General features: G+C 57.4%; 42 protein-coding genes (1 of these 42 only partly in view). 24 read left to right on the top strand and 18 right to left on the bottom strand.

The genetic code is table 11. The annotated features are described in order from the left end of the window. The 3 genes from P1X16_RS30425 to P1X16_RS30415 all read left to right on the top strand — a co-directional run. A partial coding sequence (locus P1X16_RS30425; RefSeq protein WP_277236539.1) for an AraC family transcriptional regulator occupies window positions 1-245 on the top strand: 245 nt, incomplete at its 5' end. Between the two features lie 154 nt (window positions 246-399). After that, window positions 400-780: a DUF4345 family protein gene (locus P1X16_RS30420; RefSeq protein WP_277236538.1), complete on the top strand. Its 381-nt coding sequence runs from the start codon at window positions 400-402 to the stop codon at window positions 778-780. 270 nt (window positions 781-1,050) lie between these two features. Then, window positions 1,051-1,869, top strand: a complete 819-nt coding sequence (locus P1X16_RS30415; protein WP_277236537.1) for an SDR family NAD(P)-dependent oxidoreductase — start codon at window positions 1,051-1,053, stop codon at window positions 1,867-1,869. 630 nt (window positions 1,870-2,499) lie between these two features. On the opposite strand, the gene P1X16_RS30410 is transcribed toward P1X16_RS30415, so the two are convergent. Next, window positions 2,500-3,252, bottom strand: a complete 753-nt coding sequence (locus tag P1X16_RS30410; protein ID WP_277236536.1) for an SDR family oxidoreductase — start codon at window positions 3,250-3,252, stop codon at window positions 2,500-2,502. Between the two features lie 93 nt (window positions 3,253-3,345). Continuing rightward, window positions 3,346-4,290 (bottom strand): helix-turn-helix transcriptional regulator, encoded by a 945-nt coding sequence (locus P1X16_RS30405; protein ID WP_277236535.1) that lies wholly within the window; start codon window positions 4,288-4,290, stop codon window positions 3,346-3,348. Between the two features lie 471 nt (window positions 4,291-4,761). Between P1X16_RS30405 and P1X16_RS30400 the strand changes: the two genes are divergently transcribed. Continuing rightward, window positions 4,762-5,655 (top strand): helix-turn-helix transcriptional regulator, encoded by an 894-nt coding sequence (locus P1X16_RS30400; RefSeq protein ID WP_277236534.1) that lies wholly within the window; start codon window positions 4,762-4,764, stop codon window positions 5,653-5,655. Window positions 5,656-5,742: 87 nt separating this feature from the next. After that, window positions 5,743-6,474: an SDR family NAD(P)-dependent oxidoreductase gene (locus P1X16_RS30395; RefSeq protein WP_277236533.1), complete on the top strand. Its 732-nt coding sequence runs from the start codon at window positions 5,743-5,745 to the stop codon at window positions 6,472-6,474. A 410-nt stretch (window positions 6,475-6,884) separates the two neighbouring features. Here P1X16_RS30395 and P1X16_RS30390 read toward each other — a convergent pair whose 3' ends face one another. After that, window positions 6,885-7,166 (bottom strand): hypothetical protein, encoded by a 282-nt coding sequence (locus P1X16_RS30390; protein ID WP_277236532.1) that lies wholly within the window; start codon window positions 7,164-7,166, stop codon window positions 6,885-6,887. A 248-nt stretch (window positions 7,167-7,414) separates the two neighbouring features. On the opposite strand from P1X16_RS30390, the gene P1X16_RS30385 reads away from it, so the two are divergent. After that, window positions 7,415-8,665, top strand: coding sequence for a condensation domain-containing protein (locus tag P1X16_RS30385; protein ID WP_277236531.1), 1,251 nt, complete (start codon window positions 7,415-7,417; stop codon window positions 8,663-8,665). 166 nt (window positions 8,666-8,831) lie between these two features. Here the strand turns inward: P1X16_RS30385 and P1X16_RS30380 are convergent, their stop codons facing one another. Then, window positions 8,832-9,317: a hypothetical protein gene (locus tag P1X16_RS30380; protein ID WP_277236530.1), complete on the bottom strand. Its 486-nt coding sequence runs from the start codon at window positions 9,315-9,317 to the stop codon at window positions 8,832-8,834. Between the two features lie 264 nt (window positions 9,318-9,581). Here P1X16_RS30380 and P1X16_RS30375 point away from each other — a divergent pair, with 264 nt between their 5' ends. The 3 genes from P1X16_RS30375 (at window position 9,582) to P1X16_RS30365 (ending at window position 11,910) form a co-directional block, all read left to right on the top strand. Continuing rightward, window positions 9,582-10,487, top strand: a complete 906-nt coding sequence (locus P1X16_RS30375; RefSeq protein WP_277236529.1) for an alpha/beta hydrolase — start codon at window positions 9,582-9,584, stop codon at window positions 10,485-10,487. A 95-nt stretch (window positions 10,488-10,582) separates the two neighbouring features. Next, window positions 10,583-11,434 carry a helix-turn-helix domain-containing protein gene (locus P1X16_RS30370; RefSeq protein WP_277236528.1) on the top strand — a complete coding sequence of 284 codons (852 nt, stop codon included), beginning with the start codon at window positions 10,583-10,585 and terminating at the stop codon, window positions 11,432-11,434. An 86-nt stretch (window positions 11,435-11,520) separates the two neighbouring features. Next, window positions 11,521-11,910 (top strand): helix-turn-helix domain-containing protein, encoded by a 390-nt coding sequence (locus tag P1X16_RS30365; protein WP_277236527.1) that lies wholly within the window; start codon window positions 11,521-11,523, stop codon window positions 11,908-11,910. Here the strand turns inward: P1X16_RS30365 and P1X16_RS30360 are convergent. Beyond that, complete coding sequence (locus tag P1X16_RS30360; protein ID WP_277236526.1) at window positions 11,907-12,935, bottom strand: aldo/keto reductase; 1,029 nt, start codon at window positions 12,933-12,935, stop codon at window positions 11,907-11,909. The genes P1X16_RS30365 and P1X16_RS30360 overlap by 4 nt on opposite strands. Before the next feature lie 479 nt (window positions 12,936-13,414). Between P1X16_RS30360 and P1X16_RS30355 the strand changes: the two genes are divergently transcribed. After that, complete coding sequence (locus tag P1X16_RS30355; protein ID WP_277236525.1) at window positions 13,415-14,533, top strand: TlpA disulfide reductase family protein; 1,119 nt, start codon at window positions 13,415-13,417, stop codon at window positions 14,531-14,533. A gap of 142 nt (window positions 14,534-14,675) precedes the next feature. On the opposite strand, the gene P1X16_RS30350 is transcribed toward P1X16_RS30355, so the two are convergent. Further along, entirely contained in the window at window positions 14,676-15,089 is a 414-nt protein-coding gene (locus P1X16_RS30350) for a DUF2000 family protein (protein ID WP_277236524.1), read from the bottom strand. A gap of 679 nt (window positions 15,090-15,768) precedes the next feature. Here P1X16_RS30350 and P1X16_RS30345 point away from each other — a divergent pair. Then, window positions 15,769-15,957, top strand: a complete 189-nt coding sequence (locus P1X16_RS30345; protein WP_277236523.1) for a hypothetical protein — start codon at window positions 15,769-15,771, stop codon at window positions 15,955-15,957. Here P1X16_RS30345 and P1X16_RS30340 read toward each other — a convergent pair. The 3 genes from P1X16_RS30340 to P1X16_RS30330 all read right to left on the bottom strand — a co-directional run bounded on the left by P1X16_RS30340 (window position 15,954) and on the right by P1X16_RS30330 (window position 18,770). Continuing rightward, window positions 15,954-17,132, bottom strand: coding sequence for a replication initiation protein (locus P1X16_RS30340; RefSeq protein ID WP_277236522.1), 1,179 nt, complete (start codon window positions 17,130-17,132; stop codon window positions 15,954-15,956). The genes P1X16_RS30345 and P1X16_RS30340 overlap by 4 nt on opposite strands. Window positions 17,133-17,622: 490 nt before the next feature. Beyond that, window positions 17,623-18,012: a hypothetical protein gene (locus P1X16_RS30335; RefSeq protein ID WP_277236521.1), complete on the bottom strand. Its 390-nt coding sequence runs from the start codon at window positions 18,010-18,012 to the stop codon at window positions 17,623-17,625. Further along, complete coding sequence (locus tag P1X16_RS30330) at window positions 18,009-18,770, bottom strand: ParA family protein (RefSeq protein WP_277236520.1); 762 nt, start codon at window positions 18,768-18,770, stop codon at window positions 18,009-18,011. Before P1X16_RS30330 ends, P1X16_RS30335 begins: the two co-directional genes overlap by 4 nt. Window positions 18,771-19,827: 1,057 nt before the next feature. Between P1X16_RS30330 and P1X16_RS30325 the strand changes: the two genes are divergently transcribed. From P1X16_RS30325 to P1X16_RS30310, 4 genes are all read left to right on the top strand, one after another. Further along, complete coding sequence (locus tag P1X16_RS30325; RefSeq protein WP_277236519.1) at window positions 19,828-19,962, top strand: hypothetical protein; 135 nt, start codon at window positions 19,828-19,830, stop codon at window positions 19,960-19,962. 61 nt (window positions 19,963-20,023) lie between these two features. Continuing rightward, window positions 20,024-20,242, top strand: a complete 219-nt coding sequence (locus P1X16_RS30320; protein WP_277236518.1) for a hypothetical protein — start codon at window positions 20,024-20,026, stop codon at window positions 20,240-20,242. A gap of 353 nt (window positions 20,243-20,595) precedes the next feature. Beyond that, window positions 20,596-21,297, top strand: coding sequence for a recombinase family protein (locus P1X16_RS30315; RefSeq protein ID WP_277236517.1), 702 nt, complete (start codon window positions 20,596-20,598; stop codon window positions 21,295-21,297). Window positions 21,298-21,544: 247 nt separating this feature from the next. After that, window positions 21,545-22,204, top strand: a complete 660-nt coding sequence (locus tag P1X16_RS30310; RefSeq protein ID WP_277236516.1) for a GAF domain-containing protein — start codon at window positions 21,545-21,547, stop codon at window positions 22,202-22,204. A 231-nt stretch (window positions 22,205-22,435) separates the two neighbouring features. Here the strand turns inward: P1X16_RS30310 and P1X16_RS30305 are convergent, their stop codons facing one another. From P1X16_RS30305 to P1X16_RS30290, 4 genes are all read right to left on the bottom strand, one after another. Continuing rightward, on the bottom strand, window positions 22,436-24,739 hold the full coding sequence (locus tag P1X16_RS30305; RefSeq protein ID WP_277236515.1) for a gliding motility-associated C-terminal domain-containing protein: 2,304 nt from the start codon (window positions 24,737-24,739) through the stop codon (window positions 22,436-22,438). A gap of 1,503 nt (window positions 24,740-26,242) precedes the next feature. After that, window positions 26,243-28,771: a cellulase N-terminal Ig-like domain-containing protein gene (locus P1X16_RS30300; RefSeq protein WP_277236514.1), complete on the bottom strand. Its 2,529-nt coding sequence runs from the start codon at window positions 28,769-28,771 to the stop codon at window positions 26,243-26,245. A gap of 143 nt (window positions 28,772-28,914) precedes the next feature. Beyond that, window positions 28,915-29,196 carry a hypothetical protein gene (locus P1X16_RS30295; protein WP_277236513.1) on the bottom strand — a complete coding sequence of 94 codons (282 nt, stop codon included), beginning with the start codon at window positions 29,194-29,196 and terminating at the stop codon, window positions 28,915-28,917. Window positions 29,197-29,508: 312 nt separating this feature from the next. Then, window positions 29,509-29,877: a helix-turn-helix domain-containing protein gene (locus P1X16_RS30290; RefSeq protein ID WP_277236512.1), complete on the bottom strand. Its 369-nt coding sequence runs from the start codon at window positions 29,875-29,877 to the stop codon at window positions 29,509-29,511. Window positions 29,878-29,951: 74 nt separating this feature from the next. Between P1X16_RS30290 and P1X16_RS30285 the strand changes: the two genes are divergently transcribed. Next, the gene (locus P1X16_RS30285) at window positions 29,952-30,866 is read left to right on the top strand and encodes an alpha/beta fold hydrolase (RefSeq protein WP_277236511.1); all 915 of its coding nucleotides are present in this window, start codon (window positions 29,952-29,954) and stop codon (window positions 30,864-30,866) included. Window positions 30,867-31,406: 540 nt separating this feature from the next. Here P1X16_RS30285 and P1X16_RS30280 read toward each other — a convergent pair. Further along, window positions 31,407-32,303 carry a helix-turn-helix transcriptional regulator gene (locus P1X16_RS30280; RefSeq protein ID WP_277236510.1) on the bottom strand — a complete coding sequence of 299 codons (897 nt, stop codon included), beginning with the start codon at window positions 32,301-32,303 and terminating at the stop codon, window positions 31,407-31,409. A gap of 174 nt (window positions 32,304-32,477) precedes the next feature. Between P1X16_RS30280 and P1X16_RS30275 the strand changes: the two genes are divergently transcribed. Continuing rightward, window positions 32,478-33,461: an aldo/keto reductase gene (locus P1X16_RS30275; RefSeq protein ID WP_277236509.1), complete on the top strand. Its 984-nt coding sequence runs from the start codon at window positions 32,478-32,480 to the stop codon at window positions 33,459-33,461. Window positions 33,462-33,556: 95 nt separating this feature from the next. On the opposite strand, the gene P1X16_RS30270 is transcribed toward P1X16_RS30275, so the two are convergent. Then, window positions 33,557-33,850 (bottom strand): hypothetical protein, encoded by a 294-nt coding sequence (locus P1X16_RS30270; protein ID WP_277236508.1) that lies wholly within the window; start codon window positions 33,848-33,850, stop codon window positions 33,557-33,559. Window positions 33,851-34,881: 1,031 nt separating this feature from the next. Between P1X16_RS30270 and P1X16_RS30265 the strand changes: the two genes are divergently transcribed. Continuing rightward, the gene (locus P1X16_RS30265; protein ID WP_277236507.1) at window positions 34,882-35,292 is read left to right on the top strand and encodes a hypothetical protein; all 411 of its coding nucleotides are present in this window, start codon (window positions 34,882-34,884) and stop codon (window positions 35,290-35,292) included. Here P1X16_RS30265 and P1X16_RS30260 read toward each other — a convergent pair. Beyond that, window positions 35,271-35,426 (bottom strand): hypothetical protein, encoded by a 156-nt coding sequence (locus tag P1X16_RS30260; RefSeq protein WP_277236542.1) that lies wholly within the window; start codon window positions 35,424-35,426, stop codon window positions 35,271-35,273. The two genes, P1X16_RS30265 and P1X16_RS30260, sit on opposite strands and share 22 nt — an antisense overlap. On the opposite strand from P1X16_RS30260, the gene P1X16_RS30255 reads away from it, so the two are divergent. Then, window positions 35,361-37,055 carry a relaxase/mobilization nuclease domain-containing protein gene (locus P1X16_RS30255; protein ID WP_277236541.1) on the top strand — a complete coding sequence of 565 codons (1,695 nt, stop codon included), beginning with the start codon at window positions 35,361-35,363 and terminating at the stop codon, window positions 37,053-37,055. The two genes, P1X16_RS30260 and P1X16_RS30255, sit on opposite strands and share 66 nt — an antisense overlap. Before the next feature lie 149 nt (window positions 37,056-37,204). After that, the gene (locus P1X16_RS30250; protein ID WP_277236506.1) at window positions 37,205-37,372 is read left to right on the top strand and encodes a hypothetical protein; all 168 of its coding nucleotides are present in this window, start codon (window positions 37,205-37,207) and stop codon (window positions 37,370-37,372) included. A 53-nt stretch (window positions 37,373-37,425) separates the two neighbouring features. Here the strand turns inward: P1X16_RS30250 and P1X16_RS30245 are convergent, their stop codons facing one another. Together P1X16_RS30245 and P1X16_RS30240 are read right to left on the bottom strand one after the other, a co-directional pair. After that, complete coding sequence (locus P1X16_RS30245; protein WP_277236505.1) at window positions 37,426-37,644, bottom strand: DDE-type integrase/transposase/recombinase; 219 nt, start codon at window positions 37,642-37,644, stop codon at window positions 37,426-37,428. Window positions 37,645-37,912: 268 nt separating this feature from the next. After that, entirely contained in the window at window positions 37,913-38,164 is a 252-nt protein-coding gene (locus P1X16_RS30240) for a transposase (RefSeq protein ID WP_277236504.1), read from the bottom strand. 331 nt (window positions 38,165-38,495) lie between these two features. On the opposite strand from P1X16_RS30240, the gene P1X16_RS30235 reads away from it, so the two are divergent. From P1X16_RS30235 to P1X16_RS30220, 4 genes are all read left to right on the top strand, one after another. Continuing rightward, complete coding sequence (locus P1X16_RS30235; RefSeq protein ID WP_277236503.1) at window positions 38,496-38,879, top strand: hypothetical protein; 384 nt, start codon at window positions 38,496-38,498, stop codon at window positions 38,877-38,879. A gap of 2,317 nt (window positions 38,880-41,196) precedes the next feature. Then, a complete protein-coding gene (locus P1X16_RS30230; RefSeq protein WP_277236502.1) occupies window positions 41,197-42,594 on the top strand; it encodes a hypothetical protein in 1,398 nt (465 codons plus the stop codon). Window positions 42,595-42,596: 2 nt separating this feature from the next. Then, complete coding sequence (locus P1X16_RS30225; RefSeq protein ID WP_277236501.1) at window positions 42,597-47,531, top strand: hypothetical protein; 4,935 nt, start codon at window positions 42,597-42,599, stop codon at window positions 47,529-47,531. A gap of 18 nt (window positions 47,532-47,549) precedes the next feature. Continuing rightward, window positions 47,550-50,849, top strand: the 5' portion of a protein-coding gene (locus tag P1X16_RS30220; RefSeq protein ID WP_277236500.1) for a hypothetical protein. Its footprint extends 1,662 nt past the window's final position; the window shows 3,300 of its 4,962 coding nt (coding positions 1-3,300); it begins with the start codon at window positions 47,550-47,552; its stop codon lies beyond the right edge, outside the window.

Genomic DNA, 50,849 nt, shown 5'->3' with positions numbered 1-50,849 from the left:
TCTCCGGGCGGAGTCTGGCGAGCTTCAAGCGGGACTTCCACCGCCTTTTTCGCACCTCGCCCAGCCGCTGGCGCTACCAGCAGCGGCTGGCGGAAGCCTATTACCTGCTGCAAGAAGAGCACCAGCGGCCCTCGGAGGTGTACCACGAAGTGGGCTTCGAGAGCCTGGCGCACTTCTCGCACGCCTTCAAGCAGCTGTTCGGCCTGCCGCCGTCCCGCGTGTACACGGCTTCCCGGGCCCGTTAAGCCGCACTGCCTGTCCGAGCGAAGCCACGCCCTAACCAGCTGGGGACCGCAAGTACTAGGAACTGCCCCATCGTTCGATACCCTGCCTTTTTTAGCCCAAGACCCTTTTTTAGCAACTCAAAAGTACTGGTCGCTTCTGCTGACCAGCCTACCGATGGCACAAATCTACCTCTACCTTAACTCGCTGCTGTTTTTCGGGATTGCCGTGCGCTCCACAATGGCCCCGCGCAGCACCGCCACGGGCTTAGGCTTCCTGACGCTCTCCGACCGGGGGCGCGCGGAATACCTCGTCGTTTACGGGGGCCTGCAACTGGGGCTGGCCATCCTCTTCTTTTTGCTGGCGCGTAATCCAGCCTATTTCCGGCTGGGGCTCCTTGTCTCGGCTGGTTTTTACGCCCCCATCCTGGTGTATAGGCTAAGTGCCAGCTTCAGACATGGGCCAGCGCCCACCGCGGTCTTGGGCACTATTGCGCTGGAAGCGGGGCTGTTGGCCGCGGCCATCTGGCTCTACTATCCGTTCTTGCGGCAGGAATAAGTGGAGCCCTAGCCTGGCATCCTGCGCCGGGTTGCGGCTCCCTGACGGTACCGGCAGCGTCTCGTTGAAACCCATTGTCTGCTCCGAGCGGTACTCCAGCGCCGCTGCGGCGGTGCTACGAAGCAAGCCAGAAGTACGCCAGGCGTACTTCTGGCTTGCCGTCAGGCGCCTGTTTCGCCGACGTCCACGCCCGGTTGAGCCCACCCGAACAGGAACCCGGGCGGCTTCACCAGTGCCTGCCATTCACCATCACCCCCTTTGTTTTTTACTGTGCCTACCATCTTCATCACCGGCGCTTCGTCGGGTTTAGGCAAAGCCACGGCCAAGCTGTTTGCCGCCCGGGGGTGGAACGTCCTGGCCACCATGCGGCACCCCGAACGCGAAACGGAACTCCCCCAGCTGCCGGGTGTGCACCTGCTGCCGCTGGACGTGACCGACCCAACTCAGATTGCCGATACCGTGCAGCGCGCCCTGGCCCTGCACCCCGTGGACGTGGTGTTCAACAACGCGGGCTACGGCCTGATCGGGGCGCTGGAAGCTCTCTCGGACGAGCACATAACGCAGCTCGTCAGCACCAACCTGCTGGGCGTGATTCGGGTCACCAAGGCGTTTCTGCCCCATTTGCGGGCCCAGCGGTCGGGCCGTATTCTCAACACCACGTCCATGGGCGGCTTTCTCGCTTTTCCGCTCTGCTCGATTTACCATGCCACCAAATTCCTTCACCCCCGCCATTCCCTTGGCCGACCCGCGGACGGTGTTGCGCCGGCAACTTTAGCAGCGCGGCGACGCCCAGTCGTTGGTCCTCGCCGAGGAAATAAAGCGGAAGAAAAAAAGCCCCTGGCCCACGGAAAACGAGTTGAACGACTGGGGGTACAGCCTGATGAACGGCAGGGAGCGTGTCCAAGAAGCCCTGGCAGTGTTCCGCCTACTCGTCAGCCTGTATCCCGAAAGTTGGAACGCCTACGACAGCCTGGGGGAGGCCTTGCTAAAAACCGGCAAGCAGAGCGAAGCCCTGCCTGCAGATGGACCACAAGTCGGTCGCCCTCAACCCCAATAATCACCACGGAAAAAAAGTCACAGAGCGTCTAGCCAAGCCGTGAGCCGGCAACCCGAGGGGGCGGTGGATGCGGCATCCGACTGGCTATCAGGTCGCGTCCGCGTCTGGCCGTGAGCGCCAAGCGTGCTTCAAGGGTCCCGAGCAACCCTACCCCTGCTGCAAAAATGCCACCGCACATAACCTAGGGCTTCGAGAGGAGGCCTATTCCGAACGGTTTTGGCATCTCCAAAAATGCCCCCGAAAAACCGCATTTTCGGGAATGGAAAAAGTGTTCGAATTAGAGCTACGGGTGTTGCAGAACTTCTCGACGAGCGTTCCCGCTAGCAAGTAGGTGGGGCCGTCCAGGGCTACGCACCAGGTTGTTTCAACGTGGCAGGCTACCTACTGCGAGTAAAGGATGCGCAGCTGACGGAAGAGGAGCGCGGGTTTTGTTTTCCTGCGTTTTCCCGACTACTGGCGCTGGAACAAAAGGCAGGAACTGCGGATAGGAAGTGTTTGCGTGAGAAGCTTCATTTTATTTTCATTGGTCAGGCAAGGGGCACAACCTCTGCCCGGCGTAGTGGGAAGCTTACACAGAACCCGCCCCGTTACTGGCTATTCCAGTAACGGGGGGGTTTTGTGTAAGCTTCTGTAACGCGCTAGAAGGTAATTGTTTGTTAGGGCTACAAGGCCACGCCGCCCGAGGCCTCCAGGCGCTGACCGTTGATCCAGCGGGCGGCGTCGGAGCAGAGGAAGGCAACAATGCCCCCGATGTCATCGGGCTCGGCGGTGCGGCCCAGGGCCGTGGCCTGGAGGATAAAAGCGCGCATTTCGGGGGTATCGGGCATGGCGCCGCCGCCAAACACGGCACCTGGCGCCACGGCATTGACCGTAATGCCTCGGCTGCCTAGCTCGAGGGCCAACTGCCGGGTGAATACTTCCAAAGCCCCTTTCACGCTCGCATAAACGGAATTGCCCGCGTAAGCCACGCGGGCGGCCAACGACGTGATATTGAGGATGCGGCCCCCGTCGCGCAAAAGTGGCAAGGCCCGTTGCGTCAGAAAAAAGACGCCTTTGAAATGCTGGTTGAGTAGCTCATCGAATTGCGCCTCGGTCGTTTCGGCAAACGGGTGGAGCAAACCCGTCCCCGCATTGTTGATCAGGAAATCAAATTTGTCGGTGTCAAACGTAGCGGCTAGCACTTCAGCGACCCGGGCAAAGAATGCCCCGAACGTGCTTGTATCGGCCACGTTTAGCGGCAGGGCCACGGCGCGGCGGCCTAGGGCTTCGATGGCGACGACTACGGCCGCGGCTTCCGTTTGCTGGCTGCGGTACGTTAAAATAATATCAATTCCCTGTCGGGCTAGTTTCAGGGCCATGTCCTTGCCCAGGCCCCGGCTGCCGCCGGTAAGCAGGGCGATTTTGGTAGTGCTCATACGCAGGAGGTTGTCTTGTTGAACTGAACAGGACAAAGGTCGGGCAGCCCACTACCGGCCGTATTGTATTCGCCAATCGGCTTATTGTAGAAATCAAACGGCGGCGGCTTCCAGCTTACGAAACGCGCCGGGGCTCACGGGGGCGTAGCGCCGAAAGAAGTGCGAGAAATGCGCCACGTCCACGAAGCCTAAGCTGTCGGCAATTTCCCAGAGCGACCAGTCGGTTTCACGCAGCAGGGCTTTGGCTTCCTGCGCCAGGCGCCCGCCAATGAGGTCGGTAGTGGTGCGGCCCGTGCTGTCCTTGAGGACCTTGTTGAGGTGGTTGACGTGCACGGCCAGCCGGCCAGCGAAATCCTTGGCCGTGCGCAGCGGCACGTCCTGCTGGGGCGTGGTGAGGGGAAACTGCTGCTCGAGCAGTTCCACGAAGCGGGCCGCGAGCCGGGCCGTCGCCGAGTGCGTGGGGTGCAGCGGGGTAGTGGGCTGTCGCTTCTGGCCCAGGTGCAGCAGTTCCAGCACGTAGGCCCGCAGCAGATCGTACTTGTGGGCGTAGTCGGAGGCCAACTCCTCGTGCATCTGGGCAAACAGCCCCGCCGCCCGCGCCGCTTCAACTGGATTCAGTTGAAACACCGGGTACCCCGCCGCTTGAAACAGGGGCAGCTCCTCGGGCGTTGCCCCTGCTAGAATAGGCAGCATAAACTCGGCCGTGAAGAGGCAGAAGTGCCCCTGTTGGGCCTCGGCGGGCCGCCACTGAAAGGATTCCTTGGGCGTGGAAAACACCAACGCATCGGGGGCAATGTCAAGGGTATGGTTGGCGTACTCGGCGCGGCTGCGGCTGCGCAACAGGCTGATTTTGTAAAAGGAACTGCATGGATAAGGCGTGCCGGCCCGCAACTGGGTGGAATTCCAGAAGTCCGCCATATTAAATACGTTGAAGTGGCCCACTTCCCGCTGGATGCCCGGGGGCAGCAACGTGCTTAGGTCGGGGCTGGTGCAGGGAATTAGTTCCTGGTATAAGGCACGGAGCGTGGTGGTCGTCATGGCAGCCAGTGTTCTGTAAGATTCAAAGCTCCTGCAACCCCCAGCCCAGCGAAAAGTTCGCTGCTAGCTCGGCGAGCCCCCCCGCAAATGGAACGCCGCATCCTTAACTAGCCTGAACTACCGTATCAGGTTACGGTGCGCCCCCGCACGTAAAGCTTAAGAAGCAAGGCCAGCTTGTCTTGTCTGCCCCCCTATCAGAGCGTTACGATGCCACAAACCTGTACGTTAAATACGAGACCACCGGCACCTTTGCGACGCTCCACCTCGGGGGCCAAAAAAGCTAATAACTAGTCAGCTTGGACACTTTTTTTCCCTTGCCAGATGCTCAAGCAAGTCATCGTGGTGAGAAGCGTGCCGTATTCAGGGCACGCTGGGCGTAACTTTTCGTAAGCGCTCTTCCTGGCGGGTTACTTTAGGCGGGGGCAGGCGGGGCCGAGTGGTGAGCCAAATCCCAGAACCTAGATTTGCAGCATGCCGCCCCTTCCTCCCCCCTCCCTCGTCCCGGTCCATTACTTCCAGCCGGATCACGCAACCGGTCACGCCTCGTTTACCTTGGTGCGCTTGCGCGGCGAGACCGTGCCCGTGCCCTACATGCTGCTGCCGCACCGCAAGGATTACTACCTGCTCTTTTTTGTGCAGCACACCCGCGGCCGGCATTGGGTGGACCTGACGCCCTACGCCCATCAGGACAACACGCTCTACTTCACCAACCCCACCCAAATCCTGGTCAACGAAGAGCTGGCCCCGGCGTGGGGCACCTACCTGGGCTTCACGCGCGAGTTTCTGGCCGTGCAGCCCAACGCGGCCCTGCGCGAGTTGCCGCTGCTGCGCAATCCGCGCCAGGGCCATGCGCTCCGCCTCAGCGCGGCGGATGTGCCCTTGGTGGAGCAGGTGCTCAGCAACCTGGAAGCCGAGCTGCACCGCCCGGGCCCGTGGCAGTTGGCGCTGCTGAGCGCCCACCTGACGGTGCTGCTCACTTACCTGAGCCGGCTCTATACCGAGCAGCTGCCTGGCCCCACCCCCTCGCCCACCCAGCGGGTACTCTCCGCCTTTCAGGCCCAGGTGGAACAACACTTCCGCGAGCTGCACGAAGTCAGCGCCTACGCGGCGCGGCTCCAGCTCCCAGCCAAGCAGCTCAGTGCGGTGGTGAAAGCGCACAGTGGCAAGCCCGCCATCAAGCACGTGCACGAGCGCCTGGTGCTCGAAGCCCGCCGCCTACTGGTGTACTCCGACCAGTCGCTAAAGGAAATTGCCTTCGCGCTCGGCTTTTCCGAGGCTTCCTACTTCAGCCGCTTCTTCAAGCGCGAGACGGGCCTACCCCCAGCGGAGTACCGGGCCCGTGGCGCCAACCGAAAAATGTCCTAGCATTCCAGCTAAATGGGTAAGCAGGCGGCCAACCGCCCCGGGTAGTTTTGTGCTCTGCAGTACCTGCTCACTTAACCAGCACAGACTATGAAACGCGCACTCATCACCGGGGCCAACAAAGGCATTGGCTTGGAAACGGCCCGGCAATTACTCCAGCACAACTATTTTGTGTACCTCGGCAGCCGCGACGGGCAGCGCGGCCAGCAGGCCGTCGAGCAGCTCCAGGCCGACGGCTACGCGCACGTGGAGTTGCTTGAGCTCGATGTCACGGACAGTGCCTCGATTGCCGCCGCCCGGCACGCCGTGGGCCAGCAAACCCCGGCCCTCGACGTGCTCGTCAACAATGCCGGCATCAGCGGGGGCTATCCGCAACCGGCCCTGACGACGCCCCTGCGCACCTTCCAGGAGGTGTTCGCCACCAACGTGTTCGGCGCCGTTGCCGTGACGCAGGCCTTTTACGATCTGCTGGCGCGCTCGGCCGCGCCCCGCATTGTCAACGTCTCGTCGGGGCTGGGCTCGCTCACGCTGCAAAACGACCCCTCCTGGCGCTTCTACGCGGTGAAGGGCGGCGTCTATCCGCCCTCCAAAACGGCCCTCAACGCCTATACCGTGGCCCTGGCCTACGAGCTGCGCGCGACGCCCTTCAAAGTCAACGCGGTGTGCCCGGGCTACGTGGACACGGATTTCACCGACCACTTAGGCGAGAGCAGTACGCGCGAGGCCGCCGCCCGCGTGCTGCAGGCCGTGCTGCTCGGGCCGGAGGGACCCAGCGGGCAGTTTTTCGGCCAGGAAACAAACTCGGACCGCAATCCGTGGTAAGCCGAACAGGCGAGTAAGGAGTAGCGGCCACGCCCTCTTGGCTACCTGCGCTCGTAGCACCAGCGGACCTCGTTGGCCCCTGGCGCTACGAGCTCAGCAATCGTATAAAAGCCGCCGTAACGCGTTTTAAACGCCCCGGCCGGTGTCCCAGGCAAGGCCGTATGCTGTGATAAGGGGCCCTTATCGTGCGTAGACAACGTTGCTTGGGCATCTTCCAGAGGCTGTTTAAGAAGCATACCCGGGCCGGATTATCTTGGCCTTCCACTGGTCTCTTCGTGGCTGTTTACGCCCGCCGGGCCACCCTCGTACCCGGCAAGATTGCCGCGCCAAAAAGGCGTCCCCGGTCACGAAAGTGTTGCCCGCGTCATCTACCACCAATTTTACTTCACTTGCGGATGATAGGGGGCCCCTCAATCACCCACGCTCGCCGAGCGACGGCGCGGGTGGTTGAGGTGCCCCCGCTCGTGCTGCCGGCGCGGGCCCGAGGTAGAACCCGCCCTTGGGCTACCCGCGGCGCGGGCCTTCCCAACGGCGCCAAAGGGGCACCCAGCGCGGGCGGGAGCGAGACGACGGGGGAAACGTTGCCGGGAAAAAGAAAGCAGGTAGCCCTGGGCTTGCGCGGCCGCCACAGAGAAAACCCGCCGAAGGCCAAGAGCAGCCACCGAGTCAACCCGTGTTTCGTGGAATAACACGGAAGCTTTTTGTTGTACTATACCGAGTTTATTGGTTGGTTGAAGACCAGCGGCGAGGTGAAGCCGCACGCAAGGGCAGTTGGCATCGGTGGTTGTGTCCAGGGCTTTTTGAACGGGGTACAGGGAGGGTTAAATGTGCATGCCCCTTCGCCTTTTGTCCATTCTCTGCCCTGTCTCGGGCGGCCAATTTTGCATTCAGTTAGCGCAGGAACTTCCCGGTTGCTATCCCTCATCTAAACCAATGCAAAATGAAAAGACAACAGAACCGCATCCTAGGGGCATTTGAAAAAACGTTTTGGCTGCTGGATCAAATTGATTCCAAGGATTTTTGCCTGGCCGCGCACATCTCGGGCACCCAGCCCGTCGAAAAGTGGAGGAAGGCCATCAACTTGGTTCAACAACGCCATCCGAATCTTTCGGTCCGGGTTAGGCTCGATGAGTTGGCGCGCCCTACCCTGCAGCAGGTAGAGAACCTGCCCATTCCGCTCCGCGTGGTGCAGGTAGCGCAAGACTACCGGTGGGAGCAGGAGGTTGAGCAAGAGCTTGCCGTACGCTTTAACACGGCCGAAGGTCCGCTGTTACGGGTTGTTCTGCTGCAAAAACCCGACAGCACCATCCTGATCCTGGCCGCCAACCACACGGTGGCCGATGGAACGTCCCTGAGTTATTTAACGCGGGACATCCTGCTCGCCGTTACCGGGCAAGAGCTGGAAGCACTGGCACCGCAAGTGGCCAACGACGAAACCCTCGGGCTGCCGGAAGATCAGCCGGCGCAGACCATCCAGCAAGTGCTGGACCTGAAACCGAAGACGGCGGCAGTCACCCCCTTGGTTGCCTCGCACCGCTTTTCGGCCAGCACAACCCGCAGCCTGCTCGAACGCGCCCGACAAGAGAATACCAGCGTCCACGGCGCCCTGTGCGCGGCCGTGTTACTGGCTTCGCGGCAAATGCGTCCGGGCTGGGAGCACACCAGGATGGAAGTAGTTTCGCCGGTTTGCACCAGGGGACCCCTCCACCTGGACGATAACGTTGGCTTGAATATCACCACCCAGTCCGTGTTTTTTGACCACCAGCCCCAGCTATCTTTCTGGGAGTTGGCCAGGCTGGCCAAGGCCGGGCTGGCGGGAACCAGTTCCGTGGACTACACGAAGGGCTATTTGTCGTATTTCCGCGACATCGTCTTCGGCCACAATGATCTAGGGCAGATGCTGGACGCGCTCAAGCAGGCTTTCAACCACCACATCATGGTTACCAACCTGGTTAGGGTAAGATATCAAACTGATTTCGGACCCTTAAAACTCGACGCGTTGTACGGCCCCATGGTCCGCTCGGGCAAAGGAATGGAACAAACGATCGGGGCCCTGACCACCAACGGCGCGCTTTGCCTGACCAACACGAGCGATACCCCCATCCCGGGCTTGCTGTTGGCAATGGAGCAGATCCTGACCGAAGCTTGTCAGGATGCGGAGCTTGCGAAGACAGAATGTTCTTTTCGCTGAGCGCTTGTAAACGCTGCCCCTGCTGGTCGCCCCACGGCCCGCTAGCACCGCAAGCGGGTACCGGTGATTGTTTAAAGTAAGCGAGCTACTATTCCGCTTTAAGCAAGGCAACGAAATAACTCCCTGTTCCCCCCAGTTCGTGGTTTTCGAAGGCTCACCTGCCCATTCACCCCCGGCGGGAGGCGCCCGCAATTTGCCGGGGCCACTCGCCGGGGCGTTGAAAATCTTTCGTAATAAACCACCTAAGCCGCAGCTGCTCGTCGCGCTCCTGGTCGCGCGCCCGGTATGGCGAGTCCACAGCCAGGTAGTCAGGTCCGGCAAGGCTTGCTCGACACCACAGCAGACCGGCAAATCCCGCCGCGGGGCACTGGCGCACCGCCCCCACAACGGGACCTTCTTTTGTCGCCGGCCCCGTTGTGGCGGGGATGATTCGCCGGCCACCACCGCCCATTGGGTTGCTGTTCACCCGCGGCGGGCGGCCATACTGCCCGGTGTCTAACACCACTTTGCAGATTCTGCCTACTCCATACCAGGGGCGGCCCGGAAACGCCTGGCGGCGGATTTGCAGTGCGCACCACCAAGGAGTGGGAATCTTCCTTTCAACCCAAGGTGCTGGTGCCCGTGCGGGCTCGACCGGGGCTTTCTGCCGCATGTGCTCGAACGCCACGAAGGCGTCCTCATCCTCGTTGCATCGCTGCAGGCAAAGCTGCCCGCGGATGACTTTACAGTGCCTTAGGTTGCTGCAAAAGCGGCGTGGGGGAACCACCAAAAAGCCTTCCGGGAAAAATGTACCAGGCACATGGCCTTTCATCCATTCTTCGGAGAGAGTAAGCCTGCCACCTTTGTAATGTCGAAACGCAACGACAATCTGCTAGCGGTTAGCAGGTTAACTTAAAAAACCAACGGTACAACCCAGATGAAAACACTTGCCTTGACCATTGCCTTCCTGTTCACTTTTATCCCAAGCCAAATCCTGTTTGCCCAAACCCGCAAGCCAGCTTCCTTGGGAAGAGAGGAATACATTGAGGTGGAAAAAAATGTAAAACTGCACGTGATTGACCTTGGCCAGGGCGAGCCCATCGTACTTATCCACGGCTGGCCGCTCAACAACGAGATGTACGAATACCAATACCAGTATCTGGTTGAAAAAGGGTTCCGGGTGATCGGCATTTCCCTGCGCAGGTTCGGCAAATCCGACAGGCCCTACGGCAAATACGATTTCGATACGTTCTCCGACGACATCAAGGTGGTGTTGGAAAAACTTAAAATCGAGCAGGCCACGCTCGGGGGATTTTCCATGGGCAGCGCCGTAACCCTGCACTTCGTGACCAAATACAAGGGCGCGCATATCAAGAAATTAGCCTTGTTCGGCGCCACTGGCCCCTCTTGGAAACAGCGCGAAGGCTACCCCTACGGCATCACCGACCAGGGCGCCGCGGATTTGATCAAGCAAACCCAAACCAACCGGGAGCAGCTGGTGGCGGGCTTTGGCAAGGCCTTCGAAGGCCAGGAAGGTAGCCTGTCGCCGGAAGCCATCAAATGGCTGGAAAGCATCAACCTCAATGCTTCCCCCTACGCTACGACGCAGGCTATCAGCGCCTTGCGGGACCTGGACTTGCGGCCGGTGTTGTCAACAATCAAAATGCCCGTCGCCATATTCCACGGCGTAAACGACAAACTATGCGCCTTTGCCCAGGCCCAGCAACTCAACAAAGCCATCCAGGGGTCTTACATCGTCAAATTTGAAAAAGGCGGGCACGGGTTCTTCCTGGAAGAAAAAGATAAATTCAACGCCGAGCTGGAAAAATTCGCCAGAAACTAACCATCCGCTTGCCCCGGGGAAGCCACTCGTCGCGTCCCCGGGGCAAGCGGTTCTCTGGAACCTAAAATCCCTGCTATTCGCCAGCGTATAGAGCTATGAGCACCACCGTTTTCAACAACAATTTAAAGACGCTGGGCTTGCTGCCCGTAAGTGAGGAGCAAACCCACGCCATCAACGGACCCGCCTATAAGGAATACATCAAGATCCTGTATCTGCCCGCCGGCTACAAGCTTAAGGTAGATTTCACCGGTTACGACACGCAGCAACCAACCTTGTTTTTTATTAGCCCGAATCAGTATCTGGAACTGGAAGCCGCCGGCCAGGAACGCGGGTACTTTGTTTTCTACAACCGCGATTTTTACTGCATTCAGATCCACGACCTGGAAGTGGCGTGTGATGGGTTACTGTTCAATAACATCCGGAACATGCCCAAAGTGGAGCTGTCGGACGGTGAAAACGCTTTCTTGAGCGGGGTGTTCCACGAAATGCTCCAGGAATTCAACCTCAATGACAGCTCCTTGGAAGAGATGGTCCGCACCTACCTCAAGCAGTTGCTCATCCGCGCGACACGCTCGTGGAAAAGACAGCACTTGACCGATGAACTAACGGATCAACCAAGTGACCTGGAATTTTTTCGCAAGTTTACCCGGCTCGTCGAAGAGCATTACAAGGTGAAGCACACCGTCGCCGATTACGCCGATTTGCTGTGCTTGGCACCGAAAACCATCACCCACAAATTCAACCGCCTCGGGTTGCCGCAGCCCAATGAGGTGATCAAGAACCGCATCATCCTGGAAGCCAAGCGGCTACTGGCGCATACTTCCCTGACGGCCAAAGAGATTGCCTACGCTCTTGGGTACGATGACCCGGCCTATTTTAGCAGGCTGTTTATGACCAAGACCGGCGAATCGCCGTCCAGTTTCAGGGCAAACTTTTTCGCGGGATAGCACGGATAGCACGGTCGCCGGGTATCTGGCGCGTCCGGTTGGCGGCGCCGCCAACCTCCCACTACCCGCTCAGGTTTAGATTCGGTATGTACAAACGCAAAATTTCCCTCGACTTGGCCTGTGGCGTGCACTTAACCCGCGAAGTGCTGGCCGGCAAATGGAAAGTGGGCCTGCTCTACTATATCGCGCAAGGTGCCCGGCGGCCCGGCGAGCTGCAAAAAAAGCTGCCCGGGGCTACCCGGCGGGTCGTGCACTTGCAGCTCAACGAGCTCGAAGCACACGAATTGATTAGCAAAACCGTATTTGCCGAAACTCCTCCTCGCACCGAATACCACCTGGCTCCCCTGGGCGAATCGCTGCTGCCGGTGATTACGCACCTGGGCCAGTGGGGCGAAGCGCACCGCGCGCAATTAGAGCGGGTGCTGGCTACGGCCTCGTCCCCTGCTGACTCGGGGCCGCTGCTCCCCGCGCGCTAAGCCACCGGGCGGGTCGGCCAGCTCACGCGGTCGGCCCGGTTGCCCGTGAGCAGGTTGTGCTGCCCGGCCAGTAGCTCGTGCGGATAGCCCGGCGGCACGGCCGAGGCCGCTGCCAGCCGCTGCAACTGCTCCGGGCGGAGCAGGAGCGCGGCGGCCCCAAGCTGCTCATCGACTTGCTGCCGGGTGCGCGCCCCGATGATGGGCACGACGCCCCGGGTCAGGGCCCAGGCCGTGGCTACCTGCCCGGGGGTGGCTTCCACCTCTTGCGCTATGGCCAGCAGCACGTCCAGCACGGCATCGAGGTGGGACGACTGGGTAGGGGCGCCGAGCAGGGTGGCCCGGCCGGTTTGCCCCTGCCGGTATTTGCCGGTGAGCACGCCCCCGCCGAGCGGCGAATAGCCCATCACGCCCAGCCCCAGGCCCTCGGCCATCGGCAGCAACTCGCGCTCAGCCGTGCGCTGCGCTAAACTAAATTCCACCTGAATGCCGGCTACCGGCACCCAGCCGCGCAGCTCGGCCAGGGTGGCGGCCGCGGCCACGCGCCAGGCCGGGAAGTTGGAAAAGCCGCCATACAGAATTTTGCCGGCCCGCGTCAGCTCGTCGAAGCCGCGGGCGATTTCGGCCACCGGCGTCACGCTGTCGGGCAGGTGCACCAGGTAGAGGTCCAGGTAGTCGGTGCCCAAGCGCCGCAGGCTGGCTTCCACGGCTTGCGTCATGGCCTTGCGGTGGTTGCCTAGCTGCGCCAGGGTGGCCGTTGGGTTGTCCGTGCGCGAGTACTTGGACGTCAGCACAAAGTCGCCCCGGTCGGAGCCCATCAACTGGCCCACCAGGCGCTCGGCCTCCCCCTGGTGGTAGGCGTCGGCGGTGTCGATGAAGTTGCCACCGGCTGCCACGTAGCCTTGCCAGATACGCCGAGCTTCCGCCGGGTCCGCTCCGTACCCCGTGCCCGTTCCGAAGGTGCTGGTTCCTAGCGCCAGTTCGCTTACGCGGAGCCCCGTACGGGTGCCAAACAGTTGGTAATTCATGTTTTTGGGCGCAAAGGTCCGGTGGGGTACGGTCGGAGTCAAGACTGGGAAAAATGATTCCCATAGGGCAACCTATCCTTGACCGCCTTACGGACCCCTTCAGCCCTATTGGCTGTTACTCCCCGGTGAGTTGGCGGGGTTCCCCTGTTAAGTTGACACCCCTAACCTCGTTTAACTGGCGGAGGGCCGACCAGCAGCGGGCAAGCTACCCGCTGCTCGCTCGCCAGCGCGGCGGCGGACTGGTGCGAACGGCCTGTTCTTGCAGCCAGTCGCGCGGCCGGCCCCCAACCCGCAACTCGTCATTGCTACCTACCAGATGACCCGTGAATAGGCCACCGCCTTGGCTGTTTCCGCCTGGTCTGTTCCGGTTGCCACTCCTTTGCTTCTGGACTCGCCGCAGTACCCACGTAAGTTACCGACCTAGAGACAGTTATCTGTTATTTTAACTAGCTTCACAGCTCACCTTTCCTTCCCCCCTCATGCGCAACTCCTGTCTGCCGCTGGCCCTCCTGGGGCCCGCCTTCGCTTGGGCTCAGCCGCCTGCCTCAGCGCCAACCTCCTACCCCTACCAGCTACGCGGTCAGCTCGGCACGTTCAACGCGCCGGCGAAGGTGTATTTGGTGCGCGGTGATCAGCGGCTTGATTCCGCCACGCTGCAGCACGGGCATTTCGAGTTGCAAGGCACAACCCCCCAGCCCCTGACGGTGTCCCTGGTGCTGGAGCGCCAGGGCCGGCTGCAAGATGGGTGGCGCGAGCAACTGGTGGGAGGCGAGAAGGTCACCATGTACGTGGAGTCGGCCGACCGCATCCGGCTGTTTCTGGAGCCCGGCCCGGTGGTCGTCACCAGTCCCGATTCGGTGCACAACGCGCGGGTACAGGGCGGGCCGCTCACCGCCGACTACCAGCAGCACCAGGCAGCCCTTAAGCTTTTAAACGATAAGCGGGCCAAAGCGGGCCCGAAAGGAGACTTCAAAGCCTTCCGCGACGAGATAGCCCAAGCCGACAAGGCCTTTATTAAGGCGCATCCGGCCTCCTGGGTTAGCGTCGAAATCCTGCAGCAGCTGCCCCTCTACACGCCCTACAGCGAAACAGCGCCCCTGTACGCCGCGCTTAGTCCCGCCCTGCGCCATAGCCCGGCCGGGCAGCAGTACGGCCAGCGGCTCGCCAAGCAAAAGGCTACCGCCATCGGCGCCCAGGCGCCCGACTTCGTGCTACCTACCCCGGCCGGCCGGCCGGTTTCGCTGGCCGACTACCGGGGCAAGTATGTGCTGCTGGATTTCTGGGCCAGTTGGTGCCACCCGTGTCGCGCCGAGCATCCCCAGCTGCTCCAAGCCTATACAGCTTATAAGAACCGCAACTTCGAGGTGCTGAGCATCTCACTGGACGAGGGGCGCGCGAAATGGCTTCAGGCCATTGCGGATGACCAGCTGCCCTGGACGCAGGTAGCCGACCTGCGGGGCCTGCAAAATGAGGCGGCCCAGCGCTACAACGTCCAAGGCATCCCGCAAAATTTTCTGGTTGACCCCACGGGCAAAATTGTGGCGGTCAACCTGCACGGCGACGATTTAGTAACGCAGCTTGCCCCCTACCTGAAATGATGAAAGCCTTTGTCAGATGAAGGGGAGTAAGCCACTAAGTTGCACAGAGGAGGTGATTTAAAAGCAGGCCTTGGTGAGGTTGGCCGGGCTACCGAGTTGCCTACCTTGCGCTTTAAGCGCCTGCAGGGCCCGATCTGGTCGGTTAGCTATGCAATTTGAGCCCGTCCAGCGCTTTACCGACCTGCTTGGTTTCGCCGTACAGCACCAGTCCCACCAGCGGTTGGTTTTCGTCGGCAAAGCGGGCGACTACGGCCACGTTTTCCGCCTCGCCCTTCGTGGCAAACAGCGGCTCGGTGTAGATGCCCACGTGCACTCCCCGCTCTTTGGCGCGGCGAAAAGCCCGGTGTAATTCTTCTGGCTGGTTGGCCTGGTACACCAGCACCGGTTGCCGAAGAAACGGCAGATAAGCCGCGCCGGCGGAATTGCGCAGGACCGGCCCGTGCGTTTCCGGAAATTGAATGGCCACGGCGCTGGTCAGAAACGCCGCCACATTGAGCTTCTGCCAGGTGAGCAGATCGGCTTTTAGCACCAGCGCTATTTTGGTGTCGTATAACATGGGGTGAAAAAGGGTAAGAAGGCCGTACGAAAGTTGCGCCCCACTATGGGACCGCTTAGCGACAGTGAAAACGCAAGTTGTAATCCAATAAAAACAGCAGCGGCTTTCGCGCGTGCGATGCTTGCTTCGGCGCTGGCTCGGCCGCCAAGTCCCACCAGTGCCGAGTAATACGCATAGTTTATTAGGTATTTACGTAAGTACTTACGCAAAAGTAGTATTTTCTATTCCAACTCGTTTAAAGTTCTTCTTTAAGCCCGCGAACTTACCCGTTAAGTTGTCGGGGTACCGGAATGGCGGAGCGAGAACGGGGCAATGAGTCGAGGCAAGCGGGGTTAGCCAAGAAATACTTGCGCGCGGGTGAATGGGCTTGTGGCAACTCGGCGGCCAGGGGTCGAGTAGCCCTTGCTCAAGCGGATTGTCTTCGGCCCGCGGTTGCGGGCAGACCTGCTGCCGGTAGACCAGGTTGCAGCGCAGCCCGCACTGCCTTTTCAATTAAGCTTTCAATCAACGTTGCTAGTCACCGTTTCCGAGCCAGGACGCCAACTTCTGATTTAACCACAAGGTTATAAAACCTTGATAATTAAGAGTACTATTCTGTCCTACGCGTACACATCATTGAGGCAAGTCATGGTAGCGGCGACGTTGCCCAAAGCCTTAACCCCGCTTTTTAAATCTTTGTATGCTCACCCTCTACCCTATCAGCGAGGCAGCTCATGCGGACGAGCCAGAACGCGCCGGCCCCGATCGGGTTAACGTTGCCGACTCTTTTGCCGGCCCCGCCCGCGCCGTAGCAAAACGCCTCGACGCCCCGGCCACCAGCCCGCGGCGAATTGCCAATGGCCTGCCGTGGCTTACGTCGTATTTCTAGCCCTGCTTAACCAGCCACGGCTCCCCGTCGCGCTGCTCGAGCGCGAAGCCGTCCTTGAGGTAAACCTGCTGCAGATGCTCGTCGAAGGTAGCCGCCCGCTTCTGTCGTTGGGCAAAAGGCCCCGGGTTGTCGTACATCGCCCGGACTTCGCTGAGCTTGAAGGCCGCCGCCGGCGGCTGGGTGGCGGCCGCCGCCAGTTCTTTCCTGGGCCGGGGCTTAACGGCCAAGTGGTAGTCGTCGAGCAGGTACTTTTCCACCAGGGCTTTGTAGATGGCGCCCGCCGGCTTCTTGATTTTGCCTTTGCGGAACTGGGTTTCCACTATGCGCACCACGAACCCGATATAGCCCACGTCGTACTCGTCGTTTTCCAGCTGGTGGGCGATCATCGTGATACTGCGCTGGCTTACGCCGATTTGCAGCAGGGCCTCGGACCATTCGGCCGCCCCGGGCAACGTCTTTTTTGTAGCAGATGCGGCCAGCTGCTCGAACAGAAACTTGATGCGGGCCACGGTTTTGCCTTCCCGCTCCAGCTCGTACGTGAACGGAATATCGGTATCCGCTATTTCACTCTGGGCTTTGTCCAATACCCGGGCCTTGAAGTTGGAAAACCGGGGGTACTCGTGCTCGTCGATGCCGAGAATAAAGCGCAGGTCCTCGACGCTGATGGTGCGCCGCCCGAAGCCGGCGTATTCCTTTAGCAACCAGTAAATTCGCAGCGACTGGGGGCTTTTTAGCTTGAGCACCTGCTGAATGTCCGCCGTGGTGAAATTGCCGCTTTCCCGCAGCTGGAGCAGGTAGGGCATGATCTTGGGATTGAAGCTGGCCACGACGCCCCCGAGGTCGGCGCGGTAGCCGGCCTCGGCCATCAAGGGTATGTAGGTGTAGCTGGGCTTGCGCCGGCGCTTGCGCGTTTTCTCTTCCAACTCCTCGATGTAGAGCGTAAAGGAAGTCAGGCCCTTACACATCTCGTCGACCTGCTCGTACGCCGAGCCCCCCCGCCGGTCAAAGACCAGTTCTTCGAGCGGAATAAAGTGCTCCTTGAAATCCACGTCATCGAAATCGATGCGCGAGAGCAAGGCAACGAACAGGCGCATTTGCAACGGCACGAAACTGAACCGGGCGTTAATCAGCGCATTATGCTGGGCAACTCGCTTTTCGGGAGGGGTACTATCCATAGGAAAGGCAACGTCTTTTTTGTAGCAGATAAGGGCGCGCAACGTCTTTTTTGTAGCAGATAGCTAGGTGCCAGCGCTGGCCGTAGCCCGAAAGCGCCACGTCTTTTTTGTAGCAGATGCCCCGTGGCCACGTCTTTTTTGTAGCAGATCGGCCTGGTCACTCCCTGCGGGCCCCCGGAAAGGCAACGTCTTTTTTGTAGCAGATGATGGATTCCGTCGGCTTTTTTGTAGTCGTTGCACGTCCTTTGTGTAGCAGCAGCACGTCTTTTTTGTAGCAGCAAACGTCTTTTTTGTAGCAGATGACCCTTGTTACCGCTTCACAATCAAGTAGATACCGCCCCTATAATACTCTATAAGTTTAGTATAAAAAAAAAGACTAGTGGCGTTTTTGGGGAACGTCTTTTTTGTAGCAGCAAACCAAGTCCGCGCAAGTAAAAAAAGCTGAGTAGCGGGGAACGAGGGGGTGCCGCGGTTTTGGGGGGCGGGGCGACTATCGAAGCTTGCGGCCCTGCAGCCGGTACTCTTCCTCGGGCGGCAGCGGCTTATCGGCGCCTTCCATTTTTTCCAGGAAAGCACAAACGGCGGCGTCCACCGCTTTTTTAAGCACCAGCCGGTCCCAGTACTCGCTCTGCTTGAGCCGCACGTAGGTGCTGCGCCGCAAAAAGGAGCTGAACTTCAACCATTCTTCCTCGCTGCCCGGGGCCGGGTTGCTCTTCGGGGGCGGGGGCGTAGGGGCGGGCTCGACCGCGGCCAGCGGGCGCGAGGCGGGGAGCGGGACGACCGGGCGCTGCACGCCGTAAAGCCGGGCGTCGTTAAGCAGCGGCGAGGCGGGCGCGTCCAGGTCGTCGCCGAAACTTGGTTTTTTGGATTGCTTGCTCATACGCGGGCCACAATTTCGTGGGTGAGGGAGTCGTAGTCGACGGCCCCGTTGCTGTCCGGAGCCCACTGATAAATGCTTTGCTTTTTGATCTGGGCCTCGGCCAGCGACACGTTTTCGCGAATCGTGGTGGCCATCAGCAGATTGTCGGCGGCGTACTTCGAGCCGATGAGCGCCACCACGTCGTGGTGCAGCCTTTTGCGGTACCGGCTGCTGTACTTGGTGAAAAAGATGCCCCCGATCAGCAAGGCCGGGTTGTAGAGATCTTTCACCCGCTCGCAGGCCTGAATCAGCTTGTTCAAGCCTTCGTAGCCGAAGTATTCGGGCTGGCAGGGAATAAAGACGGCCGTGCAGGCCACCAGCGCCATGTAGGTTAGCGCCGACAAGGAAGGCGGCGTATCCACCAAGCAGTAGTCGTAGCGGTCCTGGAGCGGGGCCAGGCCCTTGCGCAGGATGCTTTCGTAGCCGAGCTGCTGCCCGACCATTTTCTCGAGGTAATCCAGGTCGGGCGTCGCCGCCACGAGGTGCAGGTTTTCCGTGACGGGCAAGACGATGTCGGTTAGCTGGGTTTTCTTTTCCAGTACCAGCCCCAGGTCCGGATAACCGGCCGGCAGGCGAAAGGCCAGGGTCAGGTTGCGCTGCGCATCGCAGTCAACCAGCAACACCCGGTAGCCATCCCGGGCCAGGGTTTGCGCTACGCTTAACGTAGAGGTGGTCTTCCCTACCCCGCCTTTGTGATTGGCAAATACTATAACCTTCATAATCCAATCCGTTGATGGTTTGGCTGCAAGTATAGGAAATTATAGCTTCCTGCGCTTCCTTGACCTGCTACGGAAGCAGTAATTCCTTGGTAAGTATAACTTCTCAAAAAAGCCTAGGATGCTACACTTCCAATACTTCTACAACTTCTTTAACTTCCCGCATAGCATACACTTCCTTAACTTCCTAAACTGGTTCGACCTGTTATAATTCCTGAACGTGTAGCACTTCCTAGATAAGTTTAGCTTGTAAAACTTCTTTAAGATGTATAACTTCTAAAAGAAGTCAAAGAAGTTTTAGGTAGCAACTTGTCAGGGAAGTGCAGGAAGTTTAACTTCCTTGGATTTTAGAATAAAGTTAACTTGCTGACAAAAAGATACATAATTTGATCGAGTGGCCCTGCGTAGTAGCCGCCGCAAATCCCATGCGGTTAGTTGCTGCGCTACCAGCTGCCCGGTTTGCCCGGCTGGCCGTCCTGAACCAGGGGCCAAACCACTGCGTTCCCCTAGCAGTAGTGAGGGGTCGGCTGCCCCTCAAGCAGGCTGCGCCGGTGGGCTCCACCGGAAACTAGTCCTGTTGGGCGTTGCCCCCAATCAAAGCCCCGGCCCGGGTGGAGCCAACGTAAGCCCGGTAGAAACCGCGTTGCGCTGACCGGAAGCTCGCTACTGTTGTGGGGAGGGGAGGGCCGCAACGGGGCCAGCCCCCTGGCCCGGCCAAGCAAGCGCCATTCGTTTACCTGCCGCGCACCAGGGCCCGCGAGCACCGAGAATTCTTGGTATATTTCAACCTATTGTTTCGCCCTAACTCCGGTTGGATCTGGATCCGCCAGCTTGCTTAGGAGCACAGCCTCTCGCACCAGCCCGTAGCCTGCCAGCGGCGCAACCAGGCGGCGCCAAGCGTGAAGCGCGGCAGCAAGCCCCGGTGCCTCCCGCGCGGGCTTGAACTGGCTTGGCGCCGCCGAGCCGCCAGCGGACTTAGGTGGGCGAATAGGCTGTGCCTAGCGCCGGGCGCCCCCGCGTTGCGATATCGAGTTAGGTTGGGAGAGGAGAGCCCCTGGGCGTGCTGCTCCCTCAGCATGCGCAGCGCGTAGCGGATATCGAGCAAAGCCGGCCGTTGCGGCGGCCGCGCCGCGAGGCTTCTGCTACGGCCGCCGCTCAATTCCGGGGCGAGCCTAAGTGCGCGTCCCTCGCCTAGGCGACCCGCCCCGGCTTCCGGCTTTGCCCAACAAGGGGATCGTGCGGGTAAACAGGAGCGGTTGAAAGTGGGCGCGCTGGGCAGCTTCCACCACCAGTCGGGTGCTGCCGACCGTGCGGCCAGCGAAACCGCGGCCCGGCACCACGTCGACACAGAACGCGGGCGGGCCGTGAGCTACGCAACCGCAACTGCCCCCGGCCGCACCGACCGCAACGGGCCGGCGGCCACAAAATCTGCCCCGAATAGAGGGGGCAAAGGCGGTTCGGTCGAGGCCAACTAGCGCGCGGGCCGGCGCTACCCGTCCCAGGACCCTCGCGCCATTCCCGCGATGAGGACTAAGTTAAAGAGATAACTGCCGCAGCTTGTAAAAGGCACCTTTAGGAACATCCCAAACTAACTGCCAACCGGGCGCGGGCCGCGGACCAGCTTTGGCCGGAAACGGCCGCCTGCCGTTCCCGGCTTGTACCATGCTTGGCACAAAAAAGGCACAAGCGAATTATATACTAGCCCAGCCGGGAAAAGTCGGGGAGTGAAGGGAAGAACAGGGGAGGGCCGTAACGTTTATTGAACGTTCCTTTAATAAACGTTACGCTGCCTATCTTGCCGCCCTGAAAAGCCGCTTTTCCTTCCCGCATGCTCCCGCGCCGCTTCGTTCCCTACTACCGCGTCTCCACCGCCCGCCAGGGGCAGTCCGGCCTAGGCCTCGACGCCCAGCGGGCGGCCGTGCGCGCCTTCGCGCCCCAGCCCGGGCAGCTGCTACCGGAATTCGTGGAAGTGGAAAGCGGCAAGCGCAATCAGCGCCCGCAGCTGCTGGCCGCCATCGCCGCCGCGCGGGAAGCCCGGGCCACGCTGCTCATCGCCAAGCTGGACCGGCTCTCGCGCAACGCCGGCTTTATTCTGGCGTTGCGCGACTCGGGCGTGGACTTCGTCTGCTGCGACATGCCCGACGCCAACACCCTCACCGTCGGCATCTTCGCCATCATCGCCCAGCACGAGCGCGAGACCATCTCCAAGCGCACCAAGGATGCCTTGGCGGCCAAGAAGGCGCGGGGGGAAACGCTGGGGCGCCCCGAGAACTTAACGGGGGCGGCCATTGCCAAAAGTTTGCAGGTGCGCCAGGTCAACGCGGCCGCGCATCCGCAGAACCGGCAGGCCCGGCGCCTGGCCATCTCGCTGCACCGGCAGGGGCTTTCCCTGCAGCAGATTGCCACCGAGCTCAACGAGGCCGGCTTTCGCACCCGCCGCGGGCAGACCTTTTTTAAAATGTCGGTGCTGCGCCTGCTGCGGCCTGCTGCTTCGGCAGTGGGTAGCCCCCCGGATTCGATATCCAACTAGGTGGGGCAGAGGCTGCCCGTAGCAACGCGTGCCGCTTTGAAAGGGAATGCTAGTGGGCTAGGAACTGCACCCGCGGGGCTGCGTCGTACGCGGGGCCACCGTTGGGTAGTGGCACGGCCGCAAGGCGTGTGGCCCCTAGTCCTCCACGGCGAAGTGGCACCGAGCAGGGGGCGTCCGGCGCCCCGGGCCCGAAGCCGCGCGAGAAGGTGTATCTTACGCCCTTCGCGCGCGGCAACTTCCTTCTCTTATGCTCGATCCCCAAGCTCTCCCGGAAGCCCAGCGGCTGCAGGCGCTACGCACGTACGACATTCTGCACTCGGCCCAGGAGTCCTTCTTTGACGAGCTCACCGCCTTTACCGCGTACTTGTTCAGCACGCCCGTGGCCCGCATTGCCTTTGTGGCCCAGCAGCACGTCTGGCACAAGGCCAGTACCGGCATGCCGGCCCAGGAAGTATTGCCGGTGGTGGAGTCGCTCTGCAGCCAGGTTGTGCAGCTGGCGCAACCCGTGGCCGTGCTCGAGGAGCTTCCCTTTGTGCCGGAGCTGATGCGCCAGCGCCAGGTGCGGCTGTATGCCGCCGCCCTGCTGCGCTCGCCCCAGGGGTACGGCCTGGGCACTTTGTGCGTGGCGGGCACCGTGCCGCGCACCTTTACCGAGCCGGAGCTGGCGGTGCTGCAGGCCCTGGCCGAACTGGTGGTGGGGGCGCTGGAGCTGCGGCACCAGGTGCTGGCCACCGAGGGGGCCGACGCCTGGCGGTTCCGGCAGGCCCGCTTAGCGGAAGCCTTGCGCGAGCAACTCACGCTGGTGCGCTACCTAAAAGCGCGCAGCCCCGAGGAGTTGCCCGTGCCGGTGGCGCTGCTGGATTTGGTGCGCCAGCGCCTGCCCCACATTCTGCCGCAGGGCGAGTAGCCCCTCCTTTTTCAAGGAGCCACGCAGCTTGAACAGCTAGAGCCACCTACTCATCCAGCACGCCGCCAGAGGCAAGCGTGGCCGGGGCCTGAGCCGGCGGGTACGGTGGACCGCCAACACCCGCACCGCCAGCCTTGCTGAGAGCCGCTGAGTTGAACCCAAGTAAGCTTTTTTCGCCATGCTTGCCTTGAGAACCAGTGCCTACTGGACGAGGAATGCCGGAGGGCCTTGTTACCTGACCACCTCCAGCCAGCCCTTGTAGAGCGTGCCGGTTGCAGCCTGACGGAGCACATAAAAGTAGGTTCCTGCCAGAACCTCCCGTCCCCAGTCGTGCTGGTAGATTGGGGTTTGGTAGACCTGTTTTCCCCAGCGGTTGTACACCTCAAGGCTCCAGTCCGAGCCAGGCAAGCCTTGGATGACGAACACGTCATTGAGCTTATCGTAGTTCGGCGTGATGATGTTGGGAATAGCTACACACGCGCGAAAGGTGACGACGCGGCTCGTCGTGCGGTTTTCACAGCTGGTGTGCACGGTCAGCGCGTAAGTGCCGGACTCACGCACCAGCAGGAACGGGGTAGTGGCCCCCGTGGACCACTGATAAGAGAGTCCCGCCTGCTGGACCGCTGAGGGGACGCGCAGCAGCAGCGGTTGGCCAACACAGGTAACGGTGTCAATCCCGAGCGTAAAGGGGGGCGGCGTGGGGGCGGCACGCACCTTAATGCGAGCCGTATTCGTGCAGCCCGTTGCATAGGTGACCAGGACGGAGTACACGCCCGGTTGCGTTAGGGTGATGGTGGGAGTGGTTGCTCCGGTGCTCCAGGCGAAGGCGGTGGCCCCGACCGCGGCGGCGGTCAACGTGCCGGAACGGCCCGAACACAACACCGAATCGCCGGTCAGGGTCGGCACGGCGGAAAAGAGCGTCACCTGCTGGGTGGCTGTACTGGTGAAGCCGCCGGCAAAGGTGACCTTAACCGTATAGGTGCCGGGCTGGGTAACCGGCAGGGTAGGAGTGGTCGCCCCCGTGTTCCAGCTGTAGGTCAGGATGGGCGAGGTGCTAGCCGCCGTTAGCTGGAGCTGGCTTCCGGGGCACACGACAGCTGGCCCGGTGATGTGCACTGTCGGGGAACCCAGCTTGATCAGCCAGCCATCGGGCGTGTAGTTGGTATTCTGATTTGGTTCGCTCTTCTCGCCCGATACGCCCGACGAAGAACTGCCCCCAAGGATGTAGCCGCCGTCCGCCGTGGGCTGCACCTGCCCCAGGTTGTCGAAGTCCGCACCCCCAAGGGTGCGGTCCCATTGGAGCCTGCCGTGGTTGTCCACTTTCACCAGCCACTGATCGGTCTGCCCACGGCCGGGCTGGGTTTTGTCGCCCGTGGCCCCGGACCGGGTAAATCCGCCGATCAAGTAGCCGCCATCGGTGCCGAGACAGACGCTGCTTACCTCGTCATAGTCGGTGCCGCCGAAGGTGCGGTCCCACTCCTTCACGCCTTGCGCATCGGTTTTTACCAGCCAGTAATCACCGCTCCCGCGGCTAGGCTGGCTTTTGTCCCCACCCACCCCCGAAGTGGACGTGCCCGCTAGGATATAGCCCCCGTCGGGGGTGGGCTGTAAGGCAACCAGCAAATCTGAGCCGGCCCCGCCTAGGGTTCGGTCCCAGATCTTGGTTCCCTGCGCATCGAGCTTGATCAGCCAGAAATCGGAGGAGCCCCGACTGGCTTGGGTTTTATCGCCGCCCTGGCCGGAAGTCGTGTACCCGCCGAGAATGTAACCCCCATCCGCCGTCTGCCGGACTTGTTGGAGCTGGTTTCCATGGAACGGGGTAGCGGGGTCGCCTCCAAACGCGCGGTCCCATTGCTGCACGCCTTGGGCATCAACTTTGACTACCCAGTAATCGGTGTTGCCGCGAAGGGGCTGCGTTTTGTCCCCATTAACGCCAGAGCCGGTGTATCCGCCCAGGATATAGCCGCCGTCTGCCGTCTGCTGTAGGCTGGTAAAATAGTCCGGCCCGTTGGTCCCGTAAGCGCGGTCCCATTGCACTGCTCCGTGAGCGTCGAGCTTAACCAGCCAGTAGTCGTAATTGCCGCGGCTCGGTGCCGTCCGGTCGCCCCCAACGCCAGACCAGGACATGCCCCCGAGAATGTAGCCCCCGTCGGCCGTCTGCTGGGCACCAGACAGGTAGTTAAGCGTGCCACTGGTGCCGCCGAGGGTCCGGTCCCACTCTCGGCGGCCCTGGGCGTCGAGCTTGATCACCCAATAGTCGTCCACGCCGCGGCGGGGCTGGCTTTTAAACAGACTTACAGGCGAGTTGGAAGAGCCGGCTAGCAGATAGCCGCCATCAGCCGTTTGCTGCACGACCTGCATCGTCTCGTGTTCCGTACCGCCTAGCGTGCGGTCCCACTGCATAGGGGGGGCCTGCGCGGCGGCTTGGCCGGATGCCGCCAGCAGGCAGATACCAAGCAGGAGCTGCCGGCACACGTGTATAACCTGGCGCGGAAAGATTCGACCGAGAGCTGAAAAAGAATAGGGGGTGCGCATAAGGTAGTAGGGCAGCCTCATAATTGATTGGGCTGTGAGTGCTTGTTGAGGGCGGCTGACACCTGCCAAGACCCGATTCAAACCTGTCGGTCAAGAGCACAGGACGCCTGGGTTCCTCTCAGCCCAGCCAAAGCGGGCATAATTGAAACAGGAAGAGTTTAGCGATTCCCCTCCGGCTCGTGGCGCTCGCTGTTGCGTTTGCGCAACGCCTGGAAAAGAGGAGGTGGTAGCCTTTCCGTATTAAAGCAGAGTATAGAAATAAAGTATTGTATAAAAATTGTACTGCAAATATAGAACAACCCTGTAAACTACGGTCTTTGAATTGCTTTATATTTCGCTAATCCACTCTTTTGCCTGCTATAGTCTCTCGATACGGACGCGGAGATATCTTCTCTTTTTTGTATTTACAGTAGATAGAGCTGCGTATTCCACAAGCCCGTTATGACGAAGCTGAGCCCACTGCCCGCAACCGGGGTTGATTGTTGTAGCACCAATCCCGACTGCTTTATTAGGTGGATAAGAAATGACAAGCGCATACAGTGCCGCGGCAATTACTGTCCCCTGGCAGTTCATGGGCGGCAGCAACAACTCAACCGTTAAGAAAATCACAGTCGCCAGCCTTTCCCAGCTCAACGGAATCTGAACGCTAGGCCTGTCTGCTACCGTGCTGGTAGCTGAGCCCGGTGCGGCAGCCAGTCAGCCGCCGCCTTCTTCGTTTACCCTACCTAGCTGACGGAGAACGCGCTGCCGTACCAGTTCACTGGCCGGCTGGCCGCAGGTGCTACGGCTTAACACCTACAACGCGCCGGGGCAGCAGGTGGTAAGCCCACTGCGCTTAAGATTGACCACCGACCGCCTGATCCTGCCCGCACTACCAATGGGTTGGTACAGCGTCCGGCTTTTGACGGAAGGAAGCGTCTATGTGGCTCGCTTTTACCGCTAGTTCACGGTTACCGCCTGCTAACGGACGTCTTAGTTGAGATAAGATAACCATGCTATTCACCTCATGCAAACGGAGATACCACTCTGCAACTTAAGTAAGAGGAGTTGCAACCGGGGTTGTTGGCTAGTAGGCCGGCCCGCGCTAACAGCCGCTTCTTGGGCCAGGAAAGAAGCGGTTGCTGCCAGTTCAGAAAGTTAGGGTTAAAGAGCCAAGCCCTGTTTTCTTTTTGGCTTTACTGCCTAGCCCAAGTGCCAATAGCTTTCGTCGCAGAGTTGGCGGGGAGAGGCAGGGAGCTGAAAGCTATAGGTCACGGGCTATGCTGCCGGTCTGGCTATTACGCCCGCATCTACCCCTTATTTAGTCATGGGCCCGCACGACACGACCTCCCGGCTATAGGAAGTTATTGGGTGATGGTATTGCTCGTTAAATCGTTTTCACCTTTTCGCTCAGCTCGAAAAAAATAGCGTAAGTACTAAGCATCAACTTAATGAGCTTATTACTTACGCTAAAATTTATCACCTTAAATCGGCAGCGGAATTATAGCCCGCAATTCAACCAATTTATTTCACTAAATTCTTGAAGGCCGAGCCAAAAATTAAATACTGGGTATTGCCGCCAATCGTTCCCTCGTTTTGCCCCCAGAAAAAAGGCCAGTCGTCGTAATTCTCGAAGTGATCCGGTTTTCGGAACAACAAGCCCGGGGCCACGTTGCCGGGAATAAACGAGAAGTCAGCCCGGTTGTTGCCGTAAAAGACGGCTTTGGGACGCGTGGCCCCCACTGTTGCCACCAACGAAAAATTATGGTAGGGATGGCAGCCATATAGATAGTTAGCCGCTTTATAAGCATGGCTTCCGTCGATAATTTCAGGGAAATATTGGCTGGCAAAACATATGGTCGTCCCGAAGTTTGTCACGTCTCCGCTGCCCGCCCAGTTGCCAAGGCCGATGGGTACTCCGTAGGGATTGTCCTTTTCAAGCCCGGTGAGGTAGGCCTGGTACTTTACCACGTAGGGGCGCAGCTTTTCCTTGTAAGACGCGTCCAGGTGCGGGATGGCATCTAAGGCCGTCAGAAGAAAAATATTGACGTTACGGTCCAGTGCCGGCCACAAAAGCTGCTGAAATTTAGCGCCGTATTGCTTTTCACCGGTTGAGATATAGAGTTGAAGGTTAGTGGCAATATCTGCTCTCCCGCGCCGGCTTAAACTATCCTGCGGCCGACTGGCCAGTAGTTCCGACGACTCTTTTAACAGCCTTTTCGACTGTTGCAAGGCCCTGGCTGAGAGGTTGTCGTTGTAGCCCTTCAGGGCCCGGCTGGCGGCGGCAAACATGGTGGCGGCTGCCAGGTCGAGGCTGGGATTACGGCTGGTAAAGGCCCACAAATCATCTTTCACGCCGCTTGACCGCCCGTCACTGGCGACTTCGTAGGGGCCTAGTTTGGGATTGTAGGGGAGGCCGTCCGTTAGGGAGGCGGCGTCGCCAAGGTGGTGGTAATTGTCGAGAACCGAGTTGGAAAGCGTTTGGGTCATGTGGCCCACAATCTCGGCCTGGGCTACCAAGTTCAGGGTGCCGTGCTCGATAAACTGCAGGACGTCCGGCGTGCCATCGGGTCGGTGAAGATCAACGTAGCGTTGCTTCTGGTCCACAAAGGTTTGGTCGCGCAGGGGTTTAAAGGATTCCCAGGTCCGGACAAAGTTTTGCACTACGCTGATATTCGAGCCGGTTTCGATATCAAAATCCCCCGCGTCGAAAAAGCCCCCTACGTTTAAGCCGGGAATCAACTCGAGGGCTTTATACTTGGTATCGGTCGTTGGCCCTTGCGCGTGAAGGTCGAAGTGGTCAGTGTTGGGCGGCGCCTGGCGGTACCCTTCCTTGAAGGGCTCGCCGTGCCATACCCGGTACGCCTCGTTCACTGCCATATGATCCATATGGATCGGGATCCATACATCGCTGGTGGCATCCGTGATTTTATCGTAGACGTTGTTTTGAATTAAAAAATTGTTGGTTTTAAGCTTGCCGTACTGGATATAATATATCCCGGGAGCCTTGACGGCAGAGAAGTTGAATTTCACATAGTTGTATTTATAATAATTACCCCAGGGGGCAATAGGGCCGCTGAAGACTTTGGTGGCGTGGCCGTCGTCGCCAATTTTGTATAGCGACGACTTTGCAAGCGGTTTGTCGGTCTTGTCGAGTTCAATGACTGCCACTTTGGGTTGCGAGGGCAGGTAGCCCACTTGCGAAAAGCCGATATTGGGTTCCCGTATCCACCCCTTAACCGCGTGCGGTTCAACGGTCCAGGTCAACACCTTGCCGGTTTTTCCGGCCGGAAGTGCACTGCGAACCACAAACCAGCCATTCTGGGCCAGCAGGCGGCCATCAAAGAGCATAAGGTCGGCATCCGGCGAGGTGATTTTTACCAGGCGGGCGGGGTCATCCGGGGCGAGGAGCAAGGTGCGGCCGGTTTCCAGCGGAAGCGGATCTATGTATTTGCCGGTCCCTCGGTCGTCGGCCGTCTTATACCCCTTGTATTGCTTGGGCTTCTCACTGTTAGGCCGGGTCGTGGTATTGCCCACCACGTAGCGCGGAAACCGGTTGTAGCGACCATCCACCACGTACGCCTTTTGCCAATACTGCGAGGGCAGGAACTCGAGGTTAAATCCGGCGCTTCCCTCGAGGGCCTTGGGAACCGGTTTGTCCAGGTAAACGGCTATTTCAATTCCCTGGCCCTTAGCCGTAACCACCACGCGCGACTCGAAATCGTACTCTTCGTAGCGGAGTGTAGCCTCAATGGTTTTCGCGGCCCGGTTCACCTTGCGGTTCGAGATGCTGGGAACCAGATCCCACTGCTCCGGCGTGTTGGAAAGTCGCACCGCCCCCCCTTGCGCAGTTCTGACGCCGTGATGAATCAGTTCTATTCCGGCGTTCTTCTCGTCGTTGAACCCCCCGGTAAACAGGTTGTTGTACACCAGCACATTAACGCCTTGCGTCTCGAAATACTCCAGATTGTTCAGTTTTAACTCCTGGCTCCAAGCCGGATGGAATACCAGCAGGAGCAGTACGGCAACCGATAAAAGTCTTCGTTTTTTCATCTTACTTGGAAAATGGTGGTGTAAAGCGCGGTGATTGCCTTTCCTCGCGCTGCCTCAGTGGCGGCTTGGCAAACGCGCGAGATGACATTGGAAAGTTGCCTGAGTGAACCTGTGCCTTTTCTTGGTACCAGCCCCACCCGCAGCTAAAGTACTGGTACTTCTGCGCTGTTGCGGCAGCAGGCGTTCCGGTGGTGCCCCCAAACGGCCCCTAGCCGGTGATAAATACCGGGCTTGGCGAGTGAATAGCCCCGGAAAACACCGAGAAACGGAAACGAAAATGGTTTCGCTAAGGGGCGGGGGCAGAACCCGTCGCCGGCTTGGGCAGCCAACGCTAGCGTGGAGCAGGCAAGGCCAGCAGCACTTCCCGGATAAAGAAGTTGCTCGCTCTCGGCTCCCGAACGCGTGCCCCACGTGATTTCTATCACCGGCTAGCGGTGCTTATCGCCTGGAACTTACTCTACCAGCAGACGCGAGCGGTGGAGGTACCTGGCTGCCTATTTAAGGAATAAGTGCTTTTATCTCGCGCTCTGCCCCTTGAGAGTTGGATAGCCGGTCTCTGGCGGACCGTACTGAGTAAGCAACGGCGGATTGGAAGGCTTTGCGGCTACGTTACAGGTGACATACCTTGTCTACCTTCCGGTGGCTTTCTTCCATGGGAAATACCAGAAACGGCTTTCTGCTGCTTATCACCTGTCTCTACCCATCTGTCTCCAAGCATCCAACTCAACCGACCTGCCTCAGGGGTGGTCGCGGGACCAATCCTGCTCACCCCAGTGCTGCAGGGCATCGATAATGGTCAACAGGGCCCGGCCCTTGGGGGTGGGCGCGTAGTGAATTTGCGTCGGGACGGTAGCTGCCACCACCGTCTTCTCGACTAACCCTTCCGCCACTAACTCGGCCAGACGCTGGCCGAGCACCTGATCCGACAAAGTGGGGAAGGCCTGCTTGAGCCGGCTGAACTGGGCCACTCCGTGCGTAATGCCATGCAAGAGCACCATCTTCCAGCGGGGGCTGATGTCGCGCAGGACGTCATTGACGGAGCACCACGCCGACAACAGCTGCCGGTTCTGCGCGTTGCTGGTGCCTTCTTTCAAGTTACTGGCCATCGGCTGAGAAGAAGAAGAGGCTCACTTTCGGGTGAGTTATTGTACCGGGAGGGAACAGTGAAGTTTTTTGCGGCATGAAACAAGCACTGTTTACCAAGGAAGACAAATATACGATGGTCGACCACCAGGGTACCCCGGTTCATAGTGACCGCGCTTCGGTCAATGGCACCAGTCTGCACTATCGCTTTGCCGGCACGGGCGCCCCCGTGGTGTTGCTGCACGGCATCCCCAAAACGGGGTATCACTGGCGCCACCTGCTGCCTTTGCTCAGCGACCAGTACACCGTTATCGTGCCGGACCTGCGCGGGCTCGGCGACTCCGACCACCCCGCGACCGGGTATGACTCGGCCACCATGAGCGACGACATTGCCGCGCTCATGGCCCAGCTCGGTCACGATACCTATCACGTGGTGGGTGAAGATTGGGGCGCGGTGATCGGCTATCAGCTGGCGGTGCGCCACCCGCAGCAAGTCAAGGCCCTGGTCTTTGCCGAAGCGTTGCTACCCGGCTTCAACTTCGAGCAGCATACGGCTTTGACGCCCGAAAATGCGGCCGGCCTGTTCCTCTGGCACGTGGGCTTTTATTTCAAGGCGGATGTGCCCGAGATGTTGATTGCCGGCCATGAACGCGAGCTGATTACCTACCTGATCAAGTCCGAGCGACGCTTTCCCGACACGGCCACCGCGGACGCCCTCGACGAATACGTGCGCTGCTACAGCCTGCCCGGCGGCATCCGCTCGATGCTGGCCGTGTACCGCGCCATGCTCGTGGACGGCCAGCAGAATCGCCAGGCCGCGCAAACCAAGCTGACGCTCCCGGTCCTGGCGCTGGGCGGCGACGCGTTTATCGGCGAGAACAACGAAGGCATCATGCGGCAAGTGGCCCACAACGTCACCGGACACGTCTTTCACGCCGGCCATGACCTAGCGGAGGAAGTGCCAAAGGAAATGGCCGCCGTCCTGCTGCCCTTTTTGGCCGCCCACTCGTAAGCCGGCGTTCTTGTTCAACGACCGGCGCCGGGTCCGCAAAACTGCGCAACGCCGGCGGCTGGCTAAGCGAGAGCGGCTACGTTGTGGCGTACGAAGAACCGGTGTTTCTCGTACTTCCCGCAACCCCCGCATCTACTAAACAAAGCTTGGAGCTGTCCAGAAGAATGAGGCCTTAGCGCCTTAAGGTGAGGCACAGCAGCTTCCACATAAGGAAACGAGAGCGTGTCTCTGACCAAGTGATAGAAAAGGCTTTGATGAGCACGGTTTTCGGAGCCTTTGGCGTGGGTGATGAATCCGTCCCAAAACCAACTGTTTTTCGAACGTGCCAACTGGGGCAGAACGCACCCCACTTCTGAAAGGAGCCGGAACCTATTGTCTGAGTTGGCTACGAGCCGCTTCTCGCACTAATCGGCCTCTATGAAGCGCTGTGTCAGAAAGGTGCCCCTTCTTGAGGTTAGCGCGTTGTGCTTACAAGCGGTGATGACCGGACTGGTATGCCAGCTTCAACATCTCTGAAGATGAAATTTGGCCTGCGTTTGGTTACTTCCTCAGCCGGTAATCGTTCGGCGTAGTGCCAGTTCTTTGCTTGAACAAACGGGTGAAGTGCTGCGGGTACCGAAACCCCAACTCATAGGCAATTTCACTTGCCGATTTATGCCGGTCAAACAGCCTTTCCTTCGCCACTTCTATCACTTTCGCTTGAATGTACTCCTGCGCGGAGCGGCCGGTCTCTTTCTTCACCAGGTCCCCGAAATAGTTAGGGGATAAGTGCAGGGCTTCGGCGCAATAAGCGACCGAAGGCAACCCTTCGTGCTGGGGTTTATCGGCTGAAAAATAGTCTCTGAGCAAGGATTCAAACCGTTCCAGGATGCCTCGGTTGGCCGTGTCGCGGGTGATGAACTGGCGGTCGTAAAAGCGCAGGCAGTACTGAAGCAGCAACTCGATGTTGGCAGCAATCAGGCCTTTGCTGTGCTTGTCGATCGATTGTTCGAGTTCGTACTCGATTTTGGTGAAGCAGTCCGTCACGATAGCTTTCTCTTTCTCCGCGAGGTGCAGCGCTTCATTCACTTCGTACGAGAAGAACGAATAGACCGGCAGGCGTTTGCCTAGCGGCGTGCCGAGTAGCAGGTCGGGATGAAAAAGTAAGACCCAGCCTTTGGGGGCAAACAGTTCCACGCCCGGCTGCACCTCTACCACCTGGCCGGGCGCTATAAATATCAGACTTCCCTCCTGATAGTCATAGTAACTTCTGCCATAGCGTAGCTGGCCATGGTTCAGTTCTTTCAGCCCCACCGCATACAAGCCGAATTGGAAGGACTGGGCGGGCATCGGGTGCGCTTGCGAGAGGTCAATCACCGCCACCAGCGGATGCTTGGTCGGTACGCCCCGCATAGCGGTATAGTGCGCGATGCTGTCAATTCTTATAATCTCTTCCATGCCTTCTTAGTTGAACGCTACAAACTTACCGGTTCCGCTAAGCTCGTTCGGGGCCGGCCTCCGCAATCCGTAATAGTGGTAAGAAAACCCGTAATCTGTCTACAAAGCCACTTGTTCATCTGCCCCAATTTTGCCGCAGCAAACTTCCACACAATAGCTGTTTGCGGCTGCAACATGAAAACACGACAATTAGGAACCTCCGGCTTAGAAGTATCGGAACTGGGATTCGGCTGCATGGGCTTAAGCCATGGCTACGGTCCGGCAACCAACGAAAACGAGGCCATTGCCCTGCTGCGCAAAGCGTACGATCTGGGGGTGACGTTTTTTGATACCGCCGAAGTGTACGGCCAGGGCGCCAACGAACAGCTGGTCGGCAAAGCCTTCCACGGGGTACGTGCGAACGTCATCCTGGCCACCAAATTTGGCTTTCAAAACGGCCGCAATACCGATGGCTTGAACAGTCGCCCGGAGCGCATCCGGCAGGTGGCCGAGAACTCGCTCCGGTATCTGCAAACCGACTATATCGACTTGTTCTACCAGCACCGGGTGGACCCGCAGGTGCCGGTGGAAGACGTGGCCGGTACCGTCCAAGAGCTGATTGCCGAAGGGAAGGTTAGACACTTCGGGATGAGCGAGGCGGGCGGACACAGTATTCGCCGCGCCCATGCCGTCCAACCCGTGGCCGCCCTGCAAAGCGAGTATTCCATGTTCTGGCGCGAACCGGAACGGGAAATCTTGCCCTTGCTGGAAGAATTGGGCATTGGCTTCGTGCCGTTTAGCCCGCTGGGCAAAGGCTTTCTAACGGGCAAGATGCAGGCGGACACGGAATTCGACAAGGGCGATTGGCGCAATGTCCTGCCTCGTTTCAGCAAAGAAAACCGCGCAGCCAACCAAGCCCTGGTGGATCTGGTAACCAGGATTGCGGCATCACGGAACGCCACGCCGGCGCAGGTTGCCTTGGCCTGGCTGCTGGCGCAAAAGCCCTGGATTGTCCCGATTCCGGGAACCACCAACACAACCCGCCTGGAAGAAAATATCGGCGGGGTGGACCTTACCTTACGCGAGGAGGAGTTAGCTACTATCAAGCAGGCGTTGGAGAGCATTAACCTGCAGGGAGAACGGTATCCCGCCAGCCTGGCAGACCTGCAAGGCAAGTAACCTACTAGGTAGGGGTGCGCGGCAGTTAACGTGCGCTCCTACCTATAAACGGGTGGAAAGCAACGCGTACCAGGCGGCGGTGCTGCTGGCAATCGTTAGTTCTTGCACCTGAGGCGGCCTTTCGCTTGTGCGTTGCGCAGCAAACGCTCTTTGGTTTCTTCCCAGCTGGCAGCGGCCGGATCAAGCGCCGTGCGTAGGTAAGCCAGCATCCGGCCGCGCATGTCGCGGCCCGGAAACAGGGCCTGATAGGCGGGGTTGTAGTAGGCCAAGGCATGTTGTGGGCCGCGCAGCAAGCACATGGCGGCCGGGCTCTGCTCGAACACCTGATACAAAGCGGGCTCGGGGACAGCCGGGGGCAGGGGCGGATGGGAAGCGAGGGGAGCAGGCACAGCAGAGCGGGGGGCAGGTACGGGCCCAAGGTACGCACGAACGCCCCGCCAGCGAAATGGCAATAGGCGCGTTATACGGGCGCACAGTGCGGACAATCGCTTCGCGTTGTTTCTGCTTATAGGTCGCTGCCACTGCTGCCGAAAGCGGCTGCTCGCGGTACTACACCGGCGGCCGGCCAACTAGTACCGCCTGAACAAGATCAAGCCAGCCTCGCTCCCCAAATCCGGTGAGCAGGTACGCCGCCACTCCGACATTTCCACATAAGGTACCGTCCCTTGTAGCTGCCTCACTGACCAATCAGTAAGGCAGCTACAAGCATAAATATTTGTTTAGCTGACTGCTTATTTATCAAACTATCAGACTAACTATTTATCAAACTATCAGAACAACTATTTAACAAACTATCAGACTAACATGAAGGGCAGCGGGCAGCAGGAATCCGGTTTGGTAGCGAGTAGAAGGTACTGGCCAAGCTTGATTCAGGTAAGCTGAGAAATAGTTTTTTTCCAAGGCAGGTGCAACTCATAAAATTAGTTTATCTCTATGTTCCGTGTTGGTCAGCAAGCCATGACTTTGTGCGCACAAACTGTTACTTAACCCGCCCAAAGACAAGCGGGAAATTGACATAAGCCCTAGCCCTAGCTTGCCCGGTCAGGAAGAGCGGTAACGGGCAAGATTCAAACTTAGCTACAACCAGGTTGCAAGGGTGCCAAGCAAGCCTGCCGGCGGCACACCCTGGCCAGGTCGTTGAAGAAGGAGCGAACCGGCCGTGGCAGAAAGAAATCCGCACCCGAGCAAGCAGGAAGGAGCCGAGTCCGATAACAGACCGAACAACTTGGAGGAAGGTTCCAGGTCAGACCAAGCCATCGGATTCGCCCCAACCTTAAAAAAGCGGCGGGCAGTGGGCGCAGTCCGCTTGTTCTGTGTATCTTGTGTTAACGCAATAGGGAGCAAGATAGGTTTGGCACTTGCCAAACGTCTTGCTTTTTGCTTCCTTTCGTCGCAAAAAGGCCCGTTAACCACCGCGCTTATGACAACGCCGACTTCTGATTCCGCTGAGCAAGTGAAGTTGAAACGCACCGGCAAAGCCGCAGGGGGACGCCCGAGTAAGAGGCCTGAAGAGAAGCTGAAGAGCGTAACCACGCACGTGTCGGCAACGCGGTACGAGGCACTCAAGCAGGGAGCGGCCGAGGTGCGGCAGCCGCTGTCGCAGTACCTACGGCCCCTGGTGGAAGCGGGAGTGGGGCGGCGCAAGCGGCCGGTGCTGCAGCTCTCAGTGGAGCAGGACGGGTACCTGCGGCAGCTGGCGGGGCTGGCTAATGATATGCACTCTCTGGCGCTTAAAGCGCAGTTGGGAGGGTTCAGCGCGGTAGGGGAGGAGGTAGGCCGGCAAGCCAAGGCGGTGAGTAAGCTGTTGGACTATTTTGGGGAGCGGGTATGATCAGCCGGACCACGATCGGGAGCAGCTTCGCGGGCTTGGTGCGCTACCAGTTCGCGGGGCGCCGGGACCTGCCGAGCGACAAGCAGGCCGAGGTGCTGGCCGCGGTGGGCGTGCGCGCGGACAGCGCAACGCACATGCAGCGGGACTTCAACCGGGGGCGGCAGCTGAACCCCAACCTCAAGTTGGCGGTGTGGCACACGAGCTTGAGCTTTAACCCGGACGACGCGCCGAGGCTGGACAGCGCGAAGATGCGGGCGGTGGCCGAAGACTACGTGCGGAAGATGGGCCTGGATCAGACGCAGTACGTGATTGTCCGTCACCACGACCAGCCCGACAACCAGCACCTGCACATTATTGCCAACCGGGTAGGCAACGACGGCAAGACCATCGCCGACGGGCAGAACTTCTTTCGCTCGAAGAAGGTGCTGATCGAGTTGACTCGCGAACACGGGCTGACGCCGCCGAAAGGACTACGACCCGACAAGCAGCACCCCACCCAGCTGCGCGGGGTGGACAAGACCCGGCACGAGATCCGGGAAGCGCTGCGTACGGTGCTGGCTTCGGCGACGGACAGCAAGGGGTTTTATGAGGGGCTCCGGGGTCACGGAGTGGACTTCCAAATCTACACAACCAAGGATAAGCGGCCGGCCGGGATCAGCTTCGCCAAAGACGGACAGACGTTCAAGGGATCCGCAGTTCACCGCTCCTTCAGCCTCACGGGCATTACCAGCCAAGTGCTGGCCAATCAAGCCGCGCAGCAGGCAACGCAAGCGCTAGCCGCCCGGCAAGTTGAAAAAGCGAAAGTGGGCGTGGGGAGCCACCCAGCGGCCAGGCAGCCGACGGCCGCGCCAAAGCAGGTACCGAAAGGGCCGGAGCTGTCGGCGGCAGAGCGTAAGTGGCAAGCATCCTACCAGGCTTCCACGGCGAAACTCGCCCAGGTGAACGCGACGATCCAAGCCTACAACCAGCTGGTGGATTCCTACAGCCAGCACCTGAAAGCGCAGCCAGCCGAAGAGGGAGTGGAGCGGGTGCTGAAGGCGATCAACAACGATCCACCGCTGGCAGCGCTGCGGGCCGAGTTAGAGCGGCAGCTGGCGGCACGGGCTTACCACGCCGCGCAGTGGGCGCTTAGCTACGGCCGGCAAGCAGAACTGGAGAAGCGGGCGAAGGGCAACTTCCTCGGCTACAAGAACGCGCAGGCCAAGGAAGCGGCGCAGATGCTGGAATACTTACACGACCCGAACAAGGCCTTGCCGGAGCTGCTGCAGCCCCGGCTGCTGGAATTCGCCCGCGCCGCGAAAGTGGCCGCTCAATCCCTCTTAGCTATCGGCTTCGAAGCAAAAGAATTCTATCAGCCTGAAAAGGTGGCGATGAGCTTAACGGAGTACGCTGCCAAGCGGGAGGCGGAACGAAAGCTAGTGGTGCGGGTGAGGGAACTAGATAAGGCGATGCCGGCCGCCGAACGCGCTGAGATCCTGCAACGGGCGCTCAACCGTCATGGAGCCGCTACTGCGGTGCGCCACTCGGTTGATGCCGAGGGTAGGCAGGTAAGCGAAGTAGCGATCGGCTACAGTTGGCAGCTGGCCCGCGGGGCGGTGAAAGAGATCAGCTTGCTGCTGGATTGGGTGGCCAAACAGCCAGGACACGAGCTGCAAGAGAGCGAGTTGCACCGGACTCAGCGCCAAGCCCCCGGCCTACAAGACGCTCAGCGGGAGCAGACCCCGGCGCGCACGCAGCGTAGACACCGGGGGCACAGGCTTTAACGGAGAATAAGCAAACTCGCTGATCACTTCCAGCAGCGAGTCGGGTAAACAGCATGCTACTTGAGGTGGTCTAGCTAAGCCGAACACAATCGTGACGTGGTTTGGAGTTGAGATTCGAAATGGTTGGGGGCTAGATAGCCGAGGGCAGAATGGCGACGTTTGGCATTGTAATAGGCGATATAGTGGCTGATTTCGAGTTTGGCTTCGGCCAAACTTGGAAGGCTTCCGCCATCGAGCAGCTCGGTTTTCAGCGGGCTCCAACAGGATTCCGCGTGGGCGTTGTCATAGCAATTGCCCCGTCGGCTCATGCTTGGTAAGGCGCCGTGGCGGGCTAGTAAGTTCTGAAAGCGGGTAGCGGCATACTGGCTGCTCACGCTGACGCCCCGGCGTCACTTAGGTCGGAATGCACAACAAGTCCAGCCGCCGGCTGACGCACGGCCAGTGCTCGGCGCAGCGCCTCGCTCACGAGGGCTTCGGGCATGGTCTCGCGCAGTTCCCGGCCCACCACTTTAAGCGAATAGTGTTCCAGCCACGTAGCTAGATATAGCCAGCCACCGCCCTGCTTTGGCAAACAGGTGATGTCGCCCACTCAAACTTGGGTAGGGGCGGTGGGAGCCATCGGGTGCCGTAGCGCCGGCCGTGGCGCTGAAAGACCGCTAGCACGGCCCCTTGCTAGGCAAGTCAGAGGGCAGGTACTTGGTGACGTTGCTGCCAAGCGTAGTATACACTCGGCACGACTTGCAGGACGCGGCAGAGCTGCCGTATGGAAGCCTGCTTCCGCCGCTGGGCAATGTAGTAGTACACGCTCATGGGGTTTTGCGGTGGAAGATGAACAAGGCGTTTTTTAACATGTCGAGCTACTGCGCCAACCGTTTATTGGCTGCGCGTAGGGCGCGCACCTCCGGGTCGCGAGCCACTTCCTTACTACCCACCTCGGCCACGATCTGGGCCTGCTGCCAGCGGTAGAGCAGCTTGGGGCGGATGCCCAGCTGCTGAGCCGCCGCTTGCGTGCTGCGGCTTTCGCTGACCAGACGCAGCGCCTCGGCCTTGAAGACCTTGTCCTTTTTACGCCGTTTGTCGGGCGACGCCCCACTGGATTTTGCTGCCATAACAGAAGAAAGATACGTCCTTCTTTTGTCCGTCATCCCTAGACCACCTCATAATGCTCGTTATGTGTAGCAATCAGTTTCCATGTAGGAAGTTGCATTGGCTATTTGGCTATGTGTCTTTTAGTAGCGTCTTACGAATCAATGACTCACGTAAGAGCTGCTCGGTGAGGTAAGAAGAACCTTACCGTAATTTTCGCCCGGTTGTAATGAGAACTTCATAAAGCATTACTCTATTTAAAACACCACCAAAACTCAGTGATAGCACTGATGAGAGTATACCTGCAGGCCGATAGATTTACACCATCTACTTTACGTTTGTCTACCTGTCTGAATGAAAAAACCCTTAGCCTTACCTCTCATATTTATTTGCACGGCTGCTTGGGGTCAAGATGTAAAGCAAGCCGAAAAAGAGAAAATTACCGAGGCGCCGTATTATCGCTACGGGATACTAGCAGTCATCAATAGGTCCGATATCGATCCGGCTCCCTTTTCCTATGTTGCCGATGATGCGGTGCAAAGTCAAATCTCATTCAAATACGATTCTCCTCACTTTGCGGCCCCAAAGAACCCTTATAAAGAGATAAAAAGCTATGGGTTTATCAAGTTAGACGCTGCTGCTACTAACGGAATTGCAACCGTTTTTAAGAAAACAAACGTGCCGTCCGAGATAGGGCTAACCCTGGGGTATACTCCTTCTTTCTGGTTTACTCCCTAGAAAAAAAAGAACTGGCGGTACATTGAGAATGAATCTGAACAAATCTCAAGCAGGCGGTCTCGTTGGCTAAGCTTGCGTGCGCGGGTACAAATCAACAGTTATAACATTTTTGATTCGGCTCAACCTCACCGGAACATCGTAACGAAGCAAGCCCCCGTATCGGGCGAGTTGATAAGGAGCTTGAACGGTTTCTATCATTTCGAATAGAACCTATTCAATAAATTCATCACGTCCATAGCTTCTGTCGGTGGGCGCCTGGCCCGAACTACAAATTACAGCTCCCTTAAAAAGCGCACGCTGGACTCCGGTAGTACCGTCTACAATGCGGACTCGATGGGCTACCAAAGCGTGGTGGAAGAAACGGCCGGGGCAATAGGCCCGCTGACCGTCTACCAGGGGCTAGCGTTGTATATCGAGTCCCTGTATCGAGAGACTTGGATAACCTTTACCAAACATCCAAAATTCCGCCCTTATCGGTTAGTACTTTAGTTAGTTTGTGTCTTAGATTAAGAAGGTAGTGAAGCGATAGAACTCTCAGTAAATAACTAGAGCTTTTCACAATATATGAACAAGTCGCGCGTACTCGTAATCATCCAATTCTTGCAGCTAATATTTGTTCTGAAGGGTCACTCACAAACGTGTAACCCTACTATCCCGGGGGCTGATTGGGACGCGCTAGTCGCATTTAAGCCGGCTAATAGCATAGCGACAAGTGCCGGATCGCGAGGGATGCCTGTGCTTTCGATCTATGATGCGACTTCTTTATTAAATGCAACTGGTGTTGTGCCTAGCCAAGTTAATCTCGATTATTGGGGAGTGACAATAAGCAAAATGCCGGAAGTAAATAGGAAGAAGCTTAAACCGGAGGAACTCCTTAGCCGTATTCGCTCTCGTTTCTCTACTTATTTTAAGTCTAATTTAGCTAAGTTCCAGCCTCTTGATCCCTCAGATGCTCCTGGGTGGACCAATGGGGTAGTAGGCACACTTCTCTTGTTTCGTATACAGTTCCAATTAGTTCCTGGACCAAAAGTGGAGCGATTAGCACCAGTCATGCTCGCTCATTCTAGGTCAACGGCATGGCGCTTCGTTACGGTCGGCAATCATCCGGTTAGTGGAACTCGAGAATTTGGCATTCGCCAACGGTCTGATGGGTTATGGGAAATTTACACGCGCGGCGCTGATCGGGTGACCTCATCAGCAGTAGACTGGCCAACAGCAAGTGGGATATTCGAAGGAGGAGATCAGGTTTGGGAAGCATTCCAAGATGCTGTTGCCGCCGATATACGTTCGCTGGGTGGCCAGGTAAGCGACGCCCCATCTGTTCACGCAAGGTATTGCTGGGCAAGTATGCTTGCTCGTGTGCCTAGACCCCGCTGAGAGGGTTTAAGTCTTATCATGACCAAGTATAAAATGGAGCGTAGATCCTTATACGTACCGAGCAAAGAGCATCAAGACTTATGTTTCGGCATAGGCCCTTCCATACCATGGCCCTGTTGCTTTATGATTGCTGATTCCTCCAAACGCGCACGGGCGCTAAAGCCTGTTGACTTACAGTTATCCACGAATCATGCCGCGATGAGAAAAGAGCTAGTGAAGGACCTCTCCAATCTCGATAACGTTGAGGGTCTAGCATGGGGACCTAAGCTCTCGAACAAGCATCGTTCGGTGTTGGTGGTGTCAGATAACAACTTCAAGGACAATCAAGTCACGCACCTCCTGACATTTGAAGTGCAGTGTATTTGGAACCCATGAGTTGAATGGTAAACCACATCCATATAATGCACAAAACCACAATTTCCAACAGCGACTGAAGCGCTCAACGCTGCCATTTAAACTGCGGACCCCATTCCATCACCTTGGTGCTGTCCTCTAATGATTTTGCCTACTGAATCAACAGGGACAACTAGATGCACTAATGCCGAAAATACCAGTGATTAATCATGCTAATTACCTCTAAATCAATAACTAAAAATAATTTTGTCTGATATATATATAATTATAATATGTAAATAGTCATAAAACATAGTAGCCCCTTACTTGTATGCAAATAGTAGGAAAGCTATTGGGCATTGTTAGCTTATTGATTGTGCTAGGGCAACAGCCAGTCCTAGCTCATATGAATACCCAGAGAGCAGCACGTACGCTAGCGCCTAGGAGGGATAGTAGCGAGCGCTTTGTAAGACATTTAATCACATCGTGGAAGCAAAGTAGATTAGAAATCAGATGGACTAGCATCCACCAAAAGAAGGACCATACCCTGCGCTTTGTCGCTAGGCCCCAAAAAGCCAAGGAATGGCGTATCTATAGTCTGAACAGTTTGACTGGACTGCCAAAGCCGGCGCTCGACAGCAGTTATACATTCAAGGATGTATATGATTTTCGCTTCTCTGAACAAGGTAATGAGGAGCTATTCAGTGTTTTAACCATCGCTGATGCCGAGCCAGCGAACAACACCTCCAATTTTGCGATCTGGAACGGACGGCTTAGCGGCGGCGCTTTGCAAGTCCAGACCTCCCGCGTTCACATCCTAGGTGGGTATGAGCAGCTGATGTGGGATGCCTACGGGTTATTCCCTTGCCAAAGTAAAGGGGTTGCTTACTACGCTAACCATGATCTTAGAATCCGCGGCGTTACTCCCAGTCTTCCCGAGGCGCCCGGCAAAAAGGTAGCCTTACACCTGGGGCCAGTAAATGAGGCGGGCATCTCGCTAGTTCGAGTGGGAAATGATTCTACCACCCAAGAGATCAATCAGGATGTATGGGTGTATAACTACAAAACCGAGTCAACTCTCGACTACTCACCCAATCAAGAGGCTGCTTTTCTTACGCCTACCTTGCTTAAGTTAAAACGCCGCGGTGAATCAACTTGGCGATTTTTTCGCACGGATACCATTCCTCAACCCCTACCAATTGCTTATAAAGAAATACTTCCCGCCAAAGTAACAGATGCGTCAGAGCCACCTTACTATGTCGCGATTGCTGAGGATGGATCGATTTACAAAGTAAATCCCAAGCTTGCCACCAAGCTACTTTACCCTGCAGCTGACCGCGGTCCCTTTGATATGATTCGCTGGTTGCCAGGAACCAGCTCCTTTTTAGTCCATTCGCCCCGGGGGTGGTCGCAAGCCGACGGCGAAAACCTGGTTGGTGAGGACCCTGCACTAGATATTAAACCGTTGAATGAGACGTGGATGTTATGTCGGGGAGATAGCTCCAATTCTGCGGTGGTAAGGCAATTCAATAAACCAAACCACCTGATAGCCCGCTTGCCAGTTGCTGCATTTGACCGCGTCAGAATATCAAGGTCAACCAATCAAAAAAAAGTACTAATAGCCTGGAATATGGGCTCGAACGTGTCCATGAAGGCCTTCGCTTATATCCGGACCGAAGCCCGTTCCGAAGCATTAAGAACCTGGGAATTTCAGGAAGTTCATAGCGCGGAAAGACCTTATATGGCCCTTTTTAAAGGACTGTTAGTCTTTCGCGATTCAAATGGTATTTGGAAGGTACAGGTAGGTTATATACCCCAACCTGGCACTATGCAACAGTCAGGTCGATACAAATGGATGAGCTCACAGCCTTTTCAGTTACCTGGTTTACCCAAGAGCTACTTTTTCGAGGGTTATGGAAACACAAAAGATGTTACTCCTGCACAACACCTGATTGAATACAATGAATCCACAGGCGCTATTACGATTACTGATTACCCCCGCTAAGTATGGAACGTTCGACCAGTAAAATTGGCCGCCGTGATTTTTTAAAACAGCTGTCGCTAACCTCAATTGCCTTCCTGCCGGCGGTCCAGACGCTGGGGGAGTTGGTTGATGGGGATAGTACTCCGCTGCAACCGGGAGAAACCGGGGAGTTTTTTATTGATGCGGCATACCGACTCATGCATTACCGCAACATGCTGGAGTTGGAATTCTATTTCCTCAACGTAGAGCGGGACGAGGTAGCTGGCCTGTTGTTGCCGTTTAAGGGCAAGAATGCCCATTACCGGGCTTACATGGTTATTCGTCTTCCCCAGCAACACGTGGCCGAAGAGTATGCTGATGCCATCGAGCTACAGGGAAAATGCGATATGCTCGACCAGCTAAAGCAAAGTCGCATTGCCGGGTACAGCTACTTATGCTTTGCAATTGACTTCACGTCCCTTCCTGGGCGGGCGTTGCCCATAAAGGCCAGTGATTTTATGGCTTGGAATGCCAAGCACTTTTCGCTGATTTCCAAGCCTGACAATAACATTCGACCTTTTGTTTACGATTTAGACCCGGCCCAGGACATCCCTGAGAATGGTAGCGAAGATTACATCGCCCCCGATATTTACCCGCTGAGTTACAGCGGGAAAAAGTACCACCGGAAACATTACCCGAATCAGAGAAACTACCCGGAAGGGCTACGTAGCAACCGGCGTTCTGAAACCATTGAGGTACGGGATCAAGCCCCCTTTACGGCGTTAGAGATCCCCTACCGCCTTATTCTAAGCCCCCGACTACCTTCGTGGGAATACGATTACAGTTGGATTTTTACTTCTTGCGTTGGACATCTAACCTCGCCCGCCGAGGATCCCAATACCGGATTAGAAGCCCAATCCGAGGGGGTAGAATTGTGGATGGCAACGTTAACGCTTACAAAAAAGAAAGGGGCCGAACGAAACGCCGCCAACAAAAAAAAGTCTCCCTCTCGGGATAAATCAATCGACTCGGTGGGGGAGGCGCCTCAGGGAACGTACGAGATGGTGAATCAGGCTGAGAATCATCTTCAGTTGATGATTTTAGGGCCGTCTGGCGCGGAACAGTTTAGGACTGGCCAAGTAGAGGCCGATCCTACTGCCCCGGCTAAAATCCGTCCCAAGCTACTTCCTACGGAAAAAGATCGGTTGGACTTGGTACGCCTATCCAGCCTCTACAATCTGCCCGCCACTGCGCCATCGCTGACGTTTACTCCCATGGGAGTATGTACGCAGATTGCCTTCCGCAATAAATACTTCGAAAAAAACGGCATTTCGCTGTACCAATGGAAACAAGCGATTTCGTTTGGCCGCGATCAAGAGGTGGAAGTCTCCAATGTGGTGGTGGATGCCACATTTGGCTTAAAAATGCTGCATGTGCGCACCACCCGGCGTGAAACAACCCGAGGCCATGCTCCGCTGATTTACCGCGAATTTCTGCTACCGTTGGAGCCGGAAAAGGATTTTGCTTCTTATGCCAAGCACGATGCGAGTGAGTATTCCACGCTCAATTTTAAGTACGCCACGCCGTTTCAACACGTGCGGTTTGCCGACTTGAATGCGCGCCAAATTCTGCCCGTTCAAAAACTACTTGGTGACCTGTGCGTGCGCATTCAAGCCACGGAACAAAACAAAATTCCAACTAAGGCAGACCTAAAGAATGTCCTCGACCACCACGTGCTGGTTCAGGCGGAGGTTGATGACAAAATTCTCAAGCAGAGTAGCCTAAACCCGGAGTGTCCCGAACCGCCCACATCCGATCTGCCACCGGCTGTAGCTTTTTGGGCCGTCACACCCGACAAACGGCTGTTAGAATGGCCCATGGAGTTCACCGACTGGTCGGGACGGAAAAAAACGTTAAAACGCAAATTATACCTGTTACGCAGCGATTTAAACCTGGAAGTAACCACAGAAAAAGCCCCGGTTTATCCGTACTCCCTGGCTGCAGGCCCCATTGATACCGAAGCTTTGGTCAGGGAATTAGCCGATAAAAGGGGCTTTGATCTCACGATTAATAAACTGAAAGATACGATCGCGGCTAAAGCGGGACCGGCCGCTGGTGATACTTGGACGGCCATCCGCCTAAAAGCGGAAGAATTTAGCCTGCAAACTGTAGATGCAGCCCGCGTAAGTTTGCAAAGGCAGCTAAATCGCTTGGAGGAGCAGTTGGTCGCCATAAGCACTGCGGGTCAGCGCGATGTGGAAGACCTGGTAATGGAGGAATGGAACCTGTTTAAGCGGCGGGTACTGACGCCCGCTGCTACGCTAGAAGGCGAACTGCAACTAGTACTTGCGCAAGCGAAGCGACTAGGAACTTTAGCTCAGGTAATCCAGCACGACCTGGAAAGGGATATCGTAAAACTCCAACAAGACATCGAGCGCAGAACCGATCCCAAGTTAATCATCCGGGATACTAAAGTGGTTTTGAAAAGGCGCATTGATGCATTATTAGCGCTCAAGGGAGTTGACGCGATACTTACTAACGTCATAGATTTCAAGGAAGAACTCATCCGTCGGCGCGATGCAATACAGCAACAGGGCGAGACACTCATTGGCTTCGCCTACGAAAAAGCGAATCTGATCAAGCGTTTGCCTAAAGTCATCGGCGAACAAGTAAAGCGGGACTTAAACCTGGAGCTGGATAACGTAAACGCCTACCAGCATTATATCCAAGAGGTAGAAGGAGACTTGCGTTCACGAATCCCCGCGGTCAAGGCCGAAATCTGCTACGCTGTTCACCAAGCCGAAGACGAGCTGGAAACGCTTAAGCGGGCATTGGATGCCAAATTTGGCAGCCGGGCCAGCCAGGCTTGGCAACAAGCGTTTGAAGAGTTCAGCCGTGATTTCGCCCACGCGGCTACGGGTCATATCGCGACAATGCGCACTGATTTTCTCGTGTTTCGCAGCAACCTGCTGTTTGCCGAGAAAACAATTGGCGAGGTGCAGTACAAGGTGTTTGATTTCTTCAACTCCTACCCCTGTTTTCCTCAACTGCATACGGCCCAAGTCTACGCCGAGGCGGTCAATGATTTAGCCCGCCGCGAGATTCCCCTTAAGATTAAATACGCCGCCGATTACGTTGCTAACCAGGTTGATAACGTTAGCCTGGAGGTAAAAAACAACGCTGCGCGGGTATTTGCCGAAGTACACGGCGAGGCCCAAGAGTTTCTGAAGGGAGCCATGCGCGAAGCCGGGAAGGATCTCGGCGGACTCGTAAACCCCGAATTGGCTGCGCAGTACCTAACGCTGCTAAAAGACGGCAGTGCTAAGGCTAAAGAAACGCTGGAGGATTTGCGGGCGACGGGTGATGAATTGGCCGCGGAGCTTCAGGTCGCCCGGGGGCAGATACTAGCAACGGCCAACAAGGACCTTAATAAGCTTCTTCAAGAGCAGTACGCCAAGTCAGGTATGGCGCAACACCTGCGTGAATTTGACCGAATGCGTAATGGGATGCTCACCCTGGCCGAGCAAGCGAAACGGGAGCTCAAAGCGGCCGAGCAAGATGTTAAAGTGCAAGCCGCGGCCTTTTTTCAGGGCTTGGAAGCAAAGATTCTGGGCAGCATTCGTTTACGGGATCTGCTGGGCCCAAACTTCAACTTACCCAAGCTAACCCGTCTTCCAGATAAAGTAACGTATGAATTCCTCACGCAGGATTTTAAACCCCTAGACGTAAAGGTTTTTCGATTTATCCCGAAGCCGACGACCAGTTTGTCGGCCTACTTAGCTATAACTACCAAATCCCCGCAGGATCTTCAAAGCAACACGCGGCTGTCGAATTTTACCCTCGGCATATTTGGGGACCGGTTGCTGGTAGAGTTTCAGTACATTGAACTCAAATCCACCCGCAAGGGTAAAAACCAAACCAACGTAGCCTTAGGCAAGATTGGGTTTGGCAAAGAGCTAGAGTTTCTGGCTACCCTCGCCCAAGGGTTCAAGCTGCCGGGCACCGGGCTTAAAATTGAACCCTCGCTGAGCGACATAAGCATCACGTATGCGCTGCCCATCCCCGGGATGAGCGGCGGGGCGTTTACCTTCGACAACTTAAAATTTAACATCGGCGTCTCAATTCCCATTCCTACCGGGCTGGAGACCACCAATCAACCCCTGGGAATAAAGCTAGGGATCAATAGCGCCACCGATCCATTCGCAATCGGCGTGCTGATTTTCGGGGGGATGGGGCATTTCAACATCGAAACAACCCCACGCTATATCCGGCGAATCGATGCCGGACTCAGTTTTGGGGGATTGTTTCGGATCAACCTCGGAATTGCGGTCGGTCAAGCCTACCTGCAGGCAGGCATTCGCTACCAGTACCAGCGTCTCGAGACTGGGGAAGCCAACATGGAGCTGCACGCGATTATCACGTGCGGAGCAAACGTTACGGTCTTCGGCTTTATTGACGTATCGGTCGTGTTTGTCATGGCCCTTAAGTACCGCAAGGATAGCGGGGGTAGTGCGCTCTACGGCGTAGCTTCCGTATCGTATTCGGTGCGCATTGGGTTTTTTCGGAAATCCTTTACCCTTACTTTTTCCAAGCGCATTGCGGGTGCGGACGCCCCAGCTCGCCCGATGACCGCCCCGGCTCGGACTGCCCCGCGTGTTGCTAGGCAGGAGGCATTACGGGGAATGGATGCCCCCCAGACTCCCGTTTATACTCTTCCGCCGGCGGAGCGCAGACGCTTGGAAAAATTGGAGAGTCAACGGGAGCAAGCCGCTAAAAGTATAGAGGAGCAACAAGCGCAACTCGATCGGATTGAGCGAGAACTTTACCAAGTCCGGGAATCCGGCGCTACTTCCAACAGTGAGCGCGAGCGCGGCGATGCCCGAACAAGGCAACAGGATGCCTTGGATGATCGGGCGGCAGCCGCGGCCAACATGCAAGGCTTGTACGACGCTTACTGCTTTGAACCCATTTATTGCTAACGCCAATCGTTACCCCCGATGAGCAAGAATACCCGCATCTTGGCGACGGTACTGCCGCGCACTAACCCCAACCCCGACCAAAAAGGCACCCTTCATGTATCGCTTTCCCTCAGCCCGCAGCTATTCATGCGGGGTCACAGCATTAAGCTAGGCAGGGATTACTACGAGGTGCACCACTGGCCCCAGTACGCGGCCTTGTTTGAGCAGTCGCAACGGTTTAGGCTAATAGCTTTCAATTCCGACTGGACGCTGGTAGAAGGCAATTTTTACGTGGAAGGGGAGTGCACCAATCCGCTTGCCGACCAACTACGAGCTTTACAGCTGTGGCAGCAAATGTTGCCCACTAATTCGCCCGTGAGTCACTGGCAAGAAAGCGCTTTGCCCTATGAACTAGCGGAGGTTTTCACCCGCGATAAAGTGCGCCGGCGCGTAGATCAAGCCCTTAGTGACAGCTTAAACAAATACACCGAACAAGCGGGATTTGAAACGGGCAGCGGGCGTCGCCAAGTAAGGTTTCGCGACCTAATACGTTCTTTGCAAGGGCTCAGTCTTGAGGAGCTATTGGCGCATCCGGCCGTCAAATTGCACCATCGCTATTTAGGCCCCCTGTACCAAGAACTGCAAAAAATTGCCAGCGATTACCGTCAGGAGTTGGATAGTTTGCTGCTGCGCTTAGACCTAACGGAAGTCTACGAACGAAACGTTAGCGAAACCAGCGAATTCCACAAACGCTTCTCGGCTTATGCGCAATACCCTGAACTGCTCCGTCAAACGGGATGGCTATGGGATTATTCCATTAAAACAGGCCAGAGTTGTGGGCCTAACGGCGAACCTTTACTTCAAGTAATTGAGCAGTGGAAAGACAAATTTGTATTTATTACCCTGGATCAAACCCGGTTTGAGCTGAGTGATGCGGTTAATCCTGGTGAAAAAGATTACGGTATTTTCGCTAATTCCACGGTAAGTAATCCGCAGGGTGAATTTTACAGCTATCTAGACTTGCTGATTCAGCAAGCATCCACTGGGCCAGCTACCGGAAAGGGATTTTGGCTGGGCTTATTAAACGAATTGGATTTTCTATGCCCGTTAACGGCGGTAGAGTGGAGTGAGCAGGGCGAGGATTGCAACGCTCCGCAGCAATCGAGGACTCAATGGCGGGTAGGCCGTAAGACCAAGCGGCTTTCCTCTTCCTTGGCATCGGCTTTAACAATAAATGCCGATAGCGACACCAGCCTTAATGAAAAGCTCTTTGAACAATTTCGCGAGTACGTCAGGGTGAATAATGCAGACGTTGGTTTTCGAGTGCACAGTCGGCTAGTGGATCGAAAGCAACTGTTTCAGCGCATCGAGGACATCGTATTACAAGTCAATACCTCCACTGGACCCGATGGGCGAGCCGTTGGCTTACCACTCCAACGCGATGCTACGCAGCGCTGGTCGGGCCCGTTTTCGCAGTCCGACGGCTACACGGCCAATGGAATCACCTTGGTGATATCTAATCTGTCGGGCATTCTGCAAGCTGCCATTCAAAGTAACCCCGCGCAGCAAAGCGAGCAACTGAAGAGCGGGGTGGAGAAGCAACCAGCCGACGTACGTAAAAGAATCGCGGACACCCTTCAGAATTCCGCGCTCATCTACCAGCACAATGTACACAACGGGTACCGCGTAGACGTGATTGCGTGCAATCCCGAGCACGGGGAAGAACACTTTTTCGCGGGCTCGTTGTGCACCAAACGTGAACATTACCTAACGGCCAAAAAGCCGGCCACCCAGGTGCTAGGTTATAAGGACGTCGAAGGATGGCTATCGGAACCGGCCCAAATGCGCAACGACGGCAAGCTCGCCGTTGATGAAGAGTTGTTTCATTGGAACGATTGGAATTTAGTAACGCCAATGCCCGGTGCGAAAAACCCCACCGAGGATGAGTTGGCGGATGCCGAGCTGCAGGTAGAAGCTTCCGTTGGACGCAACTCGCAGGTGCCATTGCGCCTGCTCTGGCGCTACAGCTTTGCCCTGCGCCCAGTGGATATCTGTGGCAACAGCGCGCCGCCCATAACCGAACGGCTCGCTGAATACAACGATTGGGGTCATGCAAAGAAACACTTTTGTGCTTTCCTTAATCGCAAACCAATCCCGGAGGTTACGCCATGTCCCCAGGTTCACGAGATCTTTACCGAGCCTGTTACTTACAAGCGGGTAAATGGTGTCCATCAGCCCCGGATTTTTCTCTACGAACGCAATCCCAGGACTTGGGATGTGCCTGCGCGGCGGGGTCGGCAGGGGAGCGATCAACACGAACACCTGACCACATTTGTAATACGCAGTTTTGCAGAACAGAATGCGGCCTGCAAACCAATCCTCCGGGCCGAAGAGGTGGATGACGTCCGCCTGTTAGCGCCCCCTCGTATTAGTCTGCGGTTGCTCATGCAGCACGGGTTGTTAGACAAGTTTCTGAACACTCGAGATGAGAAACGGCGGGGCAAGATCATGGCCGATTTGCTGAACCGTGATGCCGTGGCATGGCAAGAAGATGGGCAGGCAGCGGTGCGGCGCTTGGATGACCACGACAAAATTGATTACCTGTTTGATCCGTTAGTCGATGGGTTTGAAATTTTGCTCGACCACAATGTTTTTCGGGTACCGTTGGGGTACGCCGATCCAGAGCCAAGCGACCGGTTTTGGCGGGGAAAACGCTACCATCGTCTGTGCCTGCGCGCCGTTGATTCGAATGCTTTCCAACCGAGCAGCTTGCAATTGGCCCATGCTGTGACCAGGTCCGGCCGCGCGCCCAAGGAAACAGTGTTTTTACTGAAAAAAGGGTTCACGCACGAGATAAGTCTGGGCTGCTTGCTCCGCCAGGAATTTGGTCAGCAGCCTACCGGAAATGTGTTTCTGGAAGGCATTACCAAAGTCTATTTCTCGCCCTTGAGCCACCCCCCTACTTGGGACCTAGCAAGTCGAAAGCTGGGCGATCTGCCGGCCGAGAATGCTCCCGTGACATTTATCCACGCCGTTGAAAAACCGTGCCTGCTTTATGCTTCCTATAGTGACCGTCAACCAGTTATATCCACGAAAAAGGTAGCGGAAGCACTGCGTTTGGAAGCTCCTCAAAATATGGTGGTCCACAAGTACGCTTGGGCGGTAGCTCAAGGGACGGAGGACTTCAGATTGTGCATTGCAAGCCAGTACATATTGGTTGCCGAGCGAGCGCCACAAAGCAAGACGCAGCATCTAAGCGTTCAATTTGCTGAATTCCCCGTTTTAACCGCCGGAACGTTTCATTTGCATTCCTACACGGTTTCCGTGGTAAGCGACCGC

It is taken from the genome of Hymenobacter sp. YC55 (assembly GCF_029433095.1).
Classification (GTDB): domain Bacteria; phylum Bacteroidota; class Bacteroidia; order Cytophagales; family Hymenobacteraceae; genus Hymenobacter.
This window is presented reverse-complemented; position numbering and strand designations above follow the sequence as displayed.

Coding starts and splice junctions, on each gene's coding strand:
- P1X16_RS30250 (WP_277236506.1), top strand. CDS start 37,205: ATGGCGACGTTTGGCATTGTAATAGGCGATATAGTGGCTGATTTCGAG.
- P1X16_RS30380 (WP_277236530.1), bottom strand. CDS start 9,317: ATGCGGCAGAAAGCCCCGGTCGAGCCCGCACGGGCACCAGCACCTTGG.
- P1X16_RS30300 (WP_277236514.1), bottom strand. CDS start 28,771: ATGAAAAAACGAAGACTTTTATCGGTTGCCGTACTGCTCCTGCTGGTA.
- P1X16_RS30400 (WP_277236534.1), top strand. CDS start 4,762: ATGCCGCCCCTTCCTCCCCCCTCCCTCGTCCCGGTCCATTACTTCCAG.
- P1X16_RS30340 (WP_277236522.1), bottom strand. CDS start 17,132: ATGGATAGTACCCCTCCCGAAAAGCGAGTTGCCCAGCATAATGCGCTG.
- P1X16_RS30225 (WP_277236501.1), top strand. CDS start 42,597: ATGGAACGTTCGACCAGTAAAATTGGCCGCCGTGATTTTTTAAAACAG.
- P1X16_RS30355 (WP_277236525.1), top strand. CDS start 13,415: ATGCGCAACTCCTGTCTGCCGCTGGCCCTCCTGGGGCCCGCCTTCGCT.
- P1X16_RS30335 (WP_277236521.1), bottom strand. CDS start 18,012: ATGAGCAAGCAATCCAAAAAACCAAGTTTCGGCGACGACCTGGACGCG.
- P1X16_RS30350 (WP_277236524.1), bottom strand. CDS start 15,089: ATGTTATACGACACCAAAATAGCGCTGGTGCTAAAAGCCGATCTGCTC.
- P1X16_RS30375 (WP_277236529.1), top strand. CDS start 9,582: ATGAAAACACTTGCCTTGACCATTGCCTTCCTGTTCACTTTTATCCCA.
- P1X16_RS30285 (WP_277236511.1), top strand. CDS start 29,952: ATGAAACAAGCACTGTTTACCAAGGAAGACAAATATACGATGGTCGAC.
- P1X16_RS30240 (WP_277236504.1), bottom strand. CDS start 38,164: ATGGCAGCAAAATCCAGTGGGGCGTCGCCCGACAAACGGCGTAAAAAG.
- P1X16_RS30370 (WP_277236528.1), top strand. CDS start 10,583: ATGAGCACCACCGTTTTCAACAACAATTTAAAGACGCTGGGCTTGCTG.
- P1X16_RS30395 (WP_277236533.1), top strand. CDS start 5,743: ATGAAACGCGCACTCATCACCGGGGCCAACAAAGGCATTGGCTTGGAA.
- P1X16_RS30345 (WP_277236523.1), top strand. CDS start 15,769: ATGCTCACCCTCTACCCTATCAGCGAGGCAGCTCATGCGGACGAGCCA.
- P1X16_RS30265 (WP_277236507.1), top strand. CDS start 34,882: ATGACAACGCCGACTTCTGATTCCGCTGAGCAAGTGAAGTTGAAACGC.
- P1X16_RS30330 (WP_277236520.1), bottom strand. CDS start 18,770: ATGAAGGTTATAGTATTTGCCAATCACAAAGGCGGGGTAGGGAAGACC.
- P1X16_RS30360 (WP_277236526.1), bottom strand. CDS start 12,935: ATGAATTACCAACTGTTTGGCACCCGTACGGGGCTCCGCGTAAGCGAA.
- P1X16_RS30290 (WP_277236512.1), bottom strand. CDS start 29,877: ATGGCCAGTAACTTGAAAGAAGGCACCAGCAACGCGCAGAACCGGCAG.
- P1X16_RS30280 (WP_277236510.1), bottom strand. CDS start 32,303: ATGGAAGAGATTATAAGAATTGACAGCATCGCGCACTATACCGCTATG.
- P1X16_RS30305 (WP_277236515.1), bottom strand. CDS start 24,739: ATGCGCACCCCCTATTCTTTTTCAGCTCTCGGTCGAATCTTTCCGCGC.
- P1X16_RS30385 (WP_277236531.1), top strand. CDS start 7,415: ATGAAAAGACAACAGAACCGCATCCTAGGGGCATTTGAAAAAACGTTT.
- P1X16_RS30315 (WP_277236517.1), top strand. CDS start 20,596: ATGCTCCCGCGCCGCTTCGTTCCCTACTACCGCGTCTCCACCGCCCGC.
- P1X16_RS30410 (WP_277236536.1), bottom strand. CDS start 3,252: ATGAGCACTACCAAAATCGCCCTGCTTACCGGCGGCAGCCGGGGCCTG.
- P1X16_RS30365 (WP_277236527.1), top strand. CDS start 11,521: ATGTACAAACGCAAAATTTCCCTCGACTTGGCCTGTGGCGTGCACTTA.
- P1X16_RS30235 (WP_277236503.1), top strand. CDS start 38,496: ATGAAAAAACCCTTAGCCTTACCTCTCATATTTATTTGCACGGCTGCT.
- P1X16_RS30275 (WP_277236509.1), top strand. CDS start 32,478: ATGAAAACACGACAATTAGGAACCTCCGGCTTAGAAGTATCGGAACTG.
- P1X16_RS30310 (WP_277236516.1), top strand. CDS start 21,545: ATGCTCGATCCCCAAGCTCTCCCGGAAGCCCAGCGGCTGCAGGCGCTA.
- P1X16_RS30405 (WP_277236535.1), bottom strand. CDS start 4,290: ATGACGACCACCACGCTCCGTGCCTTATACCAGGAACTAATTCCCTGC.
- P1X16_RS30420 (WP_277236538.1), top strand. CDS start 400: ATGGCACAAATCTACCTCTACCTTAACTCGCTGCTGTTTTTCGGGATT.